Origin of the sequence: Streptomyces sp. NPDC002057 (assembly GCF_040296665.1) — a bacterium.
Lineage (GTDB): Bacteria > Actinomycetota > Actinomycetes > Streptomycetales > Streptomycetaceae > Streptomyces.
On the sequence record NZ_JBEOXR010000008.1, the window covers coordinates 57,434 to 114,664 of the forward strand.

Consider the following 57,231-nt stretch of genomic DNA (forward strand, 5'->3'; position numbering starts at 1 on the left):
GAGCGGATCGCCACCCGCGGCAGGCCCAGCCGGCCGCCGTGCACGGAGACGACCCGGAGGCCGAAGAGGCGCTTGCCGGGCGTCGAGCCGATGGTGCCGACCGTCAGCACGCTCACGACGAGGAGCAGGCCGAGGGCCCAGTTGCCCGTCGCCTGGTTGTAGCCGTCGGTGATCAGGCCGTATGCGATCAACGTGCAGAGGGCCCAGTCGACGGCGAGGGCGCCGAGGCGCCGCCCGGGGCGGGCGATCGAACCGGGGCCCTCCTCGGGCAGCCCGAGCTGCTGACCGCGGTAGCCGAAGTCGACGCCTGCGTCCTCGGCCGCCGCGCGGGGGCCGGAGAGCCAAGATCCGAGTGCTTGCCTGTTGTCCACCCGACCACGGTACTGCGCCCGTTTTTGATCACTTCGGCCCGGGTAGGCGAAGCCGGAAGACCGCTCCGGCACGGCCCGGCCGGAGCGCGGCCCGCACCCAGGCCGGTTAACTTCGACGAAACAATTGGGTCATGCTTGAGAAATCCCGTCTGCCTATGGTCGGGTCCAGCGTGTGCCACCGCACTGGCCGCACGACCGAGCTGCAACCCCGCCCCTCCCCGGGCCGGGAGTAGGAGGAGTTGGATGTCCGAGAAGCACGGGTTCCAGAACGCCGACGAGGTCCAGAAGTTCATCAAGGACAACGACGTCAAGATGGTCGACGTCCGCTTCTGCGACCTTCCGGGCGTGATGCAGCACTTCACGATCCCGGCGACGGCCTTCGACCCCTCGGAGGAGCTCGCCTTCGACGGCTCGTCGATCCGCGGCTTCCAGGCGATCCACGAGTCCGACATGGCGCTCCGCGCCGACCTGTCGACGGCCCGCGTGGACCCCTTCCGCCGCGACAAGACGCTGAACATCAACTTCTTCATCCACGACCCGATCACGGGCGAGCAGTACAGCCGTGACCCCCGCAACATCGCGAAGAAGGCCGAGGCGTACCTCGCCTCCACCGGCATCGCCGACACCGCCTACTTCGGCCCCGAGGCGGAGTTCTACGTCTTCGACTCGGTGCGCTTCGAGACCTCGGCGAACCAGGGCTTCTACCACATCGACTCCGAGGCCGGCGCCTGGAACACCGGTGCGGAGGAGAACAACCGCGGCTACAAGGTCCGCTACAAGGGCGGCTACTTCCCGGCCCCGCCGGTCGACCACTTCGCCGACCTGCGCTCGGAGATCTCCCTGGAGCTGGAGAACGTCGGCCTGCAGGTCGAGCGCCAGCACCACGAGGTCGGCACCGCCGGCCAGGCCGAGATCAACTACAAGTTCAACACGCTGCTCGCCGCGGCCGACGACCTGATGCTCTTCAAGTACATCGTGAAGAACGTCGCCTGGCGCAACGGCAAGACCGCGACCTTCATGCCGAAGCCGATCTTCGGCGACAACGGCTCGGGCATGCACGTCCACCAGTCGCTCTGGGCGAACGGCGACCCGCTGTTCTACGACGAGACCGGCTACGCGGGCCTCTCGGACACCGCCCGCTACTACATCGGCGGCATCCTCAAGCACGCCCCGTCGCTGCTCGCCTTCACCAACCCGACGGTGAACTCGTACCACCGTCTGGTCCCGGGCTTCGAGGCCCCGGTCAACATGGTGTACTCGCAACGCAACCGCTCCGCCGCCATGCGCATCCCGATCACGGGCTCGAACCCGAAGGCCAAGCGCGTCGAGTTCCGCGCGCCGGACCCGTCCTCGAACCCGTACCTCGCCTTCTCGGCGCTGCTCCTCGCGGGCCTCGACGGCATCAAGAACAAGATCGAGCCCATGGAGCCGATCGACAAGGACCTGTACGAGCTGGCTCCCGAGGAGCACGCCAACGTCCCGCAGGTCCCGACCAACCTGGAGGCCGTCCTCTCCGCCCTGGAGAACGACAACGAGTACCTCCAGGCCGGCGGTGTCTTCACCTCCGACCTGATCGAGACGTGGATCGACTACAAGCGCACCAACGAGATCGCCCCGATCCAGCTGCGCCCGCACCCGCACGAGTTCGAGCTCTACTTCGACCTCTAAGCCGGAGCCTCAGCAGTGAGGGCCGCCGCCCCCGGAAGTCCGGGGGCGGCGGCCTTCGCCGTTCCCTGGCCCGGTCAGCGGCCGTGGCGGATGAAGGTGCGGACCATGCGGCAGGTGGTGTCCGAGGGCGGGTGGATGCCGATGTGCTGGGCCGTGGCGCGTATGGCCGCGTTCGTGGCCTTCGACGGGACGTAGACGCCGGCGTCGAGGAGGGCGATCGCGAGGCGCATGGCCTTCAGGCGCCGGTTGTGCGTCACGTACCACTCGCGGGGGCGGCCCGCGGGGAGCGCCTTCCTCTGGAGCGGCTTCCACGGTTCGAGGGACGGTGTCCGGATCACGGCGAGAGCCATGGGCTACCTCCTGGCGAACGACGGGGTGCGGGCCCTCCCCGGGACCCTCACCTTCACCCCTTATTTTAGTGGCCCCCACTGACAATCGCCCCTGGCCAGAAGGGGTTTGGGGGGTGGTGGAGAGAGGCCTGGGGGGTACCGTGGGGACATGGAGATCTGGATCAATCCCGCCTGTTCCAAGTGCCGCAGCGCCCTCACCCTTCTCGACGCCGAGGGCGCCTCGTACACGGTGCGGCGCTACCTGGAGGACGTGCCCTCACCGGAGGAGATCCGGCAGGTGCTCGGCCGGCTCGGGCTCGAACCGTGGGACATCACGCGGACGCAGGAGGCCGCCGCCAAGGAGCTCGGCGTGAAGGAGTGGCCCCGCGACGCCGGGCACCGCGACCGGTGGATCGACGCCCTCGCCGCCCACCCCGAGCTCATCCAGCGGCCGATCATCACCGCCGAGGACGGCACGGCCGTCGTCGCCCGGTCCGACGATGCCGTCCGGGACGCGCTGTCCCGTTGACGGGTGCGGGGAGGGACGGCGGTACGGCAGGTGGGGCCGTGCGCGGGTACGGCAAGTACGGCGGACATGGCGGCGCGGTGGAGCTGACGGGCGGCGGTGACGGGTGGTGACCCCTTCGGACGGCGAGGGGCTCGGGGTCGATCTCCATCTGGAGGTCGGCGCCGGCGGCGGACGGCGGGCCGCGCTCATCGCGGCGCTGCGCGAGGCCGTGCGCGGCGGACGGCTGGCCCCCGGGACCCGGCTGCCGCCCTACCGCTCCCTCGCCGCCGATCTCGGGATCGCCCGGAACACCGTCGCCGACGCGTACGCCGAACTCGTCGCCGAAGGCTGGCTGACCTCCCGCCAGGGCTCCGGGACCCGCGTCGCCGAGCGGGTCGCCGCGCCCGCCCCCGGGCCCGTACGCCCGACCGCGCCGCCCCCGCTCCCGTACGACCTCGTCCAGGGCAAGCCCGACCCCGGCGCCTTCCCCCGCGCGGCCTGGCTGGCCTCGGCGCGGCGGGCGCTGACCGACGCCCCGCACGAGGCCTTCGGGATCGGCGACCCGCACGGCCGGATCGAACTGCGCCGGGCCCTCGTCGAGTACCTCGCCCGGGTGCGGGGCGTCCGCACCACTCCCGACCGGATCGTGATCTGCTCGGGCGCCGCGCACGCGCTGCGGCTGCTCGCGCGCGTGCTCGGCGCGGCGGACCCCTGGGCGGTCGAGGCCTACGGGCTGCCCTTCCACCGGGGGCTGTTCGCCGAGGCCGGGGTCTCCACGCTGCCGGTGCCCGTCGACGAGGACGGGATACGGGTCGCGGAGCTCCCCCGGCACGCGGGCGCCGTGCTGCTCACCCCCGCCCACCAGTTCCCCACCGGCGGACCGCTGCACCCCGAGCGCCGGGCCGGTGTCCTGGAGTGGGCGCGGGCCTCCGGCGCGCTCGTCGTGGAGGACGACTACGACGGGGAGTTCCGCTACGACCGGCGGCCCGTCGGCGCCGTCCAGGGCCTCGACCCCGAGCGGACCGTCCTCGTCGGCTCCGTCAGCAAGAGCCTCTCCCCCGCGCTGCGGATCGGCTGGATGTGCCTGCCGTCGGCCCTGGTGGACGCGGTGGTCGCGGCGAAGGGCCTGCGCGAGCCGTACGCCTCCGCGACCGAACAGCTCACCCTGGCCGACTTCCTCGTCTCCGGTGCCTACGACCGGCACGTCCGGCGGATGCGCCAGCGACACCGGGGCCGGCGCGACCGCCTGGTGGCGGCGCTCGCGGAACGGGTGCCGGAGGTACGGGTCACGGGCATCGCCGCCGGGCTGCACGCCGTGGTCGAACTGCCGCCGGGCAGCGAGCGGGCGGCGCTCGCTGCGGCGGCCCGCCACGGGGTCGCCGTGGAGGGCCTGGCCTCCTACCGCCACCCCGACGCCCGGGGCCCCGCCCGCCCCGACGGCCTCGTCGTCGGCTACGCCACCCCGCCGGAACGGCTGTACGAGGCCGCGATCGAGGCGCTGTGCGCCGCGCTGACCGCGTCCCTGCCGGTCTGACCGGCGGGGCCCCGGCGGATCCCCGGCGGTCCGTCCGGGGCAGGTCCCCGGCGGTCGGGCCAGTGCGGTCAGGACCGGGCCGCCTCCGCCGCGGCCTCCGCCGCCGCGTCCGCCGCCGTCTCCGCCGCGGTCAGGATCTCGGTGAGGCGGAGGCCGAAGCGGGCGTCGCAGGCGTCGGGTTCGCCCGTGCGGGCCGCTCCCACGAGGGCGTCCACGGCCGCGCCGAACGCCCCCACCGCCCCGTCCCAGCGGGGCAGTTCGACCCGGCCCCCGGTGCCGTACAGGGTGAGGGCCGCCTCCGCCGCCTCGGGCGGGGCGCCGAGGGTGAGCGTGGCGGTGCTGCTCGCTCCCGACGCGTGGCGCAGCACCAGGTGGTGGGTGTCGGCCGGACCCCGCGCGGCGGTGATCGCGGTGACGTCGCCGAGGACCGGCAGGAGGACGGAGAGGACGTGCGGGCCGACGTCCCACAGGCCGCCCTTCTCCTTGCGCCAGGGGGAGGCCGCGTACTCGCTGTTCGAACCGCTTCCGTAGAGCGAGCCCAGCCAGTGCGCCTCGCCCAGGAACCAGCCGCCCGCCGCGACCTGCTCCTCGATCCAGCGGGCCGTCGGCTCCGCGAAGCGAAGGGTGCAGAAGACCACCGAGGCGACCCCGGCGGCCTCGACCGCCTCGGCCACCTCGCGCGCCCCGGCGACCGTCGTGGCGACCGGCTTGTCGAGCAGGACGTGGCAGCCGGCCCGCGCTGCGCGCACCGCCAGCGGGGCCTGGACGTCCGGCGGGAGCGCGAACGCGACGGCGTCGCTGGCCGCGAAGAGGGCGTCCACGTCGTCGTACGCGCGCGTGCCGGAGGCGGCGGCGAGCGCGGCGGCCGCCTCGGGGCGTCTGCCCCAGACCCCGCTGAACTCGATCCCGGGATGCCCGGCGAGCGCGGGCGCGTGCGTGTGACCGGCCCAGGGGCCGGTGCCGAGGAGTCCGATACGGGGCGTGCCGCCCAGGTGCTTGGCCATGCCCCCAGTCTGCCGGGTGGCGCCGACATCCGTCCGCCCCGGGCCCGGCCGGCGTCCGCCCCCCGCGGAAATCCGCTCGCGCCCGTCCCCCCGCCCGGTGTTAGCGTTCCTCCGCCGGCCGCGGGACTTCGGTGCGACTTCCGGAACCTGCCTCTGAAGCAACGTCTTCGCTGTTCGTGCCCTCATTCCCCGGCCGGCGCCCACCAGAAGGGGAGAGCCTTGTCCGAGCTCGTCGCCGCCGAGGACGTGCTCCTCTTCGTCAACGCCGCCGTGACCGCCACGGGTCAGCGCGAGTTCCGTTCCTCCGCCGCCGCGCAGCACTTCTCACTGCGCTTCGTCCACGAGTACGTACGGGTCAACTACCGGCCCGTGTACGCCGCGGCCCTCGCGCTCGACATCAACCACCACAACGCCGCCCTCGTCGTCGAGCAGCTGCTGCGCACCGCCGACGAGGCCGGCGGGCCCGAGGAGAAGCGGGCCGAGGGGCGGCTGATCGCGGCGCGGCTCGCGCTGCTGCCGCCGCAGCGGGTCTACCGGCTGTTCCGCGCGCTGCGCGCCGCCGGGGTCAACAACCGGCGCACGCGCGCGATCGTGCGCGGGTGGCTCGCGGCCCGCCCCGATCCCGCCCTGGACGCGGTGAAGTACCGGTCCGGACTGAAGGGCGCCCTCCGGCATGTGCACGGTCGGCCGGCCGATCCCGAGACGGGGGACTTCCTCTTCGCGCCCGGCCGGCGGGTCCGGTACGAGAGCCCGACGCTCGACGCGTTCCGCCGGGCCCGCTACGAGCAGGGCGCGCTGTACGAGCTGCCGTTCACGGTCGCCGAGGGGTTCGCCGCCAAGCACGGGGTGCCGCGCGCGCTCTTCCTGGAGCGGATCGCGCCCCGGATGACCCGGCTCGAACAGCTGAGGACGGAGCGGGCCGCCGATCTGTCGGTGATGCCGCTGACCCGTCTCGCGCTGTACGTCCTGTCGTTGCCGTTCGGCGAGCGGGTCGAGCGCCGGGCCGAGCTGACGGGGGCGCTGCGGGCGGCCGCCCGGCGCGCGGCGGGGCCGTACGCCGGGAGCTGGGGGCGGGTCGCGGCGGTGCTCGACGACAGCTTCTCCTCCTCGGGTTCGGCGGTGAAGCGGCGTCGTCCGCTGGCCGTCGCGCTCGGCTGCCACTACCTCCTGGAGGCCCTCGCCTCGCCAGGGGCGTACACCCCGCTGTGGACCTCGGGCGGGAGTGATCCGCTGCTCGTCCGGCCGTTCGGTCCGACCCCGCTGGGGCTGCGGATCCTGGACGCGCTGGACACCGGACCCGACCGGCTGGTGATCGTCTCGGACGGCTGGGACAACGCACCGCCGGGGCTCGCGGGCGAGGTGCTGCGGGTGTGGCGGTCGCGGCTGGACCCGGAGCGGCGGACGAGCGTGGTGCACCTGAACCCCGTATACGACGCGGAGGGCTTCGACGTGCGCCGGCTGGCGCCGGGCGTGCCGGCCGCGGGGATCCGGGACGCGGAGGATCTGGCGGCGCTGGTGGAGATCGCGCAGTTCGCCGAGGGGCGGACGGGGTTCGCGGAGCTGCGGGCCTATCTGGACCGGCGGGTGGAGCTGTTCCTGGGGACGGCGGACGAGGGGGCGGAGGGGTGACCCGGATCGATCTCACCGGGCTCGGTGTGCGGCCCGCGCAGGTGTGGGGCGGTGTGCGGCTCGTGCCGCTGGTGCGGGCCGAGCCGGTCGCCGGGCTCCGGCTGCACCGGGAGGTCCACCGGGGTCTCGGTCCGGGGACGGTGGACCTCGGCGACCGGACCACCTACACCTCGTACATCCCGCACGGGTTCGTCGCCGACTGGACGGGGTCGGGGGCGGGCGCGGAGTCCGCCGCGTTCGGGACCCGGCTGGGTGGCGCGGCCGGGGAGGCGCCGGACACCGTGCCCGTGCGGCGGCTGCACCGGATGGCCAAGCGGCGGCAGGGCGAGCGGCGGCTCCGCTTCCTTCCGCTGCACCTCGCCCTGGAGGGCTATCTCGCCCTGCACTTCGGCGGGCCGTCCGTGGTGTGGGACGAGTGGTCCCGCGAGGCGGTGCGGCGCGGTCTCTCGCCGCGTGCCGAGGCGGCGTACGCGGGGTGGTCGGTGCCGGGGCTCGCGGAGGCGCTGCGGATCTTCGAGCTGCACCCGGGCCAGTGCGGGACGCTCCTGTACGTGGGGGACGCGCTGGCCGCGGCCTTCGTGGTGCCGCACCCGGAGGACTACCGGATCCTGCACCCGACGCTGGTCGAGGACCTGTACGGGGAGCTGGTCCACCAGTACGCGTACTACGGGGCCCCGGTGCCCGAGTTCACGGCGCGGATCCGGGACGGGGCCGGTGGCGTCCGGAGCCTCGCGGACCTGCGGGCGGCGGCCCGGGAGCAGGAGCGGGCCTGGGCGGTGGCGCACGACGGGCTGATGGCGCGGGACCTCCTGGAGACCTCGTACGCCTTCGAGCGGGTGTACCGGGCGGGGCCGTTCGACCTGCACCGGTTCCTGCCGCCGTTCGAGCGGAGCGGGCGGGAGCAGCACATCGGTGAGCTGATCAGCGACCGCAAGGGGCGGACGGTCTATCTGAAGACCTTCCGGCTCTCGGAGGGCCAGATCCGGAAGGGGTACCTGCTGCGGCGGCTGGCCGGCTGCGACTGGCACCTGGGGCGGACCGCCGAGGCCCTCGGGACCTCGTACGCGGAGGTCGTGCGGCGGGTCCGGGGCGCCGGGCTCGGCGCGCTCCTCGACGCCCACGTGGTCGCACGGCGGCTGCGGGAAACACAGGAAGGCTGAGTAACACGGGGTTCACATTCGGGCAATCGACGGGAAATCCCGTGTTGCGAAGCTGCGACCGGACACCGAACACCGCAGCTTCTCGCAGCGCCGCGAGCCGCCGCGACCCCGCAGCAGCACGCCAAAGGATGAGGCCCGTGACCTTCAAGGCTGAGTACATCTGGATCGACGGCACCGAGCCGACCGCGAAGCTTCGCTCGAAGACGAAGATCATCGCGGGTGGGGCCCTCGCCCTCGAGGAGCTGCCGATCTGGGGCTTCGACGGTTCCAGCACGAACCAGGCCAAGGGCCACGCCTCGGACCGCGTCCTCAAGCCGGTCTTCGTCTGCCCCGACCCGATCCGCGGCGGCGACGACGTCCTGGTGCTGTGCGAGGTCCTCAACACGGACATGACGCCGCACGAGTCCAACACGCGTGCCGCGCTGGCCGAGGTCTCCGCGAAGTACGCCGCTCAGGAGCCGATCTTCGGCATCGAGCAGGAGTACACCTTCTTCAAGGGCTCGCGCCCGCTCGGCTTCCCCGAGGCCGGCTTCCCGGCCGCGCAGGGCGGCTACTACTGCGGTGTCGGCGCGGACGAGATCTTCGGCCGTGACGTCGTCGAGGCGCACCTGGAGAACTGCCTGGCGGCCGGTCTCGGCATCTCCGGCATCAACGCCGAGGTCATGCCCGGCCAGTGGGAGTTCCAGGTCGGCCCGCTGGCCCCCCTGGTCGTCTCCGACCAGCTGTGGATCGCCCGCTGGCTGCTGTACCGCACGGCCGAGGACTTCGACATCTCGGCGACGCTGGACCCGAAGCCGGTGAAGGGCGACTGGAACGGCGCGGGCGCGCACACCAACTTCTCGACGAAGGCGATGCGCGAGGGCTACGACGCGATCATCACCGCCGCCGAGTCCCTCGGCGAGGGCTCGAAGCCGCTCGACCACGTCAAGAACTACGGCGCCGGCATCGACGACCGTCTGACGGGCCTGCACGAGACCGCTCCGTGGGACCAGTACTCCTACGGCGTCTCGGACCGCGGCGCCTCGGTGCGCATCCCGTGGCAGGTCGAGCAGGACCAGAAGGGCTACATCGAGGACCGTCGCCCGAACGCGAACGTGGACCCGTACGTGGTGACCCGCCTCCTGGTGGACACCTGCTGCGAGGCCCTGGAGAAGGTCGGCCAGGTCTGATCCGCGAAGCTCCACGACGAGAGGCGTCCACCGGCCACGGTGGGCGCCTCTCGTCGTGCGCCCGGCGCTTCCCGGCGTGCGCGCCCGGTGTGTTCGCGGTGTCCGGGCCGGGGCCGGTCTCCCGGCATGTGGGAAGGACGACACGGGGTTTGGCCGGTGAAGGGGTCGTCGAGGGCATTCCCTTCTGGTTCAATAGGGATATGGCCATCAATCAGAACGACATCGCGACGGGTCGTCACGACCTCGAGCCGTTCTGGCCTTCCCGGCAGCATCACGACTTCGACCGGGTGTGTTGCCGCGCGAGGAACGCGTCGGCCCTCTAAAGCCCCGATCGGTACGGTCCGATCCACGGCCTTCGGCCGACGCGCACGACGTACGACTCCTGTCCGTTCGTTTCTCCGCGCGAAAGAGCTGACCTCTCATGGCCCACACCCAGAGTGCCTCCCTCACGGCCGTCCGTCCCGGCCGTCACCGACTGCGCGCCGTCGATCCCAACGAGGTCGTCGACTTCGCCCAGGTCGCGGACTTCCTGCCGCCCGGCGCCACCCTGCTGCCCGCTCCGCCGCACACGCTGCCGACCCTGCCGGGGCGGCCGCCGATGGTCGGGTACCTCGTCCTCGTGCCGGCCGACCAGCAGCCGCACCTGCCCGTCGCCGCGCCCGCGCCCGTCGCCGCCGCGGCGGACGAGCAGGGGCCGGTGACCATCGACGGCGTCCAGCGCGTGGCCGTCGTGGACGGGCAGGCGCTGGACCTCACCTACCTGGAGTTCGAGCTGCTCGCCCACCTGGTGGCGCACCCCCACCGGGTGCACACCCGCGACCAGTTGGTCACCACGGTGTGGGGGTACGGACACGTCGGCGACGGTCGCACGGTCGACGTCCACGTCGCCCGGCTGCGTCGCAAGCTGGGCGCCGAGCACCGCCACACGATCCAGACCGTGCGGCGGGTCGGCTACAAGTACACGCCCTGATCAGCTGGTCCGTGACCTCGCCCGCAGCCTGGACACCAGGGCCAGGGCGAGGTCCACGGCCAGGAACAGCAGCAGGCTGAGGCCGAGCAGGGGTACGAACCACCCCACCAGGGCCGTGACCGCGGCCAGCGGCAGCAGCATCGTCACCGGGATCCGCCGCCAGGCCCCGCGGGCCGCCGGGCGGCCCGGGCGTCGCAGCCACCACATGCGGTAGCCCCAGACGATCAGCAGGATCAGCGCGAGGGCCAGGGCGGCGAGCAGCAGCTGGTTGAACAGGCCCAGGAAGACGCCCATGTGCGCGTCGATGCCTATCCGGGTGAGCTTCGCGAGCACCGGGTGGTCGGCGAAGGCGAGCCGGTCGAGGACCGCGCCGTCGGCCGGGTTCAGGGCGATCGAGTCCAGCTCCAGCGGGAACTGCGTGTCGGTCTCCTTGACCACGTACCCCTTGCCCTCGGCGGGCAGGACCACCGAGACGCTCGGGCTGTCGATGCCCGCCGCGCGGGCGGCGTCGAGTGCCTTGTCGAGGCCGATGTCCGGGCCCTGGGGGGTGGATCCGCCGGTGTGGGCGCCGCCGTGGCCCTCGTGCTCCGAGGAGCCCCCGGCCGCCGCGCCGCCGATGGTCGCGGTGAGGGTGGGGGTGGCGCCGCCGAGGCCGTCCTGGACGACGCCGATGTTCTCGCCCGCGTACCGCGACCAGGTCAGGCCCGTCGCGGAGAGCAGCACCAGGCCGGCCACGGCCCACAGGCCGACGGTGCCGTGCCAGGAGAGGGTGCGACGCCGGGAGGCGGGGCCGCCCTCCGGTACGAAGAGGGCGCGGCGGTTCTTCCGGCGCCGGCCGAGCCAGAGCGCGAGACCGCCGAGGGCGATGACCCACAGCCAGCTCGCGGCCAGCTCGCTGTAGTTGCGGCCGAACTCACCGAGGTGCAGATCGCGGTGCAGACCGTCGATCCAGGTGCGCAGCGGGAGGGCGCCGGAGCTGCCGTAGCTGGGCAGCTGTCCGCGTACGTCTCCGGTGTACGGGTCCACGAAGACGGCGAGCGAGGTGTCCTCGGGGACGTCCGGGTCGGCCATCAGGACCCGGGTGGTCGCGCCCGGCTCGGCGCCGGGCCAGACGGCGGTGACGGTGCCGTTCGGGTTGGCCTTGCGGGCGATGTCCACCTGCTGGGAGAGCGGCAGGGCCGTCTCGCCGACGGGGGCCTCCAGCTCGTGCGCGTACACGATCTTCTCGGCCTGGTAGGAGAGCGCGTAGAGGAGGCCGCTCACGGCGGCCACCAGGAGGAACGGTGCGACGAGGACGCCCGCGTAGAAGTGGAGGCGGAGGACGAGGGGGCGCAGGGCGCTCCACGTCGTGGGCTTCGCCGGGGCGGCACCGGCGGCGGGCGTGGTGTCGGGGGCCTCGGTGGTGTCCGACGGTGGCGCCTCGGAGGTGTCCGGGCGTGCGGGATCGTCGATGGTCATGACTGTCCTAGGACTCGGTGCAGACAGGGGGAGGACCCCCGGGTCAGACGTGTGCTCCGAGGGTCGTGGCGCGGGGTGCGGACAGCCGGGGCGGCCCGCGCCGGGAGAGGGTGTGCGCGAGGACGACGGTGTGCGGCCGGTGGGCGCCCCGGTGGGCCCGGCGGACCGGGCCGCGCGGGGCGTCGGGGACGTGGACGCGTGCGCACAGCAGGCGCAGGGGGGTGAAGGCGTAGGCGAGGGCGGCCCGGGCGAGCGTGTAGAACGCGGCTTCGCCGTGGGCGAGCCAGAGGCCGCAGAGGAGCGCGGCGAGGAGGTGGGCGGCGAGCATGCCGACGCCCATGTCCATCACCATGCCCGCGCCCATGTCCATGCCCATGTCCGTCGTGGTGGTGGCGTCGGTGGGCGGGTCGGTGACGGCGGCCATGTGGTGCGTGCCGCCGTGCGGGGTGGCCGTCCCCGCCGTGCCCGCCGTGCCGGTCGCGCCGTGCGGGGACGTCGCCGTGGGGTGGCCCGTGTCCCCGGCGTGGGCGCCGGCCATCGAGAAGATCAGGTGCAGCCCGCCCTGGAGGGCGAACAGCGCGCCCGCGATCGTCGGCGCGCCCCGGCGCCGGCCGGCGGCGGCCCAGGCGGCGGCCGCGGTCACGACGAAGGCGCCGAGCAGCGCCAGCGCCGGAAGCCGGTGCGCAGACATGGACGAATGCCCCACGGCGGCCAAGGTCACGCACACCACCGCGAACAGGGCGGCACGCAAGGCGCGCAGGGGCGACCGGGCATTCGTCATCGCCCGTCATGGTGCCATCCCGCTCCGCGGCGCACGAGGGCGCTCCCCGCTCCCGTGACATCGCCGTCGGTCCGGTGACGTTCCTCCCGTGGCGGAATCCTCCCGGAGCGGAACGCCCTGGCTCCACGCCGTGCGGCCGGACAGGATCGGATCATGAGGCTACTGATGCTGGGTGGTACGGAGTTCGTGGGTCGCGCGGTCGTCGAGGCCGCGCTCGCAAGGGGCTGGGAGGTGACCGTCTTCCACCGGGGCCGGCACGCCCCGCCGAAGGGAGTCACGTCGCTGCTCGGCGACCGCACCACCGGCCCCGAGGGCCTCGCCGCCCTCGCCACGGGTTCCTGGGACGCCGTGGTGGACACCTGGTCGGCCGCTCCCTCCGCGGTACGGGACGCGGCCCGGCTGCTCGCCGACCGGGTCGGGCGTTACGCGTACGTGTCGAGCCGTTCCGTGTACGCGTGGCCGCCGGCCGCCGGACTCGACGAGGACGGGCCGCTGGTGGAGGGGTCGCCGGACGACGGGGACGTGCCCTACGCGGAGGCCAAGCGGGGTGGTGAGCTCGCCGCCGCGGCCGCCTTCGGCGCGGACCGGACGCTGCTGGTGCGCGCGGGTCTGATCATCGGCCCGTACGAGAACGTGGGCCGGCTCCCCTGGTGGCTCGGCCGGATCGCGCGCGGCGGCCCGGTCCTGGCCCCCGGGCCGCGCACGCTCCCCCTCCAGTACATCGACGCCCGCGACCTCGCCGAGTGGACGCTCGACGCGGTGGCCGCCGGGCTCTCGGGGCCGTACAACCTCGTCTCGCCGCCCGGGCACACGACGACGGAGGAGCTGCTCGACGCGTGTGCGCGGGTCACCGGCGCGGACGCCGAGCTCCGCTGGACGGAGCCGGAGGCGTTGCTCGCGGCCGGGGTGGAGCCCTGGTCGGAGCTGCCCGTGTGGCTGCCGCCGGGCGAGATGTACGACGCGATGCACACCGCCGACGTCTCCCGGGCGGTCGCGGCCGGGCTGCGCTGCCGGCCGGCGGAGGAGACGGTCGCCGACACCTGGGCGTGGCTGGAATCGCTCGGCGGGACCGCGCCGCAGCGGCCGGACCGGCCGGAGGTCGGCCTCGCGCCGGAACGGGAGGCGGAGGTGTGGGCGACCCTCGCCGAGGGCGGGACGAAGGCCGTGGACCGGCCCGAATCCCCATAGGGAGCTTCACATGGCGCTGAAAGGTGCCGAAGGATTCTGAAGCTGCCCGAAAGCGGGTGATCCCTTACGGTCGGACACGAACAGGTACGAACCGGAGGAGTCGACGCCATGCCCGCCATCCCCGCCACCTCCGTCGCCAACCTCCGTGACCTCGGCGGCCTGCCGCTCGGCCCCGGGCGCTCCGTCCGGCCCGGCCTGGTCCTGCGCTCCGCGCAGCTCGACCGGCTCGACGCGGCCGAGCCCGCCGTGGCCGGGCTCGGCATCCGTACGGTCGTCGACCTGCGGACGGAGGGCGAGCGGGGCGACCGGCCCGACCGGCTGCCCGAGGGCGCACGGCTGCTCGTCGCCGACGTGCTCGCCGACCACCTGGCCATCAGCGGGCTGCCGCCCGCGGCCCGCCTCAAGGAGCTCCTGACCGACCCGGCGCTCGCCGAGGAGCACCTGGGGGCGGGCCAGGCCCGGGCGGCCTTCGCGCGGACCTACCGCACCTTCGTCTCCGGCGACTCCGCCCGCGCCTCCTACGGCGCGCTCCTCACCGAGTTGGGCACTCCGGGTGCCGGGCCGCTGCTCTTCCACTGCACGGCGGGCAAGGACCGGACGGGGTGGGCGGCGACCGTCGTCCTGTCGCTGCTCGGCGCGGACGAGGAGACGGTGCGGGACGAGTACCTCTCCGTCAACACGGCGGTGCGGCAGGCGTTCGCGCCGATGATCGAGGGGTTCACGGCCCAGGGCGGCAACCCGGACCTCGCGCTCGACCTGATCGGGGTCCTGCCGGAGTACCTGGACGCGGGGCTCGACGAGGTGGCGGTCAAGCACGGCTCGATGGAGAAGTACGTACGGGAGGGGCTCGGCGTCCCGGACGAGGTCACGGCGACGATCCGGGAGCGGCTCACCCTCGGCGGGTGACGACCCGGGCCGGGGCGGGGGCCTGGCCGGACCGGACCCTTGGCCGGGGTGGACGCCCGGCCGGGCCGGACCCTTGGCCGGGGTGGGTCCCCGGCCGGGGTGACCATCGGAAGAATCGCTCGTTCTGCTGAACGTGAGCACCAAGGATCTCGTTCCCTCGCCCGTGGGCCCGGTCGACGTCGAGCAGGCCGAGGCCGCGCTCGTCGAGCGCTATCCGCGTCTCGTCCGCATCGCCTATCTCGTGCTGCCGCCGTCGCTCGGCCGCAACCGCCGGGTGCTGACCGCCCACGCGCTCGTCCAGCGCTCGCTGCCGCGCCGCCGGGTCCCGGGCCCCGCCGTGCCGGAGCCGCGGCTCGCCGAGGACGCGGTCGACCCCGGGTACGCGTACGTACGGGGCGAGGTGCTGCGGCAGGCCCTGATCGCCGGTCTGCCGCTGCGGCGGCTCGCGCTGCCGCGCCGGGCGCAGTTCCCGCCGCTGCTCCCGCACGTGTGGGGGCTGCGGCTGTTCCCCCGGGTGGGCGGCGCCGACGAACTCGCCCTGGACCAGCGGCTGTCCCGGCTCTCCGGCCCCGGCCGCGCGGCCTACGTGCTCCGCGGCCTGGAGCGTCAGGGCGACCCGGAGGTCCTGCGGGTGCTGGCGGCGGCGGGCGTGGCGGACCCGGCGGCGGCCCTCGCGGAGGCGGACGCGGTGGACACGGCGGAGGCCGCGTCGGCTGCCGGGTCCGGGCATCCCGCCGACCCTGCCGGCTCCACCTCCGGCACGACGAGGGTCGCTGAACAGGGTGGCCCCGGGAGGACCGGGGGCACCGCCCCCGAGGACGAGGAGCGGGTCGAGCGGGTCGGTGAGCAGGGCGGCCCGGGGCGGGGCGGCGGCAGGTCCGGCGCCGGTGCCGCGGGCCGGGGCGAGCAGGCGGACACCGGAGTCACCGGCCGGTCCGACAGCCCCGGCGGCCGCGCCGCGCCCCGGGGCCCGGCCCCCGCGCCCGCCGCCCGTCCCGGTCGCCTGGGCGGTGTCGCCCTGCTGGAGTCCGACGAGTTCGATCCCTGCGCGTTGCAGGCGCGGCCCACCGATCTGATGCGGCGCAGGCAGCACGTCCGGGCCGCGTTCGTCGCCGCGGCCGCCCTCCTCGTGTGCGGGGCGCTGCTCGGGCTGCCCGGGGACGGCTGGGGCAGGAACGGCGCCGCGGCGCCCTCGTACGCCCGTAACCCGGCCGCCGAGGCCGCCCTCGACCCCGGTGCCCTCAAGCGGGTCCCCGCGGCCGCCTGGCCCGGTTCGACGCGGCGGGACTTCTCCGTCTGGCCGACGCGGGGCGGGCTGAGCGGGGATCGCGCGCTGCTGCGCCGGGCGCTCGCCGTGTGGGCCAGGCCCGGTGCCGCCGTGCTCTCCTCCGCGACGCCGGGGACACCGGCGGGGCCGCCGATGGGGCCGCCCCAGCTGCTCTTCGCGGGCGTGGTGGACGGGGCCCGGGTGGTGCTCCTGCACGACGGGCTGCGGGCCGTGCGGTACGCGGAGCCGCTGGAGGGCACGGCGGGCGCGGCGCTCGACTTCGCGCGGACCGACGGGGCCGACCCGATCGGTTCGGCGGCGCTCGTGGTCTCCCGCGCGGCGGGCAACGTCCGCTATCTGACGGCCCCCTGGGTGGCGGAGACGGCGGTACGGGATCTCCTCGCGCCCGCGAAGGACGCCCGGCCGCTGGTGCGGGACGCGGACGGGGTGACCGACCCCGTGCCGAGCCCCGCCCAGGCGAAGGGCTGCACGCGCTGGAACACCCTTCAGGTGCGGGACGGTTCGGGGCTGCGGCTCCTCACCGACCTGGGCGAGCTGGCCCCGGCCCGGCTCCTGTGGGGCCCGCCGGCGGCGCCGGTCGACGCGACGGGCCCGGAGGCGCGGGAGGCGTGGGCCAGGACGGCCTGCCAGCTGACGGCGGCGCGGGCGCACGGGGTGCGGTCGGTGAACGCCTGGCGGTTCGCCCGGCAGGCGTTGCCGGAGGGCGCGGGGCGGGGCACCTGGCTGTGTACGCGCGCGGAGACCTGGCGGGGCACGGGCAGCAGGGTCCTCGCCCAGTTCCTGGTCCCGTCGCCCACCGTGCCGGCCGCGCTCGCGGCCCGGTCCGAGGGGTCGCCCGCGTGCGGCGTGCGGGATCCCAGGGTTCTGGCGGGCGTGCTGTGGCAGGCGCCGAGCGGTGGCTGGTACGTCCTGGCCGCGGGCAGTCCCGACTTCACCGCCCTGGAGACCTCGGGCGGGGTGAAGGGCCGGTCCGACGGCCCGGTCCTCGCGGTGAAGGCGGCGGCCGGGGCCCGCGCGGACCTGGACGGCACCCTGCGGGACGGGAGGCGCGTGAGCGCCCTGAGGTGATCGTCCGGAGCCGGACCCGCGCCGCCCGGGGCCGGTCCGATGGCGGGCCGGCCCCACGTCCGTCCCGAGCGTGTCGCGCTCCGACCGCCGGGCCGGCCCCACGCCCACCTCACACCGGACCCACTCCCACCCCACTCCCGCCCCACCCCCAGCTCACCCCCGCCCCACTCGCGCCCCACGCCGGCCCCCGTACCCTCCCCGAGTGGTCAAAAAGAGCGTGCACAGATCTGTTGCCGTCGCTTACCCCTCAGTACATTGACGGCATGTCTAATACGCAGCCTGCACCGGTGGCGTCGGAGCACGTCGAGCTCAAGGCCCGCAAGGTCTCCTTCGACTGGGAGGAGACCCCGCTCCACTGGGTGCCCGGCGATCCCTTCACCACGCACACCATCAACGTGCTGCACCTGCTGCTCCCGGCCGGCGAACGCTGGTTCGTGCACGTCTACAAGCAGGCGCTGCCGTTCATCACCGACGACCGGCTGCGCGCGGACGTCATCGGTTTCATCGGCCAGGAGGCCATCCACTCCCAGGCGCACGACGACGTGCTGCCCCACCTCAGGGAGCAGGGCCTCGACCCCACCCCGTACACCGCGCAGGTCGACTGGTTCTTCGAGAAGCTCCTCGGGGACCGGACCCTGCCGCCGGGCCGGCCGCGCCGCTGGTGGCTGATGGAGCGGGTCGCGATGATCGCCGCGATCGAGCACTACACCGCCTTCCTCGGCAACTGGGTGCTCAACGCCGACGCGCTCGACCGGGCCGGCGCCGACCCGACGATGCTGGACCTGCTGCGCTGGCACGGCGCCGAGGAGGTCGAGCACCGCTCGGTCGCCTTCGAGCTCTTCATGCACCTCGACGGCGGCTACCGGCGCCGCGCCCGCACCTGGGCGCTCGCCTTCTCCACGCTCGTCTTCCTCTGGCAGCGGGGCGTCCGCTTCTTCATGGAGAACGACCCGAGCGTCCTCGACGGCAAGGCCTCCTTTGGCCAGTTCGTCCGCAAGGGCCGGCAGGGCCTGCTGCCCTCCACCCCGGACATGCTGCGCTCCGTGCCCCGCTACCTCAGCCGCGCCTACCACCCCTCCCAGGAGGGCGACACCGCGCAGGCGATGGCCTACCTGGCCTCCTCCCCCGGCGCCAACGGAGGCCGCTGATGCCCCGGTTCACCACCGTCGCCCTCGTCGCGGGGGCGGCGCTGCTCGTCCGCCGCGCCGTCCGCGGCCGCATGGCCACGGCCCCGCTGTGGCCGATGCCCGCCCTCGACGAGCCCGTCTCCGGCTACGGCCGGGGCAGCACCGTCCCCCGCCGGGTCCGTGTCGCCGGGCGCACCACGCCCGCCGAGGGCGTGGTCGAACTGCGCCTGGAGGGAAGCGGACTGCCCGGCTGGCAGCCGGGCGCCCATGTCGACCTCGTGCTGCCCTCCGGGCTCGTCCGGCAGTACTCGCTCTGCGGCGATCCGGCCGACTCCTCGGCGTACACCGTGGCGACCCGGCTCATCGAGGAGGAGCAGGGCGGCCGGGGCGGTTCACGCGAGGTCCACGACCGGCTCCAGGAGGGCGTGGAGATCGCGATCCGGGGCCCGCGCAACCGCTTCCCGCTGGTCGACTCCCCCGCGTACGTCTTCGTCGCCGGCGGCATCGGCATCACCCCCGTCCTGCCGATGCTGCGTGCCGCCGAGGCGGCCGGGGCGGAGTGGCGGCTCGTGTACTGCGGGCGGAGCCGGGCCACGATGCCGTACCTGGCGGAGATCGAGGCGCTGGGCGGCGGGCGTACGACGGTCGTCGCCGAGGACGAGTCGGGCCGGCCCGACCTCGGCTTCCTCGCGGGGATCCCCGCCGGGACCCTCGTGTACTGCTGCGGTCCGGACGGGCTGATGGACGCGGTGGCCGCGGCGATGCCGGAGGGCCGGACCCCGCGGCTGGAACGCTTCTCGGCGGCGGCGACGACCGGTGGCACCGCCTTCGAGGTCGAACTGCGCCGTTCCGGTCGCACGGTGCGGGTGGCGGCCGACCAGTCGGTCCTGGCGGCGGTCGGCGAGGAACTCCCGGGCCTCACGTACTCCTGCCGGCAGGGCTTCTGCGGAACCTGCCAACAGCGGGTCCTGGAGGGCGAGATCGACCACCGGGACGAGCTGCTCACCGACGCCGAGCGGGACGACTCGATGCTGATCTGCGTCTCGCGCTGCGTGGGAAAGCGGCTCGTCCTCGATCTCTGAGGGCAGGGGCGGGCGTCAGGCGTCAGGGGTCAGGGCAGGACCAGCCAGTCGAGGGCCAGCGCGGTGAGGAGGCCTCCCACCAGGAGCCAGGTGCCGAGCCGCGTACGGCCGTTGCGGGAGAGCTCGATCACGATCCCGCAGAGGATCATGGCGAGGCCGTACACGCCGACGACGAGGACGGACGTCCGGCTGGCGAGGCGGATCACCAGGACCACGGCCATCGCCACGAGGAGCACGGAGGCGGCGGCGACGCGCAGTCGGCGGGCCTGCTTGGGCGTGAGCCCGCCCACCGCGCCGTCGTCGTCGGTGTCGTCCTCGTCGTCCTCGTCGTCGTCGGCGTCGTCCTCTTCGGCGTCGTCGCCCTCGCCGTCGTCCCCGTCAGCCGCGTCGTCCTCGTCCGCGTCGGGCACGACCGGCCCGTCGAGGTCGTCGGGCCCGTGGTCCTCGCGTACCTCGTCGGCCTCGGGGGCCTCCGGGGCCTTGGTGGCCTTGGTGGCCGGGGTGTCCTGGTCGGAAGCGCTCATGGGGCAGGAGCGTAACGGACCCCGTTAGGCTGTTCGTATGACGACCGGGGTACGCCGCAGGATGGGCGTCGAGGAGCGCAAGCAGCAGCTGATCGGGGTGGCCCTCGAACTCTTCAGCCACCGCTCTCCCGACGAGGTCTCCATCGACGAGATCGCCGCGGCCGCGGGGATCTCGCGGCCGCTGGTCTACCACTACTTCCCCGGCAAGCAGAGCCTCTACGAGGCCGCGCTGCGGCGGGCGGCCGACGAGCTGGCCGCCCGGTTCGTGGAGCCGCCGCAGGGCCCCCTGGGAGCGCGGCTGCTGCGGGTGATGGGCCGGTTCTTCGACTTCGTGGACGACCACGGGCCGGGGTTCGCGGCGCTGATGCGGGGCGGGCCCGCGGTGGGTTCCTCCACGACGAACGCGATGATCGACGAGGTGCGGCACGCCGCGTACGTGCAGATCCTCGCCCACCTGGGGGTCGAGAACCCGTCCGCGCGGCTTGAGTTGGTCGTCCGCTCGTGGGTCTCGCTGGCCGAGTCGACGGCGCTGATCTGGCTGGACGGGCGCCGGGTGCCGCGTGCGGAGCTGGAGTTGCAGCTCGTGCACGACTTCGCCGCGCTCGCCGCGGTGAGCGCCGCCTACGACCCGGAGATGGCGGAGATCCTGGTCGGCATCCTCGCGGACGAGCCGGCCGACGGCCCCTTCGGGGACCTGGTGGCGCGGCTGGTCGCGCTGGTGCCCGCGGCACCGCCGGAGGCGGCCGCGCCCGACGCGGCGCCGTCCGTGCCCGATCAGCGCTTGCGGTAGGACGGTGCGAGGTCGCGGACCTCGACCGAGAGGCGGACGCCCTCCGTCGCCCTGAGGTGGGCGGGCAGCAGGTCGAGGACCGCCTCGGAGAGGCGTGCCTTGACCTCGTCCGCGCGGCCGGGGAGCAGGGCGATCTCGACGTGGACGACGGCGTCCTCGGTGGCGCCGTCCCCGACGACCGCCTCGCCGACCTCGCGGAAGCGGGTCTTGCAGGCGTCGAGCGTCGTGCCGACGCTCTCGACGACGAGGGGGTGCAGGGCGAGCGCGAAGCCCCGCCGGTCGAGGGGCGCGGAGTGGTCGACGGTGATCTGCGGCATGGGGTCGCTCCCGGTGGGACGGATGTCTGGCCACACCTTTACGGTGATCGCCATGACGGCACAAGTGACCTTCCGACGGGCGGACGACCGCGATCCGGACCTGTTGGCGGGAATGTACGACGGGGCCGCGCGGTGGATGGCGCGGAACGGGATCGTCCAGTGGAAGCCCGGCGGGAAGAGCGCGGAGCACTTCCGGGCGCGGCTCGCCGAGGGCGAGGTGTGGCTGGCGTCCCACGGGGGCCGGGCGGTCGGGGCGTACGAGCTGTGGTGGGAGGACGAGCAGGCCTGGGGCCCTCGGCCGCCGGTCGCCGGGTACGTCCACCGGCTGATGACGGACCGGGCGGCGGCGCCCCCGGGGACCGGGCGGGTGCTGCTGGCGCACGCGGAGGGGCGGATCGTGGCCGGCGGCCGGTCGGTCGCCCGGCTGGACTGTCTGTCGGACAACCCGCGGCTCCGTGCGTACTACGAGGCCGCGGGGTACCGCGCCGTCGGCGACGAGCCGGGAAAGCTCGCCGCCGACGGCACGCGCTACGGGGTCACGCTGATGGAGCGGGTGCTCGGGGAGGAGCCGGTCGCCCGGCTCTGACCGTCATCCGGCCCTGAACACCGCCACCGTCCGTGCCGGGACCGTGAAGGTGCCCGAACCGGCCTCGTAGGAGGCGGACTTCACGACGGCGTCGGCGCCGTTCGCCTGGACCGGGTGGAGGCGGTAGCCCTTCCCGGCCAGCTCGGCGATCTTCTGCGTGGTGCCGCCGGGGCTCGCGTTGAGGACGACGACCAGGTCGCCGAGGCGCATGGTGATCACGCCCGGGGTCTCCTCGCGGCCGGAGAGCGGGAAGGACAGGGCGTCCTGCACCTGCCCGGCGGTGGCGAGGGAGAACGCCGGCTCGGTGGTACGGATCTTCTGCAGGTCGCGGTACGCGGCGGAGGCGCCGTCGATCTGCGCGCAGCCGACCGTCAGGGCCGGGTTCACGAGCAGCGGCTTGCCGTAGGACCACTTGGCCTTGTTGTCGGCGGCCGGCGGGAGGCCGATGCCGAAGCCGTTGCCGTCGCGGCAGTCCCAGCGGATCGCGTTGAACCAGTCGCCGCTGTCGTACGAGTTGCGGTCGAGGGACTTGGACCGCAGCAGGTCCGAGCCCGCCTGGGAGAGCGCCGGGCCCTGCGAGAGGGTCGCGGTCGCCATGGCGAGGACCTGCGAGCGGGCGCGGTCGGCCGGACCGGTGCCCGCCGGGAGCTTGAAGGCGAGCGCGTCGTAGAGGGTCTCGTTGTCGTGGGCGTCGGCGTAGGCGAGGGCCTCGCCGGGGGCGGCGGCGTATCCGGCCGGGGCGCCGTTGTAGTCGACCTGGCTGCCCTTGACCGTACGGCCCGAGGTGTCGGTGAAGGTGTAGTCGGCGAGGTTGCCGGTCAGGCCGACCTTGATCAGGTCCTGGTAGTGGAGGAGCCGGGCCCGCTGCTGCTCGGGGGTGCCGTTGGCGGTGGAGGTGTTGGGATCGGTGAAGAGTCCGGAGGCGAAGCCCTGGACGCCGGGGTCCTCGTCGAAGGGACCGCCGCCGCGGACGGCGTCGCGGGCCCGGTCGGAGAAGGTGGCGATGCCGGTTCCGGCCATGTTCTTCTGGGTGGCCTGCACGAAGCGGGCGTCGTCGGCGATCTCGCCGAAGTTCCAGCCCTCGCCGTAGAGGATGATCGCCTTGCCGTCGACGCCGTCCTTGGCGACGGTCAGCTCGTCGAGGGCCTCGCGGACGGCCAGGATGTTGGCCTTGGGGTGGTGGCCCATGAGGTCGAAGCGGAAGCCGTCGACCTTGTACTCCCTGGCCCAGGTGACGATCGAGTCGACGACGAGCTTGCCCATCATCGCGTTCTCGGGCGCGGTGTTGGCGCAGCAGGTCGAGGTGGCGACGGCGCCGTCGGCCTGGAGGCGCTGGTAGTAGCCGGGGACGATCCGGTCGAGGACGGACTTGTCGGACTGTCCGGCGGCGACGGTGTGGTTGTAGACGACGTCCATGACGGTGCGCAGTCCGTCGCCGTTGAGGGCCTTGACCATCTGCCGGAACTCGACCGTGCGGCGGGTGCCTTCGGGGTCGGTGGCGTAGGAGCCCTCGGGGACGGTGTAGTGCAGGGGGTCGTAGCCCCAGTTGTAGGCGTCCTTGGCCGCGGCGGCGGCGACGCAGGCCTGCTGCTCCTCGGAGTCGGGGGCGTAGACCTTCAGGTCGCAGGCGGGTGCGGTCTGTCCGGACTTCTTCTCGGGGATGGTGCCGATGTCGAAGGCCGGGAGGAGGTGGACGTAGGAGGTGCCGGAGGCGGCGAGCGCCTTCAGGTGCTTCGAGCCCTCGCTGTCCCGGTCGGTGAAGGCGAGGTAGGTGCCCCGGTGGTCCTTCTTCGCCGTGGGGTCCGCGATCGAGAAGTCGCGGATGTGGAGTTCCTGGATCTGGGCGTCCCGCAGCGGTACGGCGGCGGGCTTCCTCAGGGTCTTCCAGCCCTGGGGGGCGAGCCGGGGGTCGGTGAGGTCGACGGCGAGGCTGCGGGTGGAGTCGGTGGTGAGGGCGGTGGAGTAGGGGTCGGTGACCCTGTTGGTGACGACCTTCTGGACGGTGGGGGCCCAGACCTTCACGGCGTACCGGTAGGGCTTGCCGGCCCAGGACTTCGGGCCGGTGACGGACCAGACGCCGGAGCTGTCGTCGCGGCGCATGGGCACGGTCCGGCCGTCGAGTTCGAGGGCGACGGTCCGCGCGGTGGGGGCCCAGACGGAGAGGGTGGTGCGGCCGTTCCGGAAGACCGGGCCGAGGGCGGCGCCGGTGGCCTTCGCCGCGTACAGGTCGTCGAGGACTCCGGCGGTCTGGACACCGGTGGCGGCGAGCAGGGCGCCGTTGGCGGCGCGCTGGGTGGCGATGAGCTGGCCGCGCAGGGAGTCGCGGACGCGGTCGGTGTCGCGGGGGTCGACGGTGAAGGCCGGGTACTCCTTGAGGTGCGGGTACTTGGCCTTCTGGGCGTCGGTGAGGGCGGTCTGGTTCAGCCGGAGCCACTGGCCCTCGGTGTTCAGGGCGCCGTCGGTGACGGTGAGGCCGCCGTTCGGGGCGTGGACGAGCTGCTGGCTGGTGGCCTCGGTGCCCTTGACCTTCCAGACGACGGTGTTCCGGTCGATCCACTGGGCCTCGGCCTTGCCGAGGTCGAGGTTCGGCGCGCCGCCGACGGTGGGGAGCAGGTACTTCGGCTGTCCGGAGAGCAGCCAGACCTCGTGGCCGTAGGTGGCGAGGTCGAGGGACTGGTCGGTGGGCAGGTCCTTCTCGTCGCCCTTGTGCAGGATGTAGGAGAGGGAGTTCGCTCCGTCGGTGAGCGGGACCTCGTAGACGGCGCCGTACGCGTCGGTCCTGACCGGCATCAGCGGCTTGGACCAGTCGGTGGGCTGGGCGGCGCCGGTCCAGGTGTGGAGGCCCCAGCCGTCGTAGTTCCCGTCGGCGCGCTGGTAGTGGAGGACGGCCTTGGTCCGGTCCGGGGTGCCGGGGGCGGGGGCGGTCTCGGACTGGCCGTCCTGGCCCTGCGTGATCCAGACCTCGCCGGTGCGGCCGAGGGCGACGGCGCGCTGCGGGCCGTCGGCGGTGCCGTTCTTCTCGACGGTGTAGGTGACGGTGGACGCGCCTTCGGGGACCTTGACCCAGGCGAAGGCGCCGTGGGCGTCGCGGCCGGTGAACGCGGCCTCCTGGCCGGCGCCCTTGAGGGTCCAGCCGTCGTAGTTCCCGTCCTCGCGCCGGTAGTGGACGACGGCGTGGGTGCGCTCGACGGCGACGGGCTTCTCGAGCGCGGGGGCCTGGCCCGCCGTGGTGGCGGCGGTGGCGCTCGCGGTGCGGCCGGCGCTGTCGACGACGACGGCCTTGTAGCGCAGGGCGGTGCCGGCGGGGGCGGTGACGTGCTGGGTGACCTTGTAGGGGGCGTGGTCGGCGGTGCCGAGGGTCTGCCAGCGGCCGTTGCCGGTCTGGGCGGCGAAGACGACGCGGTTGAGTCCGCCGCCGCTGACGTCGGCGGTGAGTTCGACGGTGCCGGTGGCTCCGGCGGCCGGGGCCCTGAGGCTGACGGCGGGCTTGGCGGCGGGGGCCGGGAGGGCCTTGTCGGCCTTGAGGACCAGGGAGGAGAGGGCCGGGACGGTGACGGTGACCTTGCCGTTCGCGGCGGTGGTGGCGCCCTGGCCGCCGTACAGCGTGCGGAAGTTCGTCGCGTCGACGGGGACGGTGACGGTCTTCGCGGTGGTGGCGCTGTTGGTGGCGACGAGGTACTCGGTCCGCGCCTTGGCGTCCGTACGGGAGAAGGCGTAGACGGAGCCCTCGGCGTACCGTTCCTGCTGGACGCCGTCGCGGAGGGCCGGGTGGTCGCGGGTCAGCTTCGACAGGGCGGCGACGGACCGGTACACCGGGTGCGCGGGGTCGTACGCGTCGGTGGCGTGGGTGCGGTCGGTGCCGAGCTGGTCGTCGTCGAGGTAGTCGGCGGTCGTGGAGGCGAAGAGGGTCTGGCGGGAGTCCTTGTCGCCGCCGGGGCCGGTGAAGCCCTGCTCGTCGCCGTAGTAGATCACCGGGTTGCCCCGGGAGAGGAACATCAGCTCGTTGGCGAGCGTGGCCCGGCGGACGAGTTCGGTGTCGGAGGCGTTCGGGTTGTCCTGCTTGAGGAAGGTCCCGATGCGGCCCATGTCGTGGTTGCCGAGGAAGGTCACCTGCTCGTAGGCGTTGGCCTTGTCGGTGGTGTACCGGTAGTCCTCGGCGAAGACCTTGGCGAGGCGGTCGGCTCCGCCGCCCTGGGAGGCGAAGGCGCGGGCGGCGTCCTGGAAGGGGAAGTCGAGGGTGGCGTCGAGCCGGCCCCGGGTGACGTAGGGGGAGGTGACGGCGGTGTCGGCGGAGTAGACCTCGCCGAACATGAAGAAGTCCTCGCGGCCCCGCTTCTTCGCGTAGGCGTCGAGGGCGGTGGCCCACTCGGTCCAGAAGTCGAGGTCGACGTGTTTGACCGTGTCGATGCGGAAGCCGTCGATCTTGAAGTCGCGGACCCACTTCTCGTAGATCCTCTTCATGCCCTCGACGACCTCGGGGCGCTCGGTCCACAGGTCGTCGAGGCCGACGAAGTCGCCGTACTCGGCGGACTCGCCGACCCAGGTGGAGTCGCCCCGGTTGTGGTACATCGTCGGGTCGTTGAGCCAGGACGGGACCTTGGCGTCGGTCCTGTCGAGACCGGCCTTCTCGACGGGGGTGTACGGGAAGGAGTCCCGGTCGACCTTGCCGATCGCCGCGCGGTCGTCGAAGGGGCGGCCGTCCTTGTCGAGGTACGGGTGGGAGCCCTTGGGGCGGTAGCCGTACTTCTGCTCGGCGTAGTCGACGGTGTCGGCGGTGTGGTTGGTGATGACGTCGAAGAAGACCTTCATGCCCTTGCGGTGGGCGGCGTCGATCAGCTTCTCCAGGTCGGCGTTGGTGCCGAAGTGCGGGTCGACCTGGGTGAAGTCGGTGATCCAGTAACCGTGGTAGCCGGCGGAGGCGTCCTTGCCGGTGCCCTGGACGGGCCGGTTCTTGAAGATCGGCGCCATCCAGATGGCGGTGGTGCCGAGACCCTTGATGTAGTCGAGCCGCTGGGTGAGGCCCTTGAGGTCGCCGCCCTGGTAGAAGCCCTTGTCGGTGGGGTCGAAGCCGGTCTGCGTACGGCTGCCGGTGAGACCGCCCCGGTCGTTGGAGGTGTCGCCGTTGGCGAAGCGGTCGGGCAGGACGAAGTAGAACTGCTCGCGGGTGAGGTCCTGGCGGGCGGGCTCCGCGGCGAGCTGCCGGTCGGAGGGCGGGGCCGGGGGCCGGGGCGCGGCGGCCGCGGGGACGGCGGGCACGAGGGCGGCGCACAGGGCGGCGGCCAGTGCGACCGCCGTTCTCTTGCGTGTCACGGGGGTGCTCCCTGGAGGAGGGACGGGGGTACGGGTGGGAGGGGGGTGTCCTGCCGATCGCGCCGCGGGCCCGGTCTGATCGGCAGGACACCCCCTGGGGCCGCCCCGGGTGGGGGCGGCCCTGACGAGGGGGAGAGTCAGCTGCGGAAGGTGTCGTTCAGGACGAGCTGTCCGGAGGCGGGGACGGTCGCGGTGCGGTTGGCGCCGGACTCCCAGGTGACGTTTCCGGCGGCGTCCTTGCGGAGGTACTTGTACTCGAAGGCCGTTCCGGCGGGCAGCCCGACGGTCAGCTTCCAGACGGGGTACGCGGCCGGGTCGAGCTTGAGGGCGGCGGCCGGGGACCAGCCGCCGAGCTCGGCGCGGTTGCCGGTGACGTAGATGTTCTGGCCGACCGCGGTGGTGGCGGTGGCGTGGAACGAGGCGCCCGAGGTGGCGGGCGGGTTGGTGGTGCCGCCGCCGCAGTTGGTGGCGTTCACGTGCAGGGCGAGCGCGGTGTTGGCGCCGAGGGTGGCGGTGAACTGGCCGGAGCCGTTCACCGTCACGGGGGTGTTCGACTGGACGTCGCAGTAGGCGCCGGCCGGGAGGGAGGTCTGGAAGGTGCGGGTGAGCGCCGAGGACTCGTGGTTGATCGCCACGTACGCCTTGGAGCCGCGGCCGAACGCGATCGCGTTGTTGCCGTTGTCCCACCAGCCGGTGACGGCCTGCCCGCGCGCGGTGTTGCGGAAGGCGACCATGGAGGCGATCTCGCGCCAGGCGTGCTGGCACTTCCAGCCGTCGCTGTAGCAGGCGTTCACCCGGCCGCCGTTGGGCGGTCCGGCGTCCTTGTCGGTCCACTCGTAGCCGGAGTGGACGTCCGGGGCGCCGTAGGGCCAGGCGAGCGCGAAGACGGAGGCGAGGGTGTAGTTCGCGCCGTCCTTGTAGGAGAGGGTGTCGCCGCCGCGCTCGGTGTCGTGGTTGTCGACGAAGACGCCGGACTGCGCGGAGGGCATGTAGCCCCAGGCCTCGCCGAAGTTCTTGAGGTGGGCGAGCTTCTCGCTCTGCAGGACGCGCTTGAGGTCGCGGGCGTAGCGGAACTCCTGGACGTCTCCGCTGCCGAGGTACTCGCTCGGGGAGACGGCCTCGCCGGCGCCGTGGATGGCCTCCAGCTTCCAGTACACGCCGGGCTTGGTGAGCCGGGACTTGATGTTGGCGAGGTCGGCGGCCGGCATGTGCTTGGCGGCGTCGATCCGGAAGCCGTCGACGCCGAGGGAGAGCAGGTCGTTGAGGTAGCCCGCTATCTTCCCGCGGACGTACTCCTCGCCGGTGTCGAGGTCGGGGAGCTGGACCAGTTCGCAGTTCTGGACGTTGCCCCGGTCCTGGTAGTTGGAGATGGTGGCGCGGCAGTCGTCCATGTCGGCGCCGGAGTAGAGGCCCGGGTAGTCGTACTTGGAGAACGGGGTCCCGCCCGTTCCCGTGCCCGAGCCGTTCGCCATGTGGTTGATGACGGAGTCGGCGACGACCTTGACGCCCGCCGCGTGGCAGGTGTCGATCATGTTCTTGAAGGCGGTGCGGTCACCGAGGCGTCCGGCGATCTTGTAGCTGACCGGCTGGTACGAGGTCCACCACTGGCCGCCCTGGAGGTGTTCCTGGGGCGGGGAGACCTGGACGTATCCGTAACCCGCGGGGCCGAGGCGGTCGGTGCACTCCCGGGCGACCGAGGCGAAGTTCCATTCGAACATCACGGCGGTGACGTCCTTCTCGCCGGGCGGGGCGGCCTGCGCCGGGACGTTTCCCGTGACGGCCGCAGCGGCTCCCGCCACGAGGGCGAGTGCAGCTGCCACGGTCTTTCTGGCCATGTTTCCTCCTGCTGACTTCACTGTCGCAAGAAGTTGCCGAAAATGTCAGCAACTGTTTTCAGCCGTGACCGTACGAGTGCCCCGACGCCCGGTCAACCCTCCGGACACCCCAACGCAAGTTGTTACGAAAGGACTTGCGGCCCTTCGGGACGAAACGCCGCCGAAACCCGGGCGGGCGGCTGCGCCGTGGAGCCGCGCACCACCAGCTCCGGCTGGAAGACGAACTCCGTGCGCTGCACGGGGTTCCCCTCGATCTCCTCCAGGAGCGCGCCGACGGCCGCCGTCGCCATGGCCTGGACGGGCTGGCGCACGGTGGAGAGCGGCGGGCTGGTGAAGGCGATCAGCGGCGAGTCGTCGAAGCCGACGACGGAGACGTCGCCGGGCACGTCCAGGCCGCGGGCGCGGACCGCGCGGATCACGCCGAGCGCCATCAGGTCGGAGCCGCAGACGATGCCCGTGCAGCCCTCGCGGAGGAGGATGTCGGCGGCGGCGTGCCCGCCCTCGACGCCGAAGAGCGTGGGTCTGATGAAGCGTTCCGCGTCGGCGCGCTCGACGCCGAGGAGCTCGTACAGCTCGGCGGTGAAGCCCTCGGCCTTGCGGCGCGAGGGCACGTACCGGGTGGGGCCGATGGCGAGCCCGATCCGCTCGTGCCCCAGCTCGACCAGGTGCCGGACGGCGATCCGGGCCGCGGCGCGGTCGTCGGGGGAGACGAAGTTGGCGTCGATGTGCTCGTTGTAGCCGTTGATGAGGACGAACGGCACGCCCCGGTCGGTCAGCCGGGCGTAGCGGGCCGGGTCGGCGGAGGCGTCCGCGTGCAGGCCGGAGAGGAAGACGATGCCGGCCACCCCGCGCTCCACGAGCTGCTCGACCAGTTCGTCCTCGGTGGCGCCGCCGGGCATCTGGGTGCAGAGCACCGGGGTGTAGCCGTGACCGGCGAGGACCTGCTCGACGACCTGCGCGAACGCCGGGAAGATCGGGTTGGTCAGCTCGGGCACGACGAGCCCGACGAGGCCCGCGCTGCGGCGTTTGAGCCGTACGGGACGCTCGTAGCCGAGCACGTCGAGCGCGGCCAGCACCTTGTGCCGGGTCGCGCCGGCCACCCCCGCCTTGCCGTTGAGGACCCGGCTGACGGTGGCCTCGCTGACCCCGGACTGGGCCGCGATGTCCGCGAGCCGCGGGGCGCCGTTCCCGGCGCCCCGCGGCAGGGGGATCGTCACACCGCCCACCAGGCGGTGGTGTCGGCGGGCAGGACCGCTTCGTCGTCGACGATCGCGACCTCCTCGTTGGAGAGAAGGAACCGGCCGGGCAGCGGGACGGAGATGGCCCGGCCGGTGGTGTTGGCGATGCAGGCGAAGCCGTCGCGGCGGAAGGAGAGCACACCCTCGGGTGCCTCCAGCCACTCGACGGCCTCGCCCGCACCGAGTCCGGGCTGCGCCCGCCGCACGGCGAGCGCGCTGCGGTACAGCTCCAGCGTGGAGCCGGGGTCGCCGGTCTGCGCCTCGACGCTCAGGGCGCCCCAGGTGGTGGGCTGCGGCAGCCAGGAGCCGCCGTCGCCGAAGCCGTACGAGGAGCCCTCGGCGGTCCACGGGATCGGCACCCGGCAGCCGTCGCGGAAGCCGTCCTGGCCGCTGGCCCGCCAGAACGACGGGTCCTGCCGGACCTCGTCGGGCAGGTCGGTGACGTCCGGCAGGCCGAGCTCCTCGCCCTGGTAGACGTACGCCGAGCCGGGCAGGGCCAGCATCAGCAGGGTCGCGGCGCGGGCCCGGCGCAGGCCGAGTTCGCGGTCGCCGGGCTCGCGGAGCTGGGTGCCGAGGCCCGCCGGGTTGGCGAAGCGGGTGGCGTGCCGGGTGACGTCGTGGTTGGAGAGCACCCAGGTGGTGGGGGCGCCGACCGGGCGCATCGCCTCCAGCGAGTCGTCGATGACGCGGCGCAGCTCGGCCGCGTCCCAGTGGGTGCCCAGGTACTGGAAGTTGAAGGCCTGGTGCATCTCGTCGGGGCGCACGTAGTTCGCGGTGCGCTCGACGGTCGGGGTCCAGGCCTCGGCGACGAGGACGCGCTCCCCGTCGTACTCGGAGAGGACCTGCCGCCAGGAGCGGTAGATCTCGTGGACGCCGTCCTGGTCGAAGAAGGGCATGACGTCGTTGCCGAGCAGCTTCAGCTGGTCGTGGGCGCCGAGGTCGGGCAGGCCCTCGGCCTTGACCAGACCGTGGGCGACGTCGACGCGGAAGCCGTCGACGCCCATGTCGAGCCAGAAGCGGAGGATGGAGCGGAACTCGTCGCGGACGGCCGGGTGTTCCCAGTTGAAGTCGGGCTGCTCCGGGGCGAAGAGGTGGAGGTACCAGTCGCCGGGGGTGCCGTCCGGGTTCTCGGTGCGGGTCCAGGCCGGGCCGCCGAAGATGGACTCCCAGTCGTTGGGCGGCAGTTCACCGTTCTCGCCCTTGCCGGGGCGGAAGTGGTAGCGCTCGCGCAGGACGGACGCGGGGCCCTCGCGCAGGGCGCGCTGGAACCACTCGTGCTGGTCGGAGGAGTGGTTGGGGACCAGGTCGACGATGACGCGCAGGGCGAGGCCGTGGGCCTCGCGGATCAGGGCGTCGGCGTCGAGGAGCGAGCCGAACATGGGGTCGATGGCCCGGTAGTCGGCGACATCGTAGCCGGCGTCGGCCTGCGGCGAGGCGTAGAAGGGGGAGAGCCAGACGGCGTCGACGCCGAGTTCCTTGAGGTACGGCAGCCGGCTGCGGATGCCCTCCAGGTCGCCCATGCCGTCACCGTTGCCGTCGGCGAAGCTGCGCGGGTAGACCTGGTAGATCACCGCGTCTCTCCACCAGCCCGTGTGCGTGCCGGTGGTCGGGGCGTCGGCCGGGGTGGCGAGATGCTGGGTCATGTCTTCCCTGAGAGGTAAGGAGGTGCGTACGGAGGTGCGTTCCGGAGGCGTGCGCAGCGCCGTCAGCCCTTGACGGCACCGGCGGACATGCCGGTGACCAGGTGCCGCTGGGCGAAGAGGAACACCAGGGCGGCGGGGATGGCGATGAGCACGGAGGCCGCGGCCATCGGGCCCCACTGGGCGCCGTACTGGTTGACGAACTTCTGCAGTCCGCCGGCCAGCGTGAGGTTCTCGTCGCCGACCATGAAGGCGGAGGCGTAGGCGACCTCGCCCCAGGCGGTGATGAAGGAGTAGAACGCGGTGACGGCGATGCCCGGCTTGGCGAGCGGCAGGATCAGCCGCCAGAACGTGCCGAACGGGGTGAGGCCGTCGACGTATCCGGACTCGTCGATCTCGCGCGGGATGGTGTCGAAGAAGCCCTTCATCATCCACGCGCAGAACGGGACGGCGATCGTCAGGTACGTGATGACCAGGCCGACCGGCTGGTTGAGCAGGCCCATCGACGCCATGATGTTGTAGATCGGCACGATGAGGACGGCGACCGGGAACATCTGGGTGATGAGCAGCGTCCACATCAGTCCGCGCTTGCCGGGGAAGCGGAAGCGGCTGACGGCGTAGCCCGTGGTGGCGGAGATGAAGACGCCGACGACGGTGGTGAGACCGGCGACCAGCAGCGAGTTGCCGAACCAGGTGAGGAACGGGGTGTCCCTCAGCAGGCCCGTGTAGTTCTCGAGCGTCGTCTCCTTGAAGAAGTCCGTGGTGATCGCGTACTTGGCCGGCTTGAGCGAGGTCAGCAGGACCCACAGCACGGGGAAGACGGCGATCACGGACGCGACGATCAGGGTGACGTGCAGCGCGACCGAGGCGAGCGGCGAACGGCGGCCCCGGATCGGGACGTTCGCGGTCTGGGGGGTGGGGGTCGTGGTGGTCACCAGACTTCTCCCTGCTTGCGGAGGACGCGCTGGTAGATCGCGGCGAAGATCATCAGGAGGACCAGGATGAGGACGCCCCACGTGGACGACTGGGCGAAGTCGCGCGGGCTGATCTCGAAGGAGAACTTGTACGCCTGGGTGACCAGGATCTGGGTGGCCTCGCCCGGTCCTCCCCGGGTGAGCAGGAAGATCACCGGGAACATGTTGAAGGTCCAGATGGTGCTCAGCAGGACGACGGTGGTGGACACCGAGCGCAGACCGGGCATCGTGATGTGCCGGAAGCGCTGCCAGGCGTTCGCTCCGTCCATCTCGGCGGCCTCGTAGAGCTCGCCGGGGATGGACTGCAGTCCGCCGAGGAGGGCGACCATCATGAACGGGATGCCGAGCCAGACGTTCACGAGGATGACCGAGAACTTGGCCCAGGTGGGGTCGTTCAGCCACGGGACGGCGTCGATGCCGCCGCCCGCGAGGATCTTGTTGAGGAGACCGTTGTCCTGGTTGTAGAGGAAGCGCCAGGCGAAGACGGAGACGAAGCCGGGCACCGCCCAGGGCAGGATCAGCAGCATCCGGTACGCGGAGCGGCCGGCGATCCTGCGGTTGAGGACGTTGGCGAGGGTGAGGCCGAGGGCGAAGGTCAGGGCCACGCAGGACACGGTCCAGACGATCGTCCAGCCCAGGGTCCCGAGGAACTGGCTGCCGCTGATCGCGTCGGCGTAGTTGTCCAGGCCGACGAACTCGTAGGTGGCCGGGATCTCGTTGACGCCGATCGACCGGGCGACGTTCCGCTCGTTGGCGTCCGTCAGCGACAGGTAGATGCCACGGACCAGCGGGTAGCCGATGATCACGGCGATCACGAGGACCACCGGCACGACCATGATCCAGGCGTACCAGTGGGTGGAGAGGGAGCGCTTCCGCGTGCTCCGGCGCTTGCCAGTTCCGCGGCTCCGGCCGCGGGCGACGCTGTCGCCCGCGGCCTTCGCCACCGACTGGCTGGGAGTGTCCACAGCCATCAGTCGGTCAGCCTTCCTTCTACTTCCAGTCCTTCAGGAGCTTGCGGTAGGCGTCGCCGGACGCCTTGGCTCCCGCTTCCGGGGTGGTCTGGCCGGTGAGGACCTTGGTGTACTCGGTGACGAGCGGCGCGAAGAGGCTGCCGGTCTCCGGGATCCAGGGGCGCTCGACGGCCTTGTCGACGACCGGCTTGAAGAACGTGATCATCTCGTTGGTCGCGACGTCGGGCTTGATGTAGACCGACTCGCGGGTCGGGAGCAGGCTGAGCTCCTTCGCGACCGCCGTCTGCGTCTCGACCGAGGTCATGTACTCGGTGAAGGCGTACGAGGCGTCCAGGTTCTTGGAGCCCGCGTAGACCGCGAGGTTGTGACCGCCCTGCGGGGCGCCCTGACCGGCCGAGCCGGCCGGCACCGGGGCGATGCCCAGGTTCGCCTTGTCGGCGAACTCCTTGCCCGCGTAGGTGTCGGAGACGGCCCAGGGGCCGTTGATCATCATGGCGACCTTGCCGTCCTTGAAGGCGGTCTGCATGTTGTTCCAGCCGTCGGTGGCGTCGGTCTTGGCGGCACCGGAGTCCACCAGGTCCTTGACGACCTTGAAGCCCTTCACGCCGGCCGGGCTGTCGACGGTGATCGTCTTCTTCTCGGCGTCGACGAGGTCGCCGCCCTCGCCGTAGAGGAAGGAGAGGAACCAGTAGGCGTCGTCGCCGCGCAGGTACAGGCCGGGGTTGCCGGTCTTCTGCTTGATCTTGGCGGAGACGGTCTTCAGCTCGTCGATGGTCTTGGGGACCTGGACGCCGGCCTCCTTGAAGATCTTCTTGTTGTAGAAGATGCCCATGGAGTCGATGACCTGCGGGACGGCGTAGGTCTTGCCCTTGTACTGGGTGGACGCGGCGGCCTGCTTCAGGAAGTCCTCGGACCCCTTCAGCGCGGTGGTCTTGTCCAGCGGGGCCAGGTAGCCGAGGTCCGCGAACTCAGGGGTCCAGGCGACCTCGGAGCGGATGACGTCGGGGGCGCCGGAGCCGGACTGCGCGGCGTTCTTGAACTTGTTCTGCGCCTCGCCGAACGGCACGTTCACGTACTTGACGGTGACCTTCGGGTGCTTCTTCGTGAAGCCCTCGGCGAGCTTCTTGAAGACCTTGTCCTCGGAGCCGACCGTCGAGGTGTCCCACCAGGTCACGGTGCCGGAGAGCTCGCCCGAGCTCTTCGAGCCGCCGTCCGAACCGCTGTCACTACCGCACGCCGCCAGGGTCACGCCCAGGGCCGCGACCAGCGCGGTGGCCGCTATGCCACGCCGCATGTGAACTCCTTCAACTGATCCCGGGGGGACGAGGGGCTGGAACCTTCCTCATGCGACCGCTCCCTCGCGGCGCTCCGGGTTGCCAGGAACGTAACAGGGATGAAAACGAGCCGAAAGAGCTTGCGGGAACTTTCTGCAAGGACCGGGGATCGTTACATCCACGTGTCCCTAAGGTTGCCGTTGAATCGCTTGACAGCAGCTGACACGCGCCCCTCGCACGCCGCGCGGCCCCCCGCGCGCTCCCCGATCACGCCACGCGCGCCCCGCAAATCCTGCAAGACCTTGCGGAGTGGCTTGCATCACCCGGTCGGTGGGCAATACGCCCTGTGACCGGTACAGTCCACTCTCATGACCGCGCGGCTCTCCGACATCGCAGCCCAGGCGGGGGTCAGTGAGGCCACAGTCAGCCGCGTGCTCAACGGCAAGCCCGGTGTGGCCACGGCCACCCGCGAGTCCGTCCTTGCCGCGCTCGACGTGCTCGGCTACGAGCGGCCCGTACGACTGCGCCAGCGCAGCGCGGGGCTCGTCGGTCTCATCACCCCGGAACTGGACAACCCGATCTTCCCCGCGCTCGCGCAGGTCATCGGGCAGGCCCTGACCCGGCAGGGATACACGCCGGTCCTCGCCACCCAGACCCCCGGCGGCTCCACCGAGGACGAGCTCACCGACATGCTGGTGGAGCGGGGCGTCGCCGGCATCATCTTCGTCTCCGGACTGCACGCCGACACCACCGCCGACATGACGCGCTACGACCAGCTGCGCGGCAAGGGTGTCCCGTACGTCCTCCTCAACGGCTTCTCCCCCAAGGTCCAGGCGCCCTTCGTCTCCCCCGACGACCGGGCCGCGATGCGGCTCGCGGTGACGCACCTGGCCGCGCTCGGCCACACCCGGATCGGGCTCGCCGTCGGACCGAAGCGGTTCGTGCCGGTGCTCCGCAAGATAGAGGGCTTCCAGAAGGGCATGGAGGAGCGGCTCGGCCTCGGCTCCGAGGAGTCCGAGGAGCTGATCCAGCACTCCCTCTACACCCTGGAGGGCGGCCAGGCCGCCGCCGGGGCGCTGATCTCCCGCGGGTGTACGGCGGTCGTGTGCGCGAGCGACATGATGGCGCTCGGCGCGATCAGGGCCGCCCGGCAGCAGGGGCTCGACGTGCCGAGGGACGTCTCCGTCGTCGGCTTCGACGACTCGCCCCTCATAGCGTTCACCGATCCGCCGCTGACCACCATCCGGCAACCCGTGCAGGCGATGGGGCAGGCCGCGGTCCGCGCGCTGCTCGAAGAGGTCGGGGGCACCCCCGCCCCGCACTCCGAGTTCGTCTTCATGCCCGAGCTGGTCGTCCGGGGGTCGACCGCCTCGGCGCCGTCGGCCGTCCGACCCTCCGCCTGACCCCTGCCCGACCCCTTGCCCGACCCCCGACCGACCCCTTGCCGATCCCCCGTACGACCTCCTTCCTGAGGTGGACCGGGTGCGCCCCGAACCCGTCCGGGGGATGATCGGTCGGGGGGAAGGGATCTGGCAGACTCTCTCCCTATGGGTGAAACGACCGTGAAGAGTTTGGACAACCGGACGACCCCGTCGTCACCCATCGTGGCCGACGGCAGGTTCGCGCGCCTGCGTGCGCGCACGCCTCGGCGTCCCACCATCTGGTTCGAGATCCTGCTCATCGCCGTGAGCTACTGGACGTACTCGCTCATCCGCAACGCGGTGCCGGAGCAGAAGGCCCAGGCGCTCCAGAACGCGGACTGGATCTGGCGGGCCGAGGAGTCCCTCGGTCTCGCCTTCGAGCACGCCGTCAACCACGCCGTGAACTCGGTGACCTGGCTGATCGTGTCGATGAACTACTACTACGCGACGCTGCACTTCGTCGTGACCATCGGTGTGCTCGTGTGGCTGTACCGCTGGCACCCGGGCCGTTACGCGGCGTTCCGCACCGTCCTGTTCGCCACCACCGGTGTGGCCCTGGTCGGTTACTACCTGTACCCGCTCGCGCCGCCCCGGCTCATGAACGGCCAGGACTTCATCGACACGGTGCTCGTCCACGAGACCTGGGGCTCGATGGCCTCGGGGAACCTCAAGCACGTGTCGAACCAGTACGCGGCGATGCCGTCGATGCACATCGGCTGGTCGCTCTGGTGCGGGCTGACGATCTTCCTGCTCGCGAAGGCGCCCTGGGCGAAGATCCTGGGCCTGCTCTACCCGATGGCGACCCTGGTCGTGATCGTCGCCACCGCGAACCACTTCTGGCTGGACGCGGTCGGCGGCATGATCTGCCTCGCCTTCGGCTTCGCGGTCTCGTACTTCTGGTACGGCTCGCGCCCGCACCGCCTGCCCAAGCTGGTGGAGCCGGTGCCCGGCGTCGTGGCGCGCGGCGGCCCGTCCCCGGCGAAGGGGACGGACCGCGAGGACGAGCAGGACCCGGCAGGCGACTCGGGGCAGTCGGTCGCCTCCCGCCGGTGATCCGGCCGGTCCGTCGGCTCCGGAGCGTCGGTTCCCGCCGGTGATCCGGCCGGTCCGTCGGCTCCGGAGCGTCAGTTGCGGTAGGTGATCCGGCCGCCGGCTACGGCGAGCCGGATCGGGGCCTGCTCGGTCTCGTCCGCCGGGGCCTCCACGGGGTCCACGGCGAAGGCGGTGAGGTCGGCCCGGTACCCCGGGGCGACGCGGCCCGCGACCGCTTCCTCCCCCGCCGCGACCGCCGCGTGGGTGGTCATGCCCTCCAGGGCCATCAGACCGGTGAGCCCGTGCCGGGCCGAGGCGGCGCCGCGCGGGGCGCGGGCGGTGGCCAGGACCTGCCGGGCGTCGTAGTGGGCGATGGGCCAGTCGGAGCCGAGCGCGAGGTGCGCTCCGGCGTCCCGCAGGTCACGGCAGCGCCAGGCGCGGGCGGCCCGCTCCTCGCCGAGCCGCCTGGACCACTCGTCGGTGTGGTCGGCGCGGGTGTACGCGGTGTGCGGGGGCTGCATCGAGGCGACGACCCCGAGTGCGGCGAACCGCCCGAGCTGGTCGTCGGGGACCGTCTCGATGTGCTCGATCCGGTGGCGGGGACCGCCCGGACCGAGGCCCTCGACGGTGTCGAGGACGTGCCGGACGGCGGCGTCGCCGATGGCGTGGGTGGCGGTGCCGACACCGGCGCGGTGGAGGTGGCGGACGGCGGCGGAGTACGCGGCCGGGTCGGGCCAGAAGGCGTCGGTGCCCCGGCCGTGGCAGTCGGCGTGCTCCAGCCAGGCGGTGCCGCCCTCGACGGTGCCGTCCATGAAGAACTTGACGCCGCCGATCGCCCACAGGCGCCCGGCCCGCGCCTGGAGCCGTACGAAACCGTCCAGCTCCTCCTCGGTGGCGCCCGGCATGCACCAGGGGGCGAGGCGCAGCCGCAGCGGCAGCTCGCCGTCCTCCTCCAGGGAGGTCAGGAGGCCGGGTACGTCGTGTCCGCCGAGGTCCATGACGTGGGCGGAGGTGAGGCCGGTGGCGGCCATGCCGGTCAGCAGGTCGACGAGCCGGTCGCGGCGCTCGGCGTACGGCTGGGCGGGCAGGACCGGGGTCATCAGGTCCATGGCGGCGTGCTCGACCAGGTGCCCGGTGGGGCGGCCCCCGGCGTCGCAGACGATCTCGGAGTGCTGGGCGAAGGCGCGGGGCCCGTCGATGCCGGCGGCCCTGAGGGCGGTGGCGCTGACGAGGACGGAGTGTCCGTCGTAGAGGCGCAGGTGGGCGGGGGCGCCGTCGAGGACGTCCTCGACGAGGTCGCGGTGGACCGGGCGGCCGCCGAAGACGTTGTGGTCGAGGCCGTGGCCGAGGATCCAGCCGTCGTGGCGCTCGGCGTCGCGGAGGGCGGTGCGCAGCCCGTCGAGGTCGGTGACGCCGGACAGGTCGGTGCCGTGGAACATCTCCAGGCCCCAGACGGGGTGGCTGTGCGCGTCGGTGAGGCCGGGGGTGAGGGTGGCGCCGCCGAGGTCGACGGTCTCGGTGCCGGGGCCGGTCCAGGTGCGGGCCTCGGCGTCGGTGCCGAGGGCGGTGATCAGTCCGCCATGGACCGCGACGGCGGTGGCGCCGGTGAGCTCGGGGTCGCGGACGCGGGCGTTGACGAGGACGAGGTCGGGTGCGGAGGACACGTGAGGGCTCCAGGGTCGGTCGTTTCGGTGGGTTCCGCGGCGAAGCGGGCGTAGGTCTCGGGGCGGGTGCGGCGCAGCCGGTACGCGAGGAGGAGTCCCAGGCCGAAGACGGCGGGGACGAGGGAGACGAGCACGGTGTTGACCGTGGTCGAGGCCCCGGTGAAGAGCTCGACGTTGAGGGTGACGAGGCCGATCGCCCCGGCGAGCAGCACGGACGCGACGACGGGGGCGACGACCGTGCGGAGCGGGCCCTCGCGGTGGTCGATCCGCCGGAAGAAGCAGGGCACGGCGATCGCGGCGAGCAGCTGGAGGACCATGAGGCCGATCATTCCCGGCGTGTTCACCCAGAGCAGGAGTTGCTGGTACGGGTCGGCCCCGGCGAGCGCGAAGGCGAGGACGACGACGGCGCCCAGCGCGGTCTGCACGGCTCCGGCGATGTACGGGGAGCGGTGGCGGGGGTGGATGCGGCCGAGCGCCTTCGGCAGCACGCCCTCCTCGGAGAGGGAGAGGGTGTAGCGGTTGATGGCGTTGTGGAAGGCGAGCAGGGAGGCGAGGACGCTGGTGATGATGAGCAGGTGCATCAGGTCGGCGGCCCAGGCTCCGACGTACGTGGTGATGGCGGCGAAGAAGAGGCCGCCGGGGTCGTCGGCGGCGGCCCGGACGACCTTGTCCTCGCCGAAGGCCTGGATGACGGTCCAGACGACGAAGGCGTAGAAGAGGCCGAGGAAGGCGACCGCGATGTAGGTGGCGCGGGGGATGGTGCGCTCGGGGTTCCTGGCCTCGCGCCGGTAGATCACGGTCGACTCGAAGCCGGTGAAGGCGGCGAAGGCGCAGGCGAGGACGGCCGCGGTGCCTCCGGTGAGGACGTGCGCGGGGGCGAGGCCGCCGAGCGAGAGTCCCTGGGCGCCGCCGTCGATCAGGACGCCGCCGGCGAGGAGGACGAGGATGCCGGTCTCGGCGACGAGGAGGACGCCGAGGAGTTTGGCGCCGAAGTCGATCGAGCGGTAGCCGCCGTACCAGACGAGCAGCAGGCCGGCGAGGGAGACGGGCAGCCAGGGGACGTCGTGGCCGAGGGCGGCGGCGGTGTCCGAGGTGGCGGAGCCGAGGAGTCCGTAGACGCCGATCTCCATGCCGTTGTAGCCGAGCATGGCGACGAGGGCGGCGGCGATGCCGATGGGGGTGCCGAGGCCGCGGCTGATGTAGGCGTAGAAGGCGCCGGCGCTGCGGACGTGGCGGCTCATGGTCGTGAAGCCGACGGCGAAGACGGTGAGGGTGAGGCCGGCCAGGAGGTAGCCGACGGGTGCGCCGATGCCGCCGAGGGCGATGGCGACGGGGGCGACGCCCGCCATGACGGTGAGCGGGGCGGCGGCGGAGACGACGAAGAAGGAGATGTCGGCGGTGGTGAGGGTGCCGGTTCTCAGCCCTGGGGGCTCGTCGGGGGCGGTGGGTGCGGGCATGCGGCAGGAAGCCCTTCCGGTGGCGGACGTGTCGGGGCAGCGGTGTCCCGGGGAAGCAGAAACCTAAAGGCTTTCGGTTTGCGCAATGTAACCTCGCGTTCGACGATTCGGGAAGACCTGAACAGGGAGTGACACCTCATGGGCCGGCCGCGCAGACCGCTCCTCGACCGGGAACGCATCGCCACCACGGCGCTCGACATCGTCGACGAGAAGGGCGAGTTCAGCGTCCCGCAGATCGCCCGGCGCCTCGGGGTGCAGACCGCCTCCGTCTACCACCACGTCGACGGCCGCGACGGCATCGTCGAGCTGCTGCGCGAACGCGTGGCCGCCGCCATCGAGACCGACACCCTCGACCGGGAACCCTGGGACGCGGCCCTCACCGCCTGGGCCCGCTCCTACCGGGCCGCCTTCGCCGCCCACCCGCGCGCCATCCCGCTCCTCACCACCTCGCCGGTCCGCGCCCCCAAGGTCCTCCTCCAGTACGAGCGGGCCGTGGGCCGCCTGCTCGACGCGGGGTTCGCCCTCCCGGACGTCATGCCCGTGATCATCGCCCTGGAGAACCTCGTCCTCGGCTCCGCGCTCGACATGGCCGCCCCCGAGGCCATGTGGGAGCTGGCCGACGAGACGGCCACGCCCCAACTGGCCCGCGCCCTCGGCGCGGTGCCCGAGGGCCGCGCCGACCACGCCTTCGAGCTGGCGCTCACGGGGTACCTGACGCATGTGAGGACGCTGCTCGACGCGCCCTGAACCGGGCGCCGGGCCTATCCTGATGAGGTACGGCCGAGAGGGGGCCCGCCCCCCGTCGGCCGGTGGAATCGGGGCACTCTCCGGATCGGAGACGAGCATGCTGTTCCACCGGGCCTGGGCGGCCGCTGTCGTGGCCGCCGCCACCCTGCTGACCCTCGGAGCGTCGACCGCCACGGCCGCCGCCCCCGCCGTTTCCTCCGCACCCGCCGTACCCGGACCGGGACTTCTCGTCGTGGACTACCAGCCCGCCGAGACGGCCACCGACCAGGCGGAGCAGGAGTTCCTCCAGGGGAACGAGGTCCTGGAGAGCGCGGCGGCCCACATCAACTCCCTGATCGGGCTGCCCCGTGACGTCCCCCTGACGGCCCTGAGCTGCGGCGGCGACGCCAACGCCTACTGGGATCCGGAATCCCAGGGCATCCTCTTCTGCTACGAGCTGGTCGGCGCGTACCGGGGCCTCTTCGAGAAGCTCAACACGACCGGCACCCAGGCCCAGCAGGCCCGGGCCACCGAGGACGACCTCATCGGCGTCTCCAACAGCACGGTCTTCCACGAACTCGGACACGCCCTGATCGACCTCTACGAACTGCCGAGCACCGGCCGGGAGGAGGACGCGGCCGACCAGCTCGCCACGCTCCTGCTCGCGGGCGACCCGCTGCGCCAGCAGTACGCGGTGAGCGACATCGAGGCCTGGGGCGCCCTCGCCGTGGCCGCCGAGAACGGCGACATCACCGGACAACTCGCCGACGAGCACGCCCTCGACGCCCAGCGGTACTACAACGCCATCTGCTGGCTGTACGGCTCCGACCCCGCCGCCTACCAGGGCGTCGTCCAGACCGAGGCCAACCCCGACGGGGTCCTGCCCGAGGCCCGGGCCGTCCGGTGCCCCGGCGAGTACGAGAAGATCGACAAGGCGTGGGGCACCCTGCTCCAGCCCTATCTGAAGACCGGTCAGAGCTCTCAGAGCGCGCCGTAGAACAGCTCCTCGACCACCGCTCTCGCCCGGCGCGTGATCCGGCGGTAGTCGTCGACCATCTCGCCGACGTGGCCGGACTCGTACCCCAGGTACCGTCCGACCGCAGCGAGTTCGCGCGGGTCCGAGGGGAAGGTGTCGCCGGGCCGGCCGCGGACCAGCATCACCGCGTTGCGGACACGGGTGGCGAGGACCCACGCCTCGTCCAGGGTCTGCGCCTCCTCCGTCGGGATGAGGCCGGCCGCGTGCGCCGCCCCGAGCGCCTCCCGGGTCCGCGTGGTCCGCAGCCCCGGCTCGGCCCAGCCGTGCCGCATCTGGAGCAGCTGGACCGTCCACTCGACGTCGCTCAGGCCACCGCGGCCCAGCTTGGCGTGGAGGGTCGGGTCGGCGCCGCGGGGCAGCCGCTCGGACTCCATCCGGGCCTTGAGGCGGCGGATCTCCCGGACCGCGTCCTCGCCGAGGCCCTCGGCCGGGTAGCGCAGGGGGTCGACGAGTTCGATGAAGCGGTCCGCCAGGTCCCGGTCGCCCGCCATGGGTTCGGCACGCAGCAGCGCCTGGCTCTCCCAGACCAGCGACCAGCGGTGGTAGTAGGCCGCGTACGACTTCAGGGTGCGGACCATGGGGCCGCTCTTGCCCTCCGGTCTGAGGTCCGCGTCGATCAGCAACGGCGGGTCGGCCGTGGGGAGTTGGAGGAGCCGACGCATCTCGGCGACCACCCGGTTCGCGGCGGTGGCCGCCTCCTGCTCGTCGACGCCCTCGCGCGGCTCGTGCACGAACAGGACGTCGGCGTCGGAGCCGTACCCCAGCTCGTGACCGCCGAAGCGGCCCATGCCGATGACCGCGAACCGGGTCGGCAGCTCGTCGCCCCACTCGGCGCGGACGGCGGCCCGCAGGGCGCCCGCGATCGTCACCGCGTTCAGATCGGTGACCGCCTCGCCCACCCGGTCGACCAGCGCGCCCGGATCGGGCTCGCGGGGGCTGTCCTCGGTGCCGTACGAGCGGATGAGGTCGGCCGCGGCGGTACGGAACAGTTCCCTGCGCCGCACCCCGCGGGCCGCCGCGACGGCCTGCTCGGCGTCGGCCGCGCGGCCCACCGCCGCCAGGACCTCCTGCTCCAGATGGTCCCGGCCGCGCGGCTTCAGCCCCTCCGGGTCGCCGAGGAGCGCGACCGCCTCCGGGGCGCGCAGCAGCAGGTCGGGGGCGAGGCGCCCGGCGGACAGCACCCGGGCGAGGTTCTCGGCGGCGGCGCCCTCGTCCCGGAGCAGCCGCAGGTACCAGGGGGTCTTGCCGAGGGCGTCGGAGACCTTGCGGAAGCCGAGCAGGCCCGCGTCCGGGTCGGCCGAGTCCGCGAACCAGCCGAGCAGCACCGGGAGCAGCGTCCGCTGGATCGCGGCCTTCCGGCTCACCCCGGAGGCCAGCGCCTCCAGGTGCCGCAGGGCGGCGGCGGGGTCCGCGTACCCCAGCGCCTCCAGCCGCTGTCCGGCCGCCTTCGGGCTGAGCCGGATCTCGCCGGGGGCGAGCTGGGCGACCGCGTCGAGCAGCGGCCGGTAGAAGATCTTCTCGTGCAGCCGCCGGACGACGGCCGCGTGCCGCTTCCACTCCTTGTTGAGCTCGGCGACCGGGTCGGTGCGCAGGCCGAGCGAGCGGCCGAGGCGGCGCAGGTCGGCCTCGTCCTCCGGGACGAGGTGGGTGCGGCGCAGCCGGTACAGCTGGATGCGGTGCTCCATGGCCCGCAGGAAGCGGTACGCCTCGTCGAGCTGGGCGGCGTCGGCCCGGCCGACGTAGCCGCCGGCCGCGAGGGCGGCGAGCGCGTCGAGGGTGCTGCCGCTGTGCAGGGTGGCGTCGCTCCGGCCGTGCACCAGCTGGAGGAGCTGGACGGCGAACTCGACGTCCCGCAGACCGCCGGGGCCCAGCTTGAGTTCGCGGTCGACCTGGGCGGCGGGGATGTTGTCGACGACCCGGCGGCGCATCTTCTGCACGTCGGGCACGAAGTTCTCGCGCTCGGCGGCCTGCCAGACGAGCGGGGAGACGGCGTCGATGTACTGGGCGCCGAGCTCCGTGTCACCGGCCACCGCGCGCGCCTTCAGCAGGGCCTGGAACTCCCAGGTCTTCGCCCAGCGCTGGTAGTAGGCGAGGTGGGAGGAGAGGGTACGGACGAGGGGGCCGTTGCGGCCCTCGGGGCGGAGGTTGGCGTCGACCGGCCAGATGGTGCCCTCGACGGTGGTCTCCGAGCAGAGCCGCATCAGGTGGGAGGCGAGCCGGGTCGCGGCCTGGACCGCCTTGCCCTCGTCGGCGCCCTCGGCCGGCTCCCCCACGAAGATCACGTCCACGTCGGAGACGTAGTTGAGCTCGTGGCCGCCGCACTTGCCCATGGCGATCACCGCGAGCCGGCACGCGGCGGCGTCGTCCGGCGCCGCGGTCCGGGCGATGTCGAGCGCCGCGCGCAGGGTGGCCGTCGCCAGGTCGGCCAGCTCGGCCGCCGCCTCGGCGACGTCGGTGGTGCCGCACACGTCACGGGCCGCTATGGCCAGCAGACAGCGACGGTAGGCGATCCGCAGGGAGTCCGCGTCGACGGCCTCGACGAGCCCCCGCTCGAACTCGGCCACCCCCGGGTGCAGGTCGGCCGCCTCGTAGGTGACGAGCGACTCCCAGTCGCGGGGGTGCCGGGCCAGGTGGTCGGCGAGCGCCTCGGAGGCGCCGAGGACCCCGAGGAGGCGGTCCCGGAACGGCTTGGCGGAGAGCAGGGTGGCCGTGAAGGTCTGCCGCTCGGTCTCCGGCTGCGCCTCGACCAGGCGGACGAGACCGCGCAGGGCGAGATCGGGGTCGGCGGTGGCGCCGAGGGCGTCGAGCAGGACGGAGTCGCCGCGCAGGGCGGAGAGCTCGGGCACGTCGAGCAGCCGCTCGGCTCCGGAGGGGTCGGTGAACCCGTGCCGCAGCAGCCGTGAGAACGTACTGCTCCTGCGTCCCGGAACCGTCATTCCGCCGCTCCCTCGTCACAGGTCCGCCCCCGGGTGGGACCGGGGTGGATCGAGCCTATCCGGAGCGGGGGGCCGGGGCGCCCAGGCCTTCGGTTCGCAGCGGGTCACACGTGATGTCCCGCACATTGATCGCTTTTCGAGGCCGATGAACCGTATTTCTTGAAAGTCCGTCTTGCTCGGGGCGGACACCTCCGCCTGCCCGAACCCGTCCGAAAGCGCGGGACCACCCGCCTGTCCGACCGCAGGTCCGACCGTCCGCCCGACTGTCCGACCGCTGTCCGGCCCCTGTCGAAAGCGCGCCACCGCACATGCCCGTCCGCCTCCGCCGCCGCCTCCTCCCGTCCCGCCGCAGGACCGTCTCCACGGCCGTGACGGCCGCCCTGGTGGGCGGCACCTTCGCCGGGCTCCTCTCCGTGACGGGGGCGCCCAGCCCGTCGGCGGCGCACGCGGCACCGGAGGCGAAGGTCTCCGGGGCGCGGGCGGACGAGGCGAGGGCGGCCGGGGAGAAGGCGCCGGCGAAACTGGTCCGGGCACCCTCCCCCGCCCCCGTCACGCCGAAGGGGAGGCCGAAGGCCCGCACCTCCGTCGTGCAGATCGTGGCGCACCCGGACGACGACCTGTACTTCATGAACCCGGACGTCTCCCAGTCCCTCCGCTCCGGCACCCCCCTGGCCTCCGTCTACCTCACCGCCGGCGAGTCGGACGGCGTCAACGCCCGCCCGCGCGACGCCGAGGACACCGAGGCCGACAAGGCCGGCTACGCCGAGGCCCGGCAGAACGGCATACGTGCCGCGTACGCCGAGATGGTGACCGGCAGCCGGACCAGTCCCTGGGACCGGACGGCGATACCCACCTCCGGCGGCGCGATGGCCGAACTGGACACGCTGCGCGCGAAGCCGCAGGTCAAGCTGGTGTGGCTGCAGCTGCGCGAGGCCGGCTCGATCAGCGACGACCGCCCGCACAGCCTGAACGGCCTGTGGCACGGCCGCATAGCCGCCCTGGAGTCGCAGCGCTCCTCCGGCACCCCGGTCGGCGCCGACTTCGCGTACACGAAGGACCAGGTCGTGGCGACGGTCGCGGGGCTGCTCGACCGGTTCCGGCCGACCTTCGTGCGGATGCAGGACCCGAGCCCGGGCACGTACCCGGAGACCGGGAAGCTCCGGGACCACCAGGACCACCTGTACGGGGCGCGGTTCGCGCAGGCCGCTCTCGCCCGGTACGCGGAGCTCCCCGGGCACCCGCACGTCGGCGTCCAGAACTACCTCGGCTACCCCACCAGCCTCCTGCCGCACACGCTCGACCCCGAGACGGCGGGCGACAAGCTGAAGACCCTCAAGACCTACGCCTGGCTGGACGGCGTCAACGACTGCGGGACCCTCGCGGGCTGCGGCGACCTGAAGGTGGCCGCGCGGCCGGCCGGCCGGGGCTGGAGCGACACCGTCCGGTACGCCCGGGGCACCTCCACCTCCTGGGTGCGGCAGGACCGGGACGGCGGCCTCCACGCCTTCTCCGTCCTCGACGGACACCTCGCGACCTGGCGGAAGCCGGCGGACGGCGGCGCGTGGCGCGGCCCGACGCTGCTGCCGGGCGGCGGCCTGGACAGCGGGGTCACCTCGGTGACGCTGCCCGACGGCCGCGTCGCGGTCTTCGGGACCCGGACGGTGCTCGCCGACTACCGCCGTGAGGTGGTGGCGACCGAGCAGACGGCCCCCGGCGGCGCCTTCGGCCCGTGGCGCTCGCTCGGCACGCCCGAGCGGGACGACGCGAGCGGCACCTCGGACATCAGCGCGCCCGCCGTGACCGTCGGCGGCGACGGCCGGGCGACGCTGCTCCTGCGCGACAGCCACCACCGTCTGACCGCCCGCGAGCAGGGCGCGGACGGCCGCTGGGGTCCGTGGCGGGCGCTCGGCGGCTCGGACGTGTACGGCGACCCGGTCGCGGCGACGGACGGGACGGGCCGGGAGTACGTCTTCGCGAGCACCCCGGACACCGTCCTGGTGTGGGCGCGCCCGTACTCCGGCGGACCGCTCACGGGTCCGGTGCGGACCGGTCTTCCGCCGACGACGCTGGCGCTGAGCGCGAGCGCGGCGCCGGACGGCGACGGCGTACGGCTCTGGTTCCGCAAGCCCGCCTCCGGCGACCTGCGCAGCGCCGACTTCTCGGGCGTGGGCCCGGTCTCCCCGGTCACCGAGCTGCCGGGCGCCGGAGTCGCCGGCTTCGGCCCGGTGAGCGGCGGCGAAGGGATGCTCGCGGTCCGGTCCCGTACCGGATTCCTTGCGACGGCGCCGCACGGCCGGACGGGGACGAGCCCGGTGTGGACGCTGGAGCGGTTCCTCTTCGCGGGGGCGCCGGACGCGGGGCCGGACGGGGTGGCGGCGATGGGCCTGGACGGCCGGCTGCACTGGACACCGGCGGGACGCTGAGACCGGCCGGGCCCGGCCGGGGGGCACGGCCGGGGGAACCTGCCGGGGGGTGCGGCCCGGCGGACCCGGTCGGGGTCACGGACCCGGCGGACCCGGGGCCGTATCCGTCCGCCGGAGCTCCTGACGGCCGGCCCGGGCTCAGGCGTCGAGGAGGACCGGGAACGCCTCCATGTCGTTCTGCGTCATCACCGGCAGCTTGCGGAGGTCGGCGTCCGGCACCGCGAGCCGCAGCCGGGGGAAGCGCGCGAAGAGGGCGGGCAGGGCGATGCCCGCCTCGACGCGGGAGAGCGCCGCACCGGGGCAGATGTGCGGGCCGTGGCCGAAGGTCATGTGCCGGACGGGGCCGGGACGGGTGACGTCGAACGCGTCGGCGCCGGGCCCGTGCTGCTCGGGGTCGCGGCCGATCGCCCGGTAGGAGATGACCACGCCCTCGCCCCGGGCGATGACGCCGTCGCCCACCTCGATGTCCTCGGTGGCGAACCGCATCAGCAGATGGGTGGTCGGGGTGTCCCAGCGCAGGGTCTCCTCGATCACGGTCTCCCAGGAGACCTCCCCGTCCAGGACCAGCCGCAGCTGGTCGGGGTGGGCGAGCAGCGCGCGCACGGCGTTGAGGATGAGCCCGATCGTGGTCTCGTGCCCGGCGGCGACCATCGCCTTGAGGTTGCCGATCACCTCCTCCTCGGTGAGCGGCTCGCCGCCCTCGTCGGCGAGGATGAGCGCGGAGGTCAGGTCGTCGGTGGGCCGCGCGGTCTTCTCGCGGACCAGACCGGCGTAGAAGACGTCCAGGTCGGCCAGGAGGGCGAGGCGCTCGTCCTGCGGGGTGAGCATCGAGAAGAACTTCTTGTACTGCCGGGTCAGCATGGTGTTCGAGGCGGGGTCGACGCCCATCAGCATGCCGACCACCCGCATGGGCAGCGGCTGCGCGAACACGGCCTTGAGGTCGACCACGGCGCCGCCCGCGCCGCCGTCGGCCAGCGCGTCGAGGAGCTCCCCGGTGAACTTCTCGATGTCGGGGCGTATCGCCTCCAGTCGGCGCGGGGTGAGCGCCTGGGAGGTCTTGGTGCGCAGCCGGCGGTGCTCGGCGCCGTCGACGGTGAACATGGACCGGCCGGCGTCGATCATCCCGATGAGCGGCCACGCGTGCGTCACCGCGCCGCTCCGCCACAGGCTCCAGACGTCGAGGTCCTTCACCAGACGGGGGTCGACCAGGAGCCGCCGGGCGTCGGCGTGCCGGGTGACGGCCCAGGCGGGCACGCCGAGCAGGTCGATCCGGGCCAGCGGGCCGGCGTCACGCAGCCGCGCCGTCTCGCCGTCCAGGTCCTGGACCATCGGGTCGATGACGACGGTCCCGCCGTCCTGGGCGGCGGCGTGAGGGCAGTTCACGAGGGGTCTCCTGTCGTGCGTACGGGGGTGAACCGGACGGGGAGCGAGGTGGTGCCGCGCAGGAAGGCGGAGGGCCGCCGGACGAGTTCGTCGGCGGGGACGGCGAGTTCGAGGTCGGGCAGCCGGTCGAGCATGACCTCGATGCCGGTACGGACGATGATCTCGGCGATCTCCTGGGCGGGGAACGGGCACCGGTACTCGCCGTGGCTGAACGCCAGGTGCGCGCCGCTGCCGCCGCGCGCGGCCGCGCCGCCGTCGGGGAGGCCCTGGCGGATCAGCGGGTCGGTGTTGGCCGCTCCCAGCCCGAGCAGCAGCATGTCGCCGGCCTTGACGGCCCGGCCGGCGAGCCGGGTGTCCCGTGCGGCCCAGCGTCCGGCGAGGATCTGGGTGGGCGCGTCCTCCCACAGGACCTCGGTCGTGGCCTCGGCGACGCTGTGCCGGCCGCGGGCCATCGAGTCGGCGAAATCGGTCTCGGTGAGCATCAGCCGCAGGGAGTTGCCGAGCCAGTCGGCGGTGGTGAGGTGCCCGGCGGCCGTGACGGCCATCAGGTCGAGCATGTACTCCTCGTCGGTGAACGCCTCGGGGAAGGCGAGCATGCGGGAGGTGATGTCGTCGCCGGGCTCGGCCCGCTTCGCCGCCACCAGCCGCCCCATGTGCTCCGCGAACCGCAGGTGGGCGCTCTGTGCCTCCGGGCCGCCGTCGGCCAGGTCCTTCAGGACCCGGGATATGTCGGTGCCCTCGTCGTCGGGGAACCCGATGAGGCGGGCGAGGACGAGGACGGGGAGGGGTTCGCAGAAGTCGGCCACGAGGTCGGCCGTGCCCCGGCCGCACACGGCGTCGATCAGCCGGTCGGCCAGCTCCTCGCAGTGGCCGCGGATCTCGTACGGGTCGGCGCTCTCGAGGGCGGGCACCACCATCCGGACGTGCCGCCGGTGCTCCTCCCCCGCGCTGAAGTAGATGGACGGCATGGGCCGTCCGACCATGGGGAGCAGCGGCCAGTCGTCGGGGATGTGCGGCCACTGGTTCCACAGGCCGACGTCGCGGGGGAACAACTGCCCGTCGCTGGTGACCTGGTGGATCTCCCGGTAGCCGATGACCAGCCAGGCGGGGACGCCGCCGGGGAGCTCCACGGGGACGACGGGGCCGTGGTCGCGCCGCATGGCGCGGTAGGCGGCCCGGGGGTCGGTCTGGAACCCGGGGCCGCTCAGCGGCACGGCCGCCGGGCCGGCGTGCGCCGGGCATCCGGGAGGCGGCGGGGTCGGAGTCGGATCGGGCGCGGGCTCTGCGGAGGAAGGGCGCGTCATGTGTCCTGGATCCTGTGGCGACAGTCGCACGCGTCGCGGTCAAGTGATCAAAGCAGGCTCACTATAAGGAGGTTGGGAGTCACTGGAGTCGATGACCGCGATCAATTCCGCACCGTGGACGGAACAGACGGAACATCAGGGGAACATTCCCGCCTCCGGGCCCCGTCCGGCGCCGCACCCGGGAAGATGCGACGACGATTTTCCGTCAGGTCCGGGTCGGGCCGGGCCGAGGTGCGCGAGGCGCCCCGGTGCGCGACGGTGGCAGGGTCGGGCCCCGGGACGTCCGGGGAACGCGGGACCGGAAAGAGGAGAAGCAAGCCATGAACTGGACACTGGAAGTCGTCCCGGTCCCCGTCACGGACCTGGACCGGTCGAAGGAGTTCTACGGCGAGAAGTGCGGCTTCACGATCGACCTGGACGACGAGGTGGCGCCCGGCGTGCGCATCATCCAGGCCACCCCGCCGGGCTCGCGCTGTTCGATCGCCCTGCTGAGCGGCATGCCGCCGATGCCGGGCACGAAGGAGATGGCGCCGGGGACGCTCCAGGGCCTCCAGCTCTGCGTCACGGACATCGAGGCCGGGCGGGCGGAGCTGCTCGCCCGGGGCGTCGACGTCTCCCCGGTCCGGCACGTGGGCGCGACGGGCTGGGAGGAGGGCAAGGGCGGCACCTGGAACTCCTTCATGACCTTCGAGGACCCGGACGGAAACGGCTGGCTGGTCCAGGAGGCCCCGTCGGAGCTGTCGGAACGCTGAGGGCGGCCACGTCCTCCGGCGTCCAGTGCCCGGCCGCGCCCGGTCGGGACGCCAGATAGGCGGCGACCTCGGCGGGCCGCCACGCCCCGGTCCCGCCGAGCCCGGCCGCGAGGTGCCGCAGATAGGCCGCGGAGGGCCGGCGGAGCTCGTCCGCCGCCGGCATCGGCCAGGACGCGGTGAAGGTGAGTACGGGAAGGCCGTCGAGCTCCCCCGGGCAGACGAGGGTCTCGTACCGTCCGGGCCCGAGGACGCACCGGCCGGTGGCGAGGACCTCGGCCAGGTCGAGGTCGGCGCCGGGCGCGCGGTACATCTCCTGGGCGGCGATGTCGGAGAACTGCCCGGCGGTCAGCAGATGGGCGACGCCCCACGCGGTGCCGTCCGCCCCCGGGTCGTAGAACGCCCGGCCCCCGGTCCACACGGCCGACTCGGTCGCGAAGTACACCTGCCCGGCCAGCTCGACGGCGACGGAGCGCTCGGGCGCCCTCGGGTCCCGGCAGCCGGGGAACTCCCGCACGCCCCCGGGCGGACGGCCTCCGGCGAGGTAGCCGCGGAGGCGCTCGGCGTGCGTGTTGGAGCCGTAGGCGGCGTACCAGACGCGGGAATGTGGTTCCGACATGACACCCGACGCTAGCGCCGACGGCCCGCCCCACCCGGAACCCACGGAAGAACCACCGGAGTTTCCCACCCCCCGTCACCCACCGGACACCGCGCGGCCTCCGACTCCCCGGCACACCAGGCGGCCTGGTCTACCGGGGCGACCTGGAGAAGAAGGTGCACCGACTCTGAACCGTCTCGCCCCGGAGCGGCGAGCAGGGCGCTCGCCGGGGCCAGGACCGTTCGCGTGATGTGTCCTGGGGTCCCCGGGAGTTCCCGTCGGATCGCTCAGAGGACGAGGTCGTAGATGTCCCAGCCCCAGCCGATCTTGCTGCGGGTTGTCGGAACGTGACCGGATCCGGACCGCTTGCCCTGGTAGGCGTACAGGTCGCCTCCGGGGGTGCGGGCCAGCAGGTTGAGTCCGTTCCAGCGGCCGAGGTCCTCGGTGCCGGCGAGCGTGTTGTAGACGTTCCAGCCGCCGCCGACCTTCACCCGCGCGTCGAACGGCCCGCTCGGCGGGTAGTCGTGGGAGCTGTGGGTGTACTTCCACAGGACGCCGGCTGCGTCACGGGCGACCAGGCCGTCGGCGTATCCACTGATCTTCGTGTAGGCGTTCCAGCCGCCCCCGACGCGCTGGCGCGACAGGAAACTGCCGTCGAAGCCGCCGACGTACTCCCACAGGACGCCGTCCTTGTCGCGGGCGACCAGAATCCTGCCATAGCCGTAGCTGTCGCGGGCGATCTCCGTGTACTTGTTCCAGCCGCCGCCGACACGGACGCGGGGCTTGAAGGGGGCGTCCGGATCGCCGGAGCCCTGGTAGTACCAGAGGACGCCGTCCTTGTCGCGAGCGACCAGATCGCCCCAGCCTGCCGCGGTGATGTTGCCGAACGGCACGATCGCGGTGTACACACCCCAGCCGCCGCCGACGCGTTCGCGCGCCGTCAACTTGCCGTCGGCCGATCCGGTCGCCTCGTATCGCCACAGGACGCCGTTCTTGTCGCGGGCGTGGACGGCACCGCGCAGGCCCGCCTCGGGGGTGCCGAGGACGGCGTCGACGCCGGCAGCGCCCTTCGAGACCACCTTCCCCTGGGCGTCCTTCAGCGTCACCGACAGGTCGAACGAACCGAACCAGCTGTCTCGTGAAGAGAGGTCGAACGTCACCGCGTAGTCCAGGGTGCCCCTGGCCTCGACGGCGGGGAGGTCGACGGCTATCGGCTCCCTCTCGTAGTCATCGTTCACGTACCACGAGAGGGGCACCGGAGCGGCCCCGTCCACCGAGGCGGTCGTGTCCATCCTCGCCGCGACACGATCCGGGGTGGTGCCGGCGCCGGGCCACTCGGAGATCGGCTTGCCGAATCCGAGCGTCGCCGTCACCGGACCGGTCACCCCGGCCGGCAGGGAGACGCGGAAACGGACGGTCCCCGGACCCTCCTCGCCGGCCCATACCTGCGTCCGGCCTCCGTCCTGGACCACGGTGCCGGGCTCCACGGCGGCCTCCGCCCGGTTCACCGCCGGCGCGGCCACGGCCGCCGCTCCCCCGAGCGTCACCGGTGCGATACCGGCGGCGAAGGTCGTCACCAGAACCAAGCCTGCACGCGCACGCGCCACGGAGTCCCCCTGCTTTCAGCTCATTGACGTGAGGAAGCGGTCTCCCGCCGCTCCTCGGACACCTCTATGACATCCGGGGTGCTCCCAGGGTTGTACGTGTCGTTCTCCCTGATTCCGAAGCGGTCGTCACAGCGCACGTAGCGCTCTCGTCCGGGCCGGCGTCATTCCGGAGCCCAAGTCCCCGTCCGACGGCCCGGAGACGGCCCAGGCCGAGTGACACGACTCAGGGCCGACGGTTCACCACCGTCGGCCCTGATCGTCGGTTTCCGGGCTCTGCCCGCTCCGACCCGCGCCTACAGCACCGGCAGGTTCTTCCGCAGTTCGAAGGCGGTGACCTCGGAGCGGTACTCCTCCCACTCCTGCTTCTTGTTGCGGAGGAAGAAGTCGAAGACGTGCTCGCCGAGGGTCTCCGCGACCAGTTCGCTCTTCTCCATCAGGGCGATCGCCTCGCCCAGGTTCTGCGGGAGCGGTTCGATGCCCATCGCCCGGCGCTCCGAGTCGGAGAGGGCCCACACGTCGTCGTCGGCGCCGGCCGGGAGTTCGTAGCCCTCCTCGATGCCCTTGAGGCCGGCGGCGAGGAGGACCGCGTACGTCAGGTACGGGTTGGCGCCCGAGTCGATGGAGCGGACCTCGACGCGGGAGGAGCCCGTCTTGCCCGGCTTGTACATGGGGACGCGGATGAGGGCGGAGCGGTTGTTGTGGCCCCAGCAGATGTACGAGGGGGCCTCGCCGCCCGAGCCGGCCGTGCGGGACGAACCGCCCCAGATGCGCTTGTACGAGTTGACCCACTGGTTGGTGACGGCCGAGATCTCGCCCGCGTGCTTCAGCAGGCCCGCGATGAAGGAGCGGCCGACCTTCGAGAGCTGGTACTCCGCGCCCGACTCGTAGAACGCGTTCCGGTCTCCCTCGAAGAGCGACAGGTGGGTGTGCATGCCCGAGCCCGGGTAGTCCGAGAACGGCTTCGGCATGAAGGTGGCCTGCACACCCTGTTCGAGCGCGACCTGCTTCATGACCAGGCGGAAGGTCATGATGTTGTCGGCCGTGGAGAGCGCGTCGGCGTAGCGGAGGTCGATCTCCTGCTGGCCCGGCGCGCCCTCGTGGTGGCTGAACTCCACCGAGATGCCCATCGATTCGAGCATGGTGATCGCCTGGCGGCGGAAGTCCATGCCGACGTTCTGCGGCGTGTGGTCGAAGTAGCCCGAGTTGTCCGCCGGGGTCGGACGGGTGCCGTCGAGCGGCTTGTCCTTCAGGAGGAAGAACTCGATCTCGGGGTGCGTGTAGAAGGTGAAGCCCAGGTCCGAGGTCTTGGCCAGGGCCCGCTTCAGGACGTAGCGCGGGTCCGCGAAGGACGGCGACCCGTCGGGCATCAGGATGTCGCAGAACATCCGCGCCGTGCCCGGGGCCTCGGCGCGCCACGGCAGGATCTGGAAGGTGCCCGGATCCGGCTTGGCGATCATGTCGGACTCGTATACACGGGCGAAGCCCTCGATCGCGGAGCCGTCGAACCCGATGCCCTCGTCGAAGGCCTGCTCAAGCTCGGCGGGCGCCACGGCCACCGACTTGAGGAAGCCGAGCACGTCGGTGAACCACAGACGTACGAAGCGGATGTCGCGCTCCTCGAGCGTACGGAGCACGAATTCCTGCTGCTTGTCCATTTCCACACCCATCCTCGCTGGTCAGGCCGCCTGCTCCCACCGCCTCGGGCAACATCGGGGGGCACCTGAGCATCCCACCACATGGTTTCGCGCACGTTGCACACCCATACTGCCCGCTCGGGTGTGACGCAGGTAACGGGGGAAGGGGCGCGTCCGGGTTCCGGTTCGCGCGCGTTCGCCCCCGCGACGCCCGCCTTTCGGTACCGAGTGGTACCCCGTTCGGCCCACAGGTGGCCCGCGCACACTACGATCTGCGCCCATGGGGGCCCCACGGCTCGTACGTCCGTCCCGGCACGCGCGTCCCATGGCACTGGTGAGTGCCGTGGCGACGCTCCTTGCCGCGCTCTTCTTCTGTCTGGGCGCCGGACCCGAGGGCCATCACGAGGCGGCCGAGCCCCGGCCGGACGCCCGGGCGGCCACCACCGCCCCGGCCACCCCGGCGGCCACCACCCCCTCGGTGACCGGCTCCGTCGCCGCCGGATCCCCCGCCGTCGAGTACGTCTGCCCGTACGACCGCGGCGGATGCTCCCTCTTCCCCTCGCTCTCCCCGGCGGTGCTCAGCGCGCCCCCGCTCGACCCGCCGCTGCACGCGGCGGACGGCCTGCCGCGCCTCGACCCGCCGTCCGGTGACGACCCGGTGCGCCGTCCCGGTGCCCGGCCGCGCGCGCCGGACCTGCACGTCCTTCAAGTTCTTCGGACATAGCGGCGGCGGGCGCCCCGCCCCCGCACGTCCCACCGCGAACTCCACCCCACCCCTGAAGAAGGACGACATCACCATGGCCGCCAACCGCTCCTCCAACGCCGACCGCCGCGCCCGAATAGAGGAGATGCGCCGCGCCGAGCAGGCCCGCGAGCGCCGCAACCGCCTCCTCACCATCGGTGTCTCCACCGTCGTCGTCCTGGGGCTCGTCGGCTTCGGCAGCTTCGTGCTGATGAAGAAGTCCGACGAGCAGGACAAGAAGGACGCCGCCGCGAAGGCCCCCATCACCGCCGAGAAGACCTGGGACGCCGAGAAGCTCGGCCGCAACCACGTCGAGACGGCCGTGAAGTACGAGATGAAGCCGCCGGTCGGCGGCGACCACCACCCGGTCTGGATGAACTGCGACGGCGTGGTCTACAAGAAGGCCGTCTCCGAGGTGAACGCCGTGCACTCCCTGGAGCACGGGGCCGTCTGGGTGACGTACAACAAGAAGGCCGCCGCCGACGACGTGAAGAAGCTGGAAGAGAAGGTCGGCAAGACGAAGTACACGCTGATGAGCCCCGTGGACGACCAGGCCGGCGCCATCATGCTCTCCGCCTGGGGCAAGCAGGTCACCGTGGACAGCGCGAGCGACCCCCGGATCGACGCCTTCTTCACCAAGTACGTCCAGGGCCCGCAGACCCCCGAGCCCGGCGCCGCCTGCTCCGGCGGAATCGGCCAGTGAGCCGGGGCAGCGGCGGCCGGGGCGACGGGGACGTCGGGGACGACGTCCCGGCGGCCCCGTCCCGGCGGCCGAACCGGACGCAGTGGGCGGCGGTCACCGCCGTCGCGCTCGCCCTGCTCTTCGCCGGGGGCGCGGTGACCGTCGCCTCCGCCGAGCGCGAGGAGGCACCGCGTACGCCCGTCTCCCTCTCCGCGGACGCGGGCTTCGCCCGGGACATGTCCGTGCACCACCAGCAGGCCGTCGAGATGTCGTTCATCGTCCGGGACCGCACCCGGGACGAGGCGGTGCGCCGTCTCGCGTACGACATCGCCAACACCCAGGCCAACCAGCGGGGCATGATGCTCGGCTGGCTCGACCTGTGGGGACTGCCCAAGGTCGAGTCCGGCGTCGAGCCGATGACCTGGATGGGGATGGGCGGCTCCGGCGACACCGGCCCGCTCGACGGCGCCCTCATGCCCGGCATGGCGACGAACGCGCAGATGGACGCGTTGCGCGCGGCGAGCGGCCGCGAGGCCGAGATCCTGTACCTGAAGCTCATGACCGAGCACCACAGGGGCGGGGTCCACATGGCCGAGGGCTGTGTCCAGAGGTGCTCGGTGGACGTCGAGCGCGGTCTCGCGCAGGGCATGGTCGACGCGCAGAAGTCCGAGATGCTCCTGATGGCGGACATGCTGAGGAAGCGCGGCGTCACCGCCTGAGCGACCTGGGCGGGCCCGGCTCGGCCCCCGTGACCCTCCGCGGTCGCGGGGGCCTCGCCGTACGCCGACAAGTCGCGGCGCCGGGGTGGGCCGCCGACAATGGATGGGGCTCGGGGACCCACGCGTGACCGCGTCCGACGAAAGGTACGCACCCCATGACCACGGCGAAGGACATCATGCACCCCGGGGCCCGGTGGATCCCGGCACACGAGACGCTCGACCGCGCCGCGCAGCTGATGCGCGACATGAACGTGGGCGCGCTGCCCATCGCCGACGAGAACGAACGGCTCTGCGGCATCCTCACGGACCGCGACATCGTGGTCGGCTGCGTGGCGATGGGCCACGACCCCGCCAGGATCACCTGTGGCGAGATGGCCAAGGGCACCCCGCGCTGGGTCGAGTCGGGCGCCGACGTCGGC

General features: G+C 72.8%; 46 protein-coding genes (2 of these 46 only partly in view). 24 read left to right on the plus strand and 22 right to left on the minus strand.

Going from position 1 to position 57,231, the window contains the following annotated elements; all coding sequences use genetic code 11:
* A protein-coding gene (locus ABT129_RS09415) for an RDD family protein (protein ID WP_351898674.1) crosses the window boundary here: on the minus strand, positions 1–371 show its 5' portion. It extends 97 nt beyond the left edge of the window; the window shows 371 of its 468 coding nt (coding positions 1–371); its start codon is at positions 369–371; its stop codon lies off the left edge, out of view.
* Between the two features lie 243 nt (positions 372–614).
* On the opposite strand from ABT129_RS09415, the gene glnA reads away from it, so the two are divergent.
* Positions 615–2,039, plus strand: coding sequence for a type I glutamate--ammonia ligase (gene glnA / locus ABT129_RS09420; RefSeq protein WP_351898676.1), 1,425 nt, complete (start codon positions 615–617; stop codon positions 2,037–2,039).
* A 74-nt stretch (positions 2,040–2,113) separates the two neighbouring features.
* Here the strand turns inward: glnA and ABT129_RS09425 are convergent, their stop codons facing one another.
* Complete coding sequence (locus ABT129_RS09425; RefSeq protein WP_351898678.1) at positions 2,114–2,389, minus strand: hypothetical protein; 276 nt, start codon at positions 2,387–2,389, stop codon at positions 2,114–2,116.
* Positions 2,390–2,537: 148 nt separating this feature from the next.
* On the opposite strand from ABT129_RS09425, the gene ABT129_RS09430 reads away from it, so the two are divergent.
* Complete coding sequence (locus ABT129_RS09430; protein WP_351898681.1) at positions 2,538–2,897, plus strand: arsenate reductase family protein; 360 nt, start codon at positions 2,538–2,540, stop codon at positions 2,895–2,897.
* 106 nt (positions 2,898–3,003) lie between these two features.
* On the plus strand, positions 3,004–4,410 hold the full coding sequence (gene pdxR / locus ABT129_RS09435; protein ID WP_351898683.1) for a MocR-like pyridoxine biosynthesis transcription factor PdxR: 1,407 nt from the start codon (positions 3,004–3,006) through the stop codon (positions 4,408–4,410).
* Positions 4,411–4,478: 68 nt separating this feature from the next.
* On the opposite strand, the gene ABT129_RS09440 is transcribed toward pdxR, so the two are convergent.
* A complete protein-coding gene (locus ABT129_RS09440) occupies positions 4,479–5,414 on the minus strand; it encodes a Gfo/Idh/MocA family protein (RefSeq protein ID WP_351898685.1) in 936 nt (311 codons plus the stop codon).
* Positions 5,415–5,633: 219 nt separating this feature from the next.
* Here ABT129_RS09440 and ABT129_RS09445 point away from each other — a divergent pair, with 219 nt between their 5' ends.
* The 4 genes from ABT129_RS09445 (at position 5,634) to ABT129_RS09460 (ending at position 10,342) form a co-directional block, all read left to right on the plus strand.
* Complete coding sequence (locus ABT129_RS09445; RefSeq protein WP_351898688.1) at positions 5,634–7,043, plus strand: hypothetical protein; 1,410 nt, start codon at positions 5,634–5,636, stop codon at positions 7,041–7,043.
* Positions 7,040–8,203 carry an ARPP-2 domain-containing protein gene (locus ABT129_RS09450; protein ID WP_351898690.1) on the plus strand — a complete coding sequence of 388 codons (1,164 nt, stop codon included), beginning with the start codon at positions 7,040–7,042 and terminating at the stop codon, positions 8,201–8,203. The genes ABT129_RS09445 and ABT129_RS09450 overlap by 4 nt, the downstream gene beginning before the upstream one ends.
* Before the next feature lie 137 nt (positions 8,204–8,340).
* Complete coding sequence (gene glnII / locus ABT129_RS09455; protein WP_351898692.1) at positions 8,341–9,372, plus strand: glutamine synthetase; 1,032 nt, start codon at positions 8,341–8,343, stop codon at positions 9,370–9,372.
* A gap of 421 nt (positions 9,373–9,793) precedes the next feature.
* Positions 9,794–10,342: a winged helix-turn-helix domain-containing protein gene (locus ABT129_RS09460; RefSeq protein WP_351898695.1), complete on the plus strand. Its 549-nt coding sequence runs from the start codon at positions 9,794–9,796 to the stop codon at positions 10,340–10,342.
* On the opposite strand, the gene ABT129_RS09465 is transcribed toward ABT129_RS09460, so the two are convergent.
* Positions 10,343–11,800 carry a PepSY-associated TM helix domain-containing protein gene (locus tag ABT129_RS09465; RefSeq protein WP_351898697.1) on the minus strand — a complete coding sequence of 486 codons (1,458 nt, stop codon included), beginning with the start codon at positions 11,798–11,800 and terminating at the stop codon, positions 10,343–10,345. It abuts the gene before it with no gap.
* A gap of 43 nt (positions 11,801–11,843) precedes the next feature.
* Positions 11,844–12,491, minus strand: coding sequence for a hypothetical protein (locus ABT129_RS09470; protein WP_351898699.1), 648 nt, complete (start codon positions 12,489–12,491; stop codon positions 11,844–11,846).
* A gap of 243 nt (positions 12,492–12,734) precedes the next feature.
* On the opposite strand from ABT129_RS09470, the gene ABT129_RS09475 reads away from it, so the two are divergent.
* From ABT129_RS09475 to ABT129_RS09495, 5 genes are all read left to right on the plus strand, one after another.
* On the plus strand, positions 12,735–13,769 hold the full coding sequence (locus ABT129_RS09475) for an NAD-dependent epimerase/dehydratase family protein (protein ID WP_351898702.1): 1,035 nt from the start codon (positions 12,735–12,737) through the stop codon (positions 13,767–13,769).
* A gap of 108 nt (positions 13,770–13,877) precedes the next feature.
* Complete coding sequence (locus ABT129_RS09480) at positions 13,878–14,675, plus strand: tyrosine-protein phosphatase (RefSeq protein ID WP_351898704.1); 798 nt, start codon at positions 13,878–13,880, stop codon at positions 14,673–14,675.
* A gap of 133 nt (positions 14,676–14,808) precedes the next feature.
* Positions 14,809–17,031, plus strand: coding sequence for a hypothetical protein (locus tag ABT129_RS09485; protein WP_351898706.1), 2,223 nt, complete (start codon positions 14,809–14,811; stop codon positions 17,029–17,031).
* A 263-nt stretch (positions 17,032–17,294) separates the two neighbouring features.
* Positions 17,295–18,179, plus strand: a complete 885-nt coding sequence (locus tag ABT129_RS09490) for a metal-dependent hydrolase (protein ID WP_351898709.1) — start codon at positions 17,295–17,297, stop codon at positions 18,177–18,179.
* On the plus strand, positions 18,179–19,240 hold the full coding sequence (locus tag ABT129_RS09495) for a PDR/VanB family oxidoreductase (protein WP_351898711.1): 1,062 nt from the start codon (positions 18,179–18,181) through the stop codon (positions 19,238–19,240). Before ABT129_RS09490 ends, ABT129_RS09495 begins: the two co-directional genes overlap by 1 nt.
* Positions 19,241–19,269: 29 nt before the next feature.
* Here the strand turns inward: ABT129_RS09495 and ABT129_RS09500 are convergent, their stop codons facing one another.
* A complete protein-coding gene (locus ABT129_RS09500; protein ID WP_351898714.1) occupies positions 19,270–19,764 on the minus strand; it encodes a hypothetical protein in 495 nt (164 codons plus the stop codon).
* Between the two features lie 37 nt (positions 19,765–19,801).
* Here ABT129_RS09500 and ABT129_RS09505 point away from each other — a divergent pair, with 37 nt between their 5' ends.
* A complete protein-coding gene (locus ABT129_RS09505) occupies positions 19,802–20,554 on the plus strand; it encodes a TetR/AcrR family transcriptional regulator (protein ID WP_351898716.1) in 753 nt (250 codons plus the stop codon).
* Here ABT129_RS09505 and ABT129_RS09510 read toward each other — a convergent pair.
* Complete coding sequence (locus ABT129_RS09510; RefSeq protein ID WP_351898966.1) at positions 20,539–20,871, minus strand: 5-carboxymethyl-2-hydroxymuconate Delta-isomerase; 333 nt, start codon at positions 20,869–20,871, stop codon at positions 20,539–20,541. The genes ABT129_RS09505 and ABT129_RS09510 overlap by 16 nt on opposite strands.
* Positions 20,872–20,923: 52 nt before the next feature.
* Here ABT129_RS09510 and ABT129_RS09515 point away from each other — a divergent pair, with 52 nt between their 5' ends.
* Positions 20,924–21,457, plus strand: coding sequence for a GNAT family N-acetyltransferase (locus ABT129_RS09515; RefSeq protein WP_351898719.1), 534 nt, complete (start codon positions 20,924–20,926; stop codon positions 21,455–21,457).
* 3 nt (positions 21,458–21,460) lie between these two features.
* Here ABT129_RS09515 and pulA read toward each other — a convergent pair whose 3' ends face one another.
* The 7 genes from pulA to ABT129_RS09550 all read right to left on the minus strand — a co-directional run bounded on the left by pulA (position 21,461) and on the right by ABT129_RS09550 (position 34,719).
* Complete coding sequence (pulA, locus tag ABT129_RS09520; protein WP_351898721.1) at positions 21,461–26,767, minus strand: pullulanase-type alpha-1,6-glucosidase; 5,307 nt, start codon at positions 26,765–26,767, stop codon at positions 21,461–21,463.
* 137 nt (positions 26,768–26,904) lie between these two features.
* Positions 26,905–28,602 (minus strand): carbohydrate-binding module family 20 domain-containing protein, encoded by a 1,698-nt coding sequence (locus ABT129_RS09525; RefSeq protein WP_351898723.1) that lies wholly within the window; start codon positions 28,600–28,602, stop codon positions 26,905–26,907.
* A gap of 122 nt (positions 28,603–28,724) precedes the next feature.
* Positions 28,725–29,828 (minus strand): LacI family DNA-binding transcriptional regulator, encoded by a 1,104-nt coding sequence (locus tag ABT129_RS09530; RefSeq protein ID WP_351898726.1) that lies wholly within the window; start codon positions 29,826–29,828, stop codon positions 28,725–28,727.
* On the minus strand, positions 29,816–31,483 hold the full coding sequence (locus tag ABT129_RS09535; RefSeq protein WP_351898728.1) for a glycoside hydrolase family 13 protein: 1,668 nt from the start codon (positions 31,481–31,483) through the stop codon (positions 29,816–29,818). The genes ABT129_RS09530 and ABT129_RS09535 overlap by 13 nt, the downstream gene beginning before the upstream one ends.
* Positions 31,484–31,545: 62 nt before the next feature.
* Positions 31,546–32,418 (minus strand): sugar ABC transporter permease, encoded by an 873-nt coding sequence (locus tag ABT129_RS09540; RefSeq protein WP_351898969.1) that lies wholly within the window; start codon positions 32,416–32,418, stop codon positions 31,546–31,548.
* Positions 32,412–33,425 (minus strand): carbohydrate ABC transporter permease, encoded by a 1,014-nt coding sequence (locus ABT129_RS09545; RefSeq protein WP_351898731.1) that lies wholly within the window; start codon positions 33,423–33,425, stop codon positions 32,412–32,414. Before ABT129_RS09545 ends, ABT129_RS09540 begins: the two co-directional genes overlap by 7 nt.
* Positions 33,426–33,444: 19 nt before the next feature.
* Entirely contained in the window at positions 33,445–34,719 is a 1,275-nt protein-coding gene (locus ABT129_RS09550; RefSeq protein WP_351898733.1) for an extracellular solute-binding protein, read from the minus strand.
* 348 nt (positions 34,720–35,067) lie between these two features.
* Between ABT129_RS09550 and ABT129_RS09555 the strand changes: the two genes are divergently transcribed.
* Together ABT129_RS09555 and ABT129_RS09560 are read left to right on the plus strand one after the other, a co-directional pair.
* Positions 35,068–36,102 (plus strand): LacI family DNA-binding transcriptional regulator, encoded by a 1,035-nt coding sequence (locus ABT129_RS09555; RefSeq protein ID WP_351898735.1) that lies wholly within the window; start codon positions 35,068–35,070, stop codon positions 36,100–36,102.
* Positions 36,103–36,246: 144 nt separating this feature from the next.
* Positions 36,247–37,173, plus strand: coding sequence for a phosphatase PAP2 family protein (locus tag ABT129_RS09560; RefSeq protein ID WP_351898738.1), 927 nt, complete (start codon positions 36,247–36,249; stop codon positions 37,171–37,173).
* A gap of 71 nt (positions 37,174–37,244) precedes the next feature.
* On the opposite strand, the gene ABT129_RS09565 is transcribed toward ABT129_RS09560, so the two are convergent.
* Positions 37,245–38,816, minus strand: coding sequence for an amidohydrolase (locus tag ABT129_RS09565; protein WP_351898740.1), 1,572 nt, complete (start codon positions 38,814–38,816; stop codon positions 37,245–37,247).
* Complete coding sequence (locus tag ABT129_RS09570) at positions 38,723–40,273, minus strand: APC family permease (RefSeq protein WP_351898743.1); 1,551 nt, start codon at positions 40,271–40,273, stop codon at positions 38,723–38,725. Before ABT129_RS09570 ends, ABT129_RS09565 begins: the two co-directional genes overlap by 94 nt.
* 138 nt (positions 40,274–40,411) lie before the next feature.
* Between ABT129_RS09570 and ABT129_RS09575 the strand changes: the two genes are divergently transcribed.
* A complete protein-coding gene (locus ABT129_RS09575; protein ID WP_351898745.1) occupies positions 40,412–41,020 on the plus strand; it encodes a TetR/AcrR family transcriptional regulator in 609 nt (202 codons plus the stop codon).
* Positions 41,021–41,117: 97 nt separating this feature from the next.
* Positions 41,118–41,996, plus strand: a complete 879-nt coding sequence (locus ABT129_RS09580) for a DUF4344 domain-containing metallopeptidase (protein WP_351898748.1) — start codon at positions 41,118–41,120, stop codon at positions 41,994–41,996.
* Here the strand turns inward: ABT129_RS09580 and ABT129_RS09585 are convergent.
* Entirely contained in the window at positions 41,981–44,971 is a 2,991-nt protein-coding gene (locus ABT129_RS09585; protein WP_351898750.1) for a bifunctional [glutamine synthetase] adenylyltransferase/[glutamine synthetase]-adenylyl-L-tyrosine phosphorylase, read from the minus strand. The genes ABT129_RS09580 and ABT129_RS09585 overlap by 16 nt on opposite strands.
* Before the next feature lie 308 nt (positions 44,972–45,279).
* Here ABT129_RS09585 and ABT129_RS09590 point away from each other — a divergent pair, with 308 nt between their 5' ends.
* On the plus strand, positions 45,280–47,394 hold the full coding sequence (locus ABT129_RS09590) for a PIG-L family deacetylase (RefSeq protein WP_351898751.1): 2,115 nt from the start codon (positions 45,280–45,282) through the stop codon (positions 47,392–47,394).
* A 138-nt stretch (positions 47,395–47,532) separates the two neighbouring features.
* On the opposite strand, the gene ABT129_RS09595 is transcribed toward ABT129_RS09590, so the two are convergent.
* Together ABT129_RS09595 and ABT129_RS09600 are read right to left on the minus strand one after the other, a co-directional pair.
* Positions 47,533–48,777 (minus strand): cytochrome P450 family protein, encoded by a 1,245-nt coding sequence (locus tag ABT129_RS09595; protein WP_351898754.1) that lies wholly within the window; start codon positions 48,775–48,777, stop codon positions 47,533–47,535.
* Positions 48,774–50,081, minus strand: a complete 1,308-nt coding sequence (locus ABT129_RS09600) for a cytochrome P450 (RefSeq protein WP_351898756.1) — start codon at positions 50,079–50,081, stop codon at positions 48,774–48,776. The genes ABT129_RS09595 and ABT129_RS09600 overlap by 4 nt, the downstream gene beginning before the upstream one ends.
* Positions 50,082–50,401: 320 nt before the next feature.
* Between ABT129_RS09600 and ABT129_RS09605 the strand changes: the two genes are divergently transcribed.
* The gene (locus ABT129_RS09605; protein WP_351898758.1) at positions 50,402–50,833 is read left to right on the plus strand and encodes a VOC family protein; all 432 of its coding nucleotides are present in this window, start codon (positions 50,402–50,404) and stop codon (positions 50,831–50,833) included.
* Here ABT129_RS09605 and ABT129_RS09610 read toward each other — a convergent pair.
* The 3 genes from ABT129_RS09610 to glnA2 all read right to left on the minus strand — a co-directional run bounded on the left by ABT129_RS09610 (position 50,760) and on the right by glnA2 (position 54,690).
* Positions 50,760–51,449 (minus strand): histone deacetylase, encoded by a 690-nt coding sequence (locus tag ABT129_RS09610; RefSeq protein ID WP_351898761.1) that lies wholly within the window; start codon positions 51,447–51,449, stop codon positions 50,760–50,762. The two genes, ABT129_RS09605 and ABT129_RS09610, sit on opposite strands and share 74 nt — an antisense overlap.
* Positions 51,450–51,715: 266 nt before the next feature.
* Positions 51,716–53,005, minus strand: coding sequence for a hypothetical protein (locus ABT129_RS09615; protein WP_351898762.1), 1,290 nt, complete (start codon positions 53,003–53,005; stop codon positions 51,716–51,718).
* 323 nt (positions 53,006–53,328) lie between these two features.
* Positions 53,329–54,690 carry a gamma-glutamylpolyamine synthetase GlnA2 gene (gene glnA2 / locus ABT129_RS09620; protein WP_093876415.1) on the minus strand — a complete coding sequence of 454 codons (1,362 nt, stop codon included), beginning with the start codon at positions 54,688–54,690 and terminating at the stop codon, positions 53,329–53,331.
* Between the two features lie 304 nt (positions 54,691–54,994).
* On the opposite strand from glnA2, the gene ABT129_RS09625 reads away from it, so the two are divergent.
* From ABT129_RS09625 to ABT129_RS09640, 4 genes are all read left to right on the plus strand, one after another.
* Positions 54,995–55,393, plus strand: coding sequence for a hypothetical protein (locus ABT129_RS09625; RefSeq protein ID WP_351898765.1), 399 nt, complete (start codon positions 54,995–54,997; stop codon positions 55,391–55,393).
* A gap of 73 nt (positions 55,394–55,466) precedes the next feature.
* Positions 55,467–56,114, plus strand: a complete 648-nt coding sequence (locus tag ABT129_RS09630) for a thioredoxin-like domain-containing protein (RefSeq protein ID WP_351898767.1) — start codon at positions 55,467–55,469, stop codon at positions 56,112–56,114.
* 113 nt (positions 56,115–56,227) lie between these two features.
* Positions 56,228–56,812 (plus strand): DUF305 domain-containing protein, encoded by a 585-nt coding sequence (locus tag ABT129_RS09635; RefSeq protein WP_351898972.1) that lies wholly within the window; start codon positions 56,228–56,230, stop codon positions 56,810–56,812.
* 155 nt (positions 56,813–56,967) lie between these two features.
* A protein-coding gene (locus ABT129_RS09640) for a CBS domain-containing protein (RefSeq protein ID WP_351898769.1) crosses the window boundary here: on the plus strand, positions 56,968–57,231 show its 5' portion. Its footprint extends 156 nt past the window's final position; the window shows 264 of its 420 coding nt (coding positions 1–264); its start codon is at positions 56,968–56,970; its stop codon lies off the right edge, out of view.

Coding starts and splice junctions, on each gene's coding strand:
- ABT129_RS09605 (WP_351898758.1), top strand. CDS start 50,402: ATGAACTGGACACTGGAAGTCGTCCCGGTCCCCGTCACGGACCTGGAC.
- ABT129_RS09440 (WP_351898685.1), bottom strand. CDS start 5,414: ATGGCCAAGCACCTGGGCGGCACGCCCCGTATCGGACTCCTCGGCACC.
- ABT129_RS09555 (WP_351898735.1), top strand. CDS start 35,068: ATGACCGCGCGGCTCTCCGACATCGCAGCCCAGGCGGGGGTCAGTGAG.
- ABT129_RS09585 (WP_351898750.1), bottom strand. CDS start 44,971: ATGACGGTTCCGGGACGCAGGAGCAGTACGTTCTCACGGCTGCTGCGG.
- ABT129_RS09630 (WP_351898767.1), top strand. CDS start 55,467: ATGGCCGCCAACCGCTCCTCCAACGCCGACCGCCGCGCCCGAATAGAG.
- ABT129_RS09525 (WP_351898723.1), bottom strand. CDS start 28,602: ATGGCCAGAAAGACCGTGGCAGCTGCACTCGCCCTCGTGGCGGGAGCC.
- ABT129_RS09430 (WP_351898681.1), top strand. CDS start 2,538: ATGGAGATCTGGATCAATCCCGCCTGTTCCAAGTGCCGCAGCGCCCTC.
- ABT129_RS09500 (WP_351898714.1), bottom strand. CDS start 19,764: ATGAGCGCTTCCGACCAGGACACCCCGGCCACCAAGGCCACCAAGGCC.
- ABT129_RS09470 (WP_351898699.1), bottom strand. CDS start 12,491: ATGTCTGCGCACCGGCTTCCGGCGCTGGCGCTGCTCGGCGCCTTCGTC.
- ABT129_RS09515 (WP_351898719.1), top strand. CDS start 20,924: ATGACGGCACAAGTGACCTTCCGACGGGCGGACGACCGCGATCCGGAC.
- ABT129_RS09465 (WP_351898697.1), bottom strand. CDS start 11,800: ATGACCATCGACGATCCCGCACGCCCGGACACCTCCGAGGCGCCACCG.
- ABT129_RS09610 (WP_351898761.1), bottom strand. CDS start 51,449: ATGTCGGAACCACATTCCCGCGTCTGGTACGCCGCCTACGGCTCCAAC.
- glnA (WP_351898676.1), top strand. CDS start 615: ATGTCCGAGAAGCACGGGTTCCAGAACGCCGACGAGGTCCAGAAGTTC.
- ABT129_RS09480 (WP_351898704.1), top strand. CDS start 13,878: ATGCCCGCCATCCCCGCCACCTCCGTCGCCAACCTCCGTGACCTCGGC.
- ABT129_RS09425 (WP_351898678.1), bottom strand. CDS start 2,389: ATGGCTCTCGCCGTGATCCGGACACCGTCCCTCGAACCGTGGAAGCCG.
- glnA2 (WP_093876415.1), bottom strand. CDS start 54,690: ATGGACAAGCAGCAGGAATTCGTGCTCCGTACGCTCGAGGAGCGCGAC.
- ABT129_RS09560 (WP_351898738.1), top strand. CDS start 36,247: ATGGGTGAAACGACCGTGAAGAGTTTGGACAACCGGACGACCCCGTCG.
- ABT129_RS09490 (WP_351898709.1), top strand. CDS start 17,295: ATGTCTAATACGCAGCCTGCACCGGTGGCGTCGGAGCACGTCGAGCTC.
- ABT129_RS09550 (WP_351898733.1), bottom strand. CDS start 34,719: ATGCGGCGTGGCATAGCGGCCACCGCGCTGGTCGCGGCCCTGGGCGTG.
- ABT129_RS09545 (WP_351898731.1), bottom strand. CDS start 33,425: ATGGCTGTGGACACTCCCAGCCAGTCGGTGGCGAAGGCCGCGGGCGAC.
- ABT129_RS09600 (WP_351898756.1), bottom strand. CDS start 50,081: ATGACGCGCCCTTCCTCCGCAGAGCCCGCGCCCGATCCGACTCCGACC.
- ABT129_RS09535 (WP_351898728.1), bottom strand. CDS start 31,483: ATGACCCAGCATCTCGCCACCCCGGCCGACGCCCCGACCACCGGCACG.
- ABT129_RS09505 (WP_351898716.1), top strand. CDS start 19,802: ATGACGACCGGGGTACGCCGCAGGATGGGCGTCGAGGAGCGCAAGCAG.
- ABT129_RS09460 (WP_351898695.1), top strand. CDS start 9,794: ATGGCCCACACCCAGAGTGCCTCCCTCACGGCCGTCCGTCCCGGCCGT.
- ABT129_RS09570 (WP_351898743.1), bottom strand. CDS start 40,273: ATGCCCGCACCCACCGCCCCCGACGAGCCCCCAGGGCTGAGAACCGGC.
- ABT129_RS09625 (WP_351898765.1), top strand. CDS start 54,995: ATGGCACTGGTGAGTGCCGTGGCGACGCTCCTTGCCGCGCTCTTCTTC.
- ABT129_RS09590 (WP_351898751.1), top strand. CDS start 45,280: ATGCCCGTCCGCCTCCGCCGCCGCCTCCTCCCGTCCCGCCGCAGGACC.
- ABT129_RS09510 (WP_351898966.1), bottom strand. CDS start 20,871: ATGCCGCAGATCACCGTCGACCACTCCGCGCCCCTCGACCGGCGGGGC.
- ABT129_RS09575 (WP_351898745.1), top strand. CDS start 40,412: ATGGGCCGGCCGCGCAGACCGCTCCTCGACCGGGAACGCATCGCCACC.
- ABT129_RS09495 (WP_351898711.1), top strand. CDS start 18,179: ATGCCCCGGTTCACCACCGTCGCCCTCGTCGCGGGGGCGGCGCTGCTC.
- ABT129_RS09475 (WP_351898702.1), top strand. CDS start 12,735: ATGAGGCTACTGATGCTGGGTGGTACGGAGTTCGTGGGTCGCGCGGTC.
- ABT129_RS09580 (WP_351898748.1), top strand. CDS start 41,118: ATGCTGTTCCACCGGGCCTGGGCGGCCGCTGTCGTGGCCGCCGCCACC.